This window comes from Saccharothrix violaceirubra (assembly GCF_014203755.1).
GTDB classification, from domain to species: domain Bacteria; phylum Actinomycetota; class Actinomycetes; order Mycobacteriales; family Pseudonocardiaceae; genus Actinosynnema; species Actinosynnema violaceirubrum.
The window spans coordinates 794,935-850,376 of record NZ_JACHJS010000001.1; the positions used below are offsets into that span (position 1 = coordinate 794,935).

56 protein-coding genes, 1 tRNA gene, 3 pseudogenes and 1 CRISPR repeat array (1 of these 61 running past the window's edge) are annotated in these 55,442 nt (G+C 69.7%); of the genes and pseudogenes, 37 read left to right on the forward strand and 23 right to left on the reverse strand.

Going from position 1 to position 55,442, the window contains the following annotated elements; genetic code table 11:
* The first annotated feature begins 447 nt into the window (after nucleotides 1–447).
* The 5 genes from F4559_RS03900 (at nucleotide 448) to F4559_RS03920 (ending at nucleotide 5,792) form a co-directional block, all read left to right on the forward strand.
* A complete protein-coding gene (locus tag F4559_RS03900) occupies nucleotides 448–1,635 on the forward strand; it encodes an IS701 family transposase (RefSeq protein WP_281386541.1) in 1,188 nt (395 codons plus the stop codon).
* A gap of 406 nt (nucleotides 1,636–2,041) precedes the next feature.
* Nucleotides 2,042–3,268 carry a cytochrome P450 gene (locus tag F4559_RS03905; RefSeq protein WP_184666205.1) on the forward strand — a complete coding sequence of 409 codons (1,227 nt, stop codon included), beginning with the start codon at nucleotides 2,042–2,044 and terminating at the stop codon, nucleotides 3,266–3,268.
* A gap of 13 nt (nucleotides 3,269–3,281) precedes the next feature.
* On the forward strand, nucleotides 3,282–4,106 hold the full coding sequence (locus F4559_RS03910) for a DUF4097 family beta strand repeat-containing protein (protein ID WP_184666206.1): 825 nt from the start codon (nucleotides 3,282–3,284) through the stop codon (nucleotides 4,104–4,106).
* Nucleotides 4,107–4,122: 16 nt separating this feature from the next.
* Nucleotides 4,123–5,049: an ATP-binding cassette domain-containing protein gene (locus tag F4559_RS03915; RefSeq protein WP_184666207.1), complete on the forward strand. Its 927-nt coding sequence runs from the start codon at nucleotides 4,123–4,125 to the stop codon at nucleotides 5,047–5,049.
* A complete protein-coding gene (locus F4559_RS03920) occupies nucleotides 5,046–5,792 on the forward strand; it encodes an ABC transporter permease (RefSeq protein WP_184666208.1) in 747 nt (248 codons plus the stop codon). The genes F4559_RS03915 and F4559_RS03920 overlap by 4 nt, the downstream gene beginning before the upstream one ends.
* Here the strand turns inward: F4559_RS03920 and F4559_RS03925 are convergent.
* On the reverse strand, nucleotides 5,776–8,865 hold the full coding sequence (locus tag F4559_RS03925) for an AfsR/SARP family transcriptional regulator (protein ID WP_184666209.1): 3,090 nt from the start codon (nucleotides 8,863–8,865) through the stop codon (nucleotides 5,776–5,778). The two genes, F4559_RS03920 and F4559_RS03925, sit on opposite strands and share 17 nt — an antisense overlap.
* Before the next feature lie 94 nt (nucleotides 8,866–8,959).
* On the opposite strand from F4559_RS03925, the gene F4559_RS03930 reads away from it, so the two are divergent.
* Complete coding sequence (locus tag F4559_RS03930) at nucleotides 8,960–9,508, forward strand: hypothetical protein (protein WP_184666210.1); 549 nt, start codon at nucleotides 8,960–8,962, stop codon at nucleotides 9,506–9,508.
* On the opposite strand, the gene F4559_RS03935 is transcribed toward F4559_RS03930, so the two are convergent.
* Nucleotides 9,497–10,291, reverse strand: a complete 795-nt coding sequence (locus F4559_RS03935; protein WP_184666211.1) for a hypothetical protein — start codon at nucleotides 10,289–10,291, stop codon at nucleotides 9,497–9,499. The genes F4559_RS03930 and F4559_RS03935 overlap by 12 nt on opposite strands.
* A gap of 78 nt (nucleotides 10,292–10,369) precedes the next feature.
* Nucleotides 10,370–11,089, reverse strand: a complete 720-nt coding sequence (locus tag F4559_RS03940; protein ID WP_184666212.1) for a phosphatase PAP2 family protein — start codon at nucleotides 11,087–11,089, stop codon at nucleotides 10,370–10,372.
* Between the two features lie 239 nt (nucleotides 11,090–11,328).
* Between F4559_RS03940 and F4559_RS03945 the strand changes: the two genes are divergently transcribed.
* Complete coding sequence (locus F4559_RS03945; RefSeq protein WP_312865469.1) at nucleotides 11,329–11,562, forward strand: hypothetical protein; 234 nt, start codon at nucleotides 11,329–11,331, stop codon at nucleotides 11,560–11,562.
* A gap of 63 nt (nucleotides 11,563–11,625) precedes the next feature.
* Complete coding sequence (locus tag F4559_RS03950) at nucleotides 11,626–13,275, forward strand: serine/threonine-protein kinase (protein ID WP_184666213.1); 1,650 nt, start codon at nucleotides 11,626–11,628, stop codon at nucleotides 13,273–13,275.
* A 15-nt stretch (nucleotides 13,276–13,290) separates the two neighbouring features.
* Here F4559_RS03950 and F4559_RS03955 read toward each other — a convergent pair whose 3' ends face one another.
* Complete coding sequence (locus F4559_RS03955) at nucleotides 13,291–14,133, reverse strand: NAD(P)H-binding protein (protein ID WP_184666214.1); 843 nt, start codon at nucleotides 14,131–14,133, stop codon at nucleotides 13,291–13,293.
* The gene (locus F4559_RS03960) at nucleotides 14,130–14,486 is read right to left on the reverse strand and encodes a hypothetical protein (RefSeq protein WP_184666215.1); all 357 of its coding nucleotides are present in this window, start codon (nucleotides 14,484–14,486) and stop codon (nucleotides 14,130–14,132) included. Before F4559_RS03960 ends, F4559_RS03955 begins: the two co-directional genes overlap by 4 nt.
* Nucleotides 14,487–14,595: 109 nt before the next feature.
* On the opposite strand from F4559_RS03960, the gene F4559_RS03965 reads away from it, so the two are divergent.
* Nucleotides 14,596–15,459: a LysR family transcriptional regulator gene (locus tag F4559_RS03965; RefSeq protein ID WP_376774622.1), complete on the forward strand. Its 864-nt coding sequence runs from the start codon at nucleotides 14,596–14,598 to the stop codon at nucleotides 15,457–15,459.
* Nucleotides 15,460–15,495: 36 nt separating this feature from the next.
* Here the strand turns inward: F4559_RS03965 and F4559_RS03970 are convergent, their stop codons facing one another.
* Nucleotides 15,496–15,936, reverse strand: a complete 441-nt coding sequence (locus F4559_RS03970; protein ID WP_184666217.1) for a hypothetical protein — start codon at nucleotides 15,934–15,936, stop codon at nucleotides 15,496–15,498.
* A gap of 43 nt (nucleotides 15,937–15,979) precedes the next feature.
* Here F4559_RS03970 and F4559_RS03975 point away from each other — a divergent pair, with 43 nt between their 5' ends.
* Nucleotides 15,980–16,270 (forward strand): DUF6959 family protein, encoded by a 291-nt coding sequence (locus tag F4559_RS03975; RefSeq protein ID WP_184666218.1) that lies wholly within the window; start codon nucleotides 15,980–15,982, stop codon nucleotides 16,268–16,270.
* A gap of 63 nt (nucleotides 16,271–16,333) precedes the next feature.
* Here the strand turns inward: F4559_RS03975 and F4559_RS03980 are convergent, their stop codons facing one another.
* Genes F4559_RS03980 through F4559_RS03990 form a run of 3 tightly spaced genes read right to left on the reverse strand, consistent with a single transcriptional unit; the run spans nucleotide 16,334 to nucleotide 18,397 of the window.
* Nucleotides 16,334–16,792 carry a carboxymuconolactone decarboxylase family protein gene (locus tag F4559_RS03980; protein ID WP_184666219.1) on the reverse strand — a complete coding sequence of 153 codons (459 nt, stop codon included), beginning with the start codon at nucleotides 16,790–16,792 and terminating at the stop codon, nucleotides 16,334–16,336.
* Between the two features lie 16 nt (nucleotides 16,793–16,808).
* Complete coding sequence (locus F4559_RS03985) at nucleotides 16,809–17,285, reverse strand: carboxymuconolactone decarboxylase family protein (RefSeq protein WP_184666220.1); 477 nt, start codon at nucleotides 17,283–17,285, stop codon at nucleotides 16,809–16,811.
* A complete protein-coding gene (locus F4559_RS03990; RefSeq protein WP_184666221.1) occupies nucleotides 17,282–18,397 on the reverse strand; it encodes a serine hydrolase domain-containing protein in 1,116 nt (371 codons plus the stop codon). Before F4559_RS03990 ends, F4559_RS03985 begins: the two co-directional genes overlap by 4 nt.
* Before the next feature lie 128 nt (nucleotides 18,398–18,525).
* Here F4559_RS03990 and sigJ point away from each other — a divergent pair, with 128 nt between their 5' ends.
* From sigJ to F4559_RS04010, 4 genes are all read left to right on the forward strand, one after another.
* A complete protein-coding gene (sigJ, locus tag F4559_RS03995) occupies nucleotides 18,526–19,410 on the forward strand; it encodes an RNA polymerase sigma factor SigJ (RefSeq protein WP_184666222.1) in 885 nt (294 codons plus the stop codon).
* 234 nt (nucleotides 19,411–19,644) lie between these two features.
* The gene (locus F4559_RS04000; protein WP_184666223.1) at nucleotides 19,645–20,241 is read left to right on the forward strand and encodes a dihydrofolate reductase family protein; all 597 of its coding nucleotides are present in this window, start codon (nucleotides 19,645–19,647) and stop codon (nucleotides 20,239–20,241) included.
* Nucleotides 20,242–20,268: 27 nt separating this feature from the next.
* Nucleotides 20,269–20,592, forward strand: a complete 324-nt coding sequence (locus F4559_RS04005) for a YciI family protein (RefSeq protein ID WP_184666224.1) — start codon at nucleotides 20,269–20,271, stop codon at nucleotides 20,590–20,592.
* Entirely contained in the window at nucleotides 20,589–21,803 is a 1,215-nt protein-coding gene (locus F4559_RS04010) for an RNA polymerase sigma factor (RefSeq protein WP_312865470.1), read from the forward strand. Before F4559_RS04005 ends, F4559_RS04010 begins: the two co-directional genes overlap by 4 nt.
* Here the strand turns inward: F4559_RS04010 and F4559_RS04015 are convergent.
* Complete coding sequence (locus F4559_RS04015; protein ID WP_184666225.1) at nucleotides 21,775–22,056, reverse strand: hypothetical protein; 282 nt, start codon at nucleotides 22,054–22,056, stop codon at nucleotides 21,775–21,777. The two genes, F4559_RS04010 and F4559_RS04015, sit on opposite strands and share 29 nt — an antisense overlap.
* Before the next feature lie 260 nt (nucleotides 22,057–22,316).
* On the opposite strand from F4559_RS04015, the gene F4559_RS04020 reads away from it, so the two are divergent.
* Together F4559_RS04020 and F4559_RS04025 are read left to right on the forward strand one after the other, a co-directional pair.
* Nucleotides 22,317–22,721: a hypothetical protein gene (locus tag F4559_RS04020; RefSeq protein WP_184666226.1), complete on the forward strand. Its 405-nt coding sequence runs from the start codon at nucleotides 22,317–22,319 to the stop codon at nucleotides 22,719–22,721.
* Between the two features lie 157 nt (nucleotides 22,722–22,878).
* The gene (locus tag F4559_RS04025; protein ID WP_184666227.1) at nucleotides 22,879–23,046 is read left to right on the forward strand and encodes a hypothetical protein; all 168 of its coding nucleotides are present in this window, start codon (nucleotides 22,879–22,881) and stop codon (nucleotides 23,044–23,046) included.
* 308 nt (nucleotides 23,047–23,354) lie between these two features.
* On the opposite strand, the gene F4559_RS04030 is transcribed toward F4559_RS04025, so the two are convergent.
* From F4559_RS04030 to F4559_RS04035, 3 genes and pseudogenes are all read right to left on the reverse strand, one after another.
* A complete protein-coding gene (locus tag F4559_RS04030; protein WP_184666228.1) occupies nucleotides 23,355–23,645 on the reverse strand; it encodes a DUF4342 domain-containing protein in 291 nt (96 codons plus the stop codon).
* Between the two features lie 256 nt (nucleotides 23,646–23,901).
* A pseudogene (locus F4559_RS36880) lies at nucleotides 23,902–24,052 on the reverse strand (transposase); the annotation flags it as partial.
* A 91-nt stretch (nucleotides 24,053–24,143) separates the two neighbouring features.
* The gene (locus tag F4559_RS04035) at nucleotides 24,144–24,725 is read right to left on the reverse strand and encodes a snapalysin family zinc-dependent metalloprotease (RefSeq protein WP_184666229.1); all 582 of its coding nucleotides are present in this window, start codon (nucleotides 24,723–24,725) and stop codon (nucleotides 24,144–24,146) included.
* 208 nt (nucleotides 24,726–24,933) lie between these two features.
* On the opposite strand from F4559_RS04035, the gene F4559_RS04040 reads away from it, so the two are divergent.
* From F4559_RS04040 to F4559_RS04055, 4 genes are all read left to right on the forward strand, one after another.
* Complete coding sequence (locus tag F4559_RS04040; RefSeq protein ID WP_184666230.1) at nucleotides 24,934–25,218, forward strand: hypothetical protein; 285 nt, start codon at nucleotides 24,934–24,936, stop codon at nucleotides 25,216–25,218.
* 1,466 nt (nucleotides 25,219–26,684) lie between these two features.
* A complete protein-coding gene (locus tag F4559_RS04045; RefSeq protein ID WP_184666231.1) occupies nucleotides 26,685–27,794 on the forward strand; it encodes a NucA/NucB deoxyribonuclease domain-containing protein in 1,110 nt (369 codons plus the stop codon).
* A gap of 88 nt (nucleotides 27,795–27,882) precedes the next feature.
* Entirely contained in the window at nucleotides 27,883–28,380 is a 498-nt protein-coding gene (locus F4559_RS04050; RefSeq protein WP_184666232.1) for a hypothetical protein, read from the forward strand.
* 456 nt (nucleotides 28,381–28,836) lie between these two features.
* Nucleotides 28,837–29,187, forward strand: a complete 351-nt coding sequence (locus F4559_RS04055; protein ID WP_184666233.1) for a hypothetical protein — start codon at nucleotides 28,837–28,839, stop codon at nucleotides 29,185–29,187.
* Between the two features lie 562 nt (nucleotides 29,188–29,749).
* Here F4559_RS04055 and F4559_RS04060 read toward each other — a convergent pair.
* Nucleotides 29,750–29,956, reverse strand: coding sequence for a hypothetical protein (locus F4559_RS04060; RefSeq protein WP_184666234.1), 207 nt, complete (start codon nucleotides 29,954–29,956; stop codon nucleotides 29,750–29,752).
* Nucleotides 29,957–29,966: 10 nt separating this feature from the next.
* Complete coding sequence (locus tag F4559_RS04065; protein ID WP_312865471.1) at nucleotides 29,967–30,893, reverse strand: sugar phosphate isomerase/epimerase family protein; 927 nt, start codon at nucleotides 30,891–30,893, stop codon at nucleotides 29,967–29,969.
* A gap of 136 nt (nucleotides 30,894–31,029) precedes the next feature.
* Between F4559_RS04065 and F4559_RS04070 the strand changes: the two genes are divergently transcribed.
* From F4559_RS04070 to F4559_RS04085, 4 genes and pseudogenes are all read left to right on the forward strand, one after another.
* Complete coding sequence (locus F4559_RS04070) at nucleotides 31,030–32,199, forward strand: ROK family transcriptional regulator (RefSeq protein ID WP_184666235.1); 1,170 nt, start codon at nucleotides 31,030–31,032, stop codon at nucleotides 32,197–32,199.
* A gap of 127 nt (nucleotides 32,200–32,326) precedes the next feature.
* Nucleotides 32,327–32,922 (forward strand): annotated as a pseudogene (locus tag F4559_RS04075) (dihydrofolate reductase family protein).
* Nucleotides 32,923–32,955: 33 nt separating this feature from the next.
* Nucleotides 32,956–33,279 carry a YciI family protein gene (locus F4559_RS04080; protein WP_184666236.1) on the forward strand — a complete coding sequence of 108 codons (324 nt, stop codon included), beginning with the start codon at nucleotides 32,956–32,958 and terminating at the stop codon, nucleotides 33,277–33,279.
* Nucleotides 33,276–34,341, forward strand: a pseudogene (locus F4559_RS04085) (RNA polymerase sigma factor); the annotation flags it as partial. The gene F4559_RS04080 and the pseudogene F4559_RS04085, both read left to right, overlap by 4 nt.
* Before the next feature lie 55 nt (nucleotides 34,342–34,396).
* Here the strand turns inward: F4559_RS04085 and F4559_RS04090 are convergent.
* From F4559_RS04090 to F4559_RS04115, 6 genes are all read right to left on the reverse strand, one after another.
* Nucleotides 34,397–34,870, reverse strand: a complete 474-nt coding sequence (locus tag F4559_RS04090) for an Imm1 family immunity protein (RefSeq protein ID WP_184666237.1) — start codon at nucleotides 34,868–34,870, stop codon at nucleotides 34,397–34,399.
* Nucleotides 34,867–35,010 (reverse strand): DddA-like double-stranded DNA deaminase toxin, encoded by a 144-nt coding sequence (locus F4559_RS36670; protein WP_184666238.1) that lies wholly within the window; start codon nucleotides 35,008–35,010, stop codon nucleotides 34,867–34,869. Before F4559_RS36670 ends, F4559_RS04090 begins: the two co-directional genes overlap by 4 nt.
* Nucleotides 34,995–35,591: a hypothetical protein gene (locus tag F4559_RS04100; RefSeq protein WP_184666239.1), complete on the reverse strand. Its 597-nt coding sequence runs from the start codon at nucleotides 35,589–35,591 to the stop codon at nucleotides 34,995–34,997. The genes F4559_RS36670 and F4559_RS04100 overlap by 16 nt, the downstream gene beginning before the upstream one ends.
* 65 nt (nucleotides 35,592–35,656) lie before the next feature.
* Entirely contained in the window at nucleotides 35,657–36,484 is an 828-nt protein-coding gene (locus tag F4559_RS04105; protein ID WP_184666240.1) for an NsdA family TPR-like regulatory protein, read from the reverse strand.
* Entirely contained in the window at nucleotides 36,484–37,041 is a 558-nt protein-coding gene (locus tag F4559_RS04110) for a GNAT family N-acetyltransferase (RefSeq protein WP_184666241.1), read from the reverse strand. The genes F4559_RS04105 and F4559_RS04110 overlap by 1 nt, the downstream gene beginning before the upstream one ends.
* A 194-nt stretch (nucleotides 37,042–37,235) precedes the next feature.
* Nucleotides 37,236–38,000: an SDR family oxidoreductase gene (locus tag F4559_RS04115; RefSeq protein ID WP_184666242.1), complete on the reverse strand. Its 765-nt coding sequence runs from the start codon at nucleotides 37,998–38,000 to the stop codon at nucleotides 37,236–37,238.
* An 83-nt stretch (nucleotides 38,001–38,083) separates the two neighbouring features.
* Here F4559_RS04115 and F4559_RS04120 point away from each other — a divergent pair, with 83 nt between their 5' ends.
* Nucleotides 38,084–38,479 (forward strand): winged helix-turn-helix transcriptional regulator, encoded by a 396-nt coding sequence (locus tag F4559_RS04120; protein WP_184666243.1) that lies wholly within the window; start codon nucleotides 38,084–38,086, stop codon nucleotides 38,477–38,479.
* Between the two features lie 82 nt (nucleotides 38,480–38,561).
* Here the strand turns inward: F4559_RS04120 and F4559_RS04125 are convergent, their stop codons facing one another.
* Nucleotides 38,562–40,025, reverse strand: a complete 1,464-nt coding sequence (locus F4559_RS04125; protein WP_312865472.1) for an NF041680 family putative transposase — start codon at nucleotides 40,023–40,025, stop codon at nucleotides 38,562–38,564.
* A gap of 278 nt (nucleotides 40,026–40,303) precedes the next feature.
* Between F4559_RS04125 and F4559_RS04130 the strand changes: the two genes are divergently transcribed.
* Nucleotides 40,304–40,858, forward strand: a complete 555-nt coding sequence (locus F4559_RS04130; RefSeq protein WP_184666244.1) for a TIR domain-containing protein — start codon at nucleotides 40,304–40,306, stop codon at nucleotides 40,856–40,858.
* A gap of 426 nt (nucleotides 40,859–41,284) precedes the next feature.
* On the opposite strand, the gene F4559_RS04135 is transcribed toward F4559_RS04130, so the two are convergent.
* Nucleotides 41,285–41,352: transfer RNA gene (locus tag F4559_RS04135), tRNA-OTHER, on the reverse strand.
* A 364-nt stretch (nucleotides 41,353–41,716) separates the two neighbouring features.
* Here F4559_RS04135 and F4559_RS04140 point away from each other — a divergent pair.
* The 11 genes from F4559_RS04140 to hisS all read left to right on the forward strand — a co-directional run.
* Entirely contained in the window at nucleotides 41,717–42,016 is a 300-nt protein-coding gene (locus F4559_RS04140) for a hypothetical protein (RefSeq protein WP_184666245.1), read from the forward strand.
* Nucleotides 42,017–42,177: 161 nt separating this feature from the next.
* The gene (locus F4559_RS04145) at nucleotides 42,178–42,870 is read left to right on the forward strand and encodes a hypothetical protein (RefSeq protein ID WP_184666246.1); all 693 of its coding nucleotides are present in this window, start codon (nucleotides 42,178–42,180) and stop codon (nucleotides 42,868–42,870) included.
* A 1,087-nt stretch (nucleotides 42,871–43,957) separates the two neighbouring features.
* Complete coding sequence (gene cas3 / locus F4559_RS04150; protein WP_221447135.1) at nucleotides 43,958–46,135, forward strand: CRISPR-associated helicase Cas3'; 2,178 nt, start codon at nucleotides 43,958–43,960, stop codon at nucleotides 46,133–46,135.
* Nucleotides 46,132–46,791, forward strand: coding sequence for a type I-C CRISPR-associated protein Cas5c (gene cas5c / locus F4559_RS04155; RefSeq protein WP_184666247.1), 660 nt, complete (start codon nucleotides 46,132–46,134; stop codon nucleotides 46,789–46,791). The genes cas3 and cas5c overlap by 4 nt, the downstream gene beginning before the upstream one ends.
* Complete coding sequence (cas8c, locus tag F4559_RS04160) at nucleotides 46,791–48,557, forward strand: type I-C CRISPR-associated protein Cas8c/Csd1 (protein ID WP_184666248.1); 1,767 nt, start codon at nucleotides 46,791–46,793, stop codon at nucleotides 48,555–48,557. Before cas5c ends, cas8c begins: the two co-directional genes overlap by 1 nt.
* Nucleotides 48,558–48,584: 27 nt before the next feature.
* Complete coding sequence (cas7c, locus tag F4559_RS04165; protein WP_184666249.1) at nucleotides 48,585–49,472, forward strand: type I-C CRISPR-associated protein Cas7/Csd2; 888 nt, start codon at nucleotides 48,585–48,587, stop codon at nucleotides 49,470–49,472.
* A gap of 4 nt (nucleotides 49,473–49,476) precedes the next feature.
* Nucleotides 49,477–50,094 (forward strand): CRISPR-associated protein Cas4, encoded by a 618-nt coding sequence (gene cas4, locus F4559_RS04170; protein WP_184666250.1) that lies wholly within the window; start codon nucleotides 49,477–49,479, stop codon nucleotides 50,092–50,094.
* Nucleotides 50,087–51,103: a type I-C CRISPR-associated endonuclease Cas1c gene (cas1c, locus tag F4559_RS04175; protein WP_184666251.1), complete on the forward strand. Its 1,017-nt coding sequence runs from the start codon at nucleotides 50,087–50,089 to the stop codon at nucleotides 51,101–51,103. The genes cas4 and cas1c overlap by 8 nt, the downstream gene beginning before the upstream one ends.
* Nucleotides 51,103–51,393, forward strand: coding sequence for a CRISPR-associated endonuclease Cas2 (gene cas2, locus F4559_RS04180; protein WP_184666252.1), 291 nt, complete (start codon nucleotides 51,103–51,105; stop codon nucleotides 51,391–51,393). The genes cas1c and cas2 overlap by 1 nt, the downstream gene beginning before the upstream one ends.
* A gap of 137 nt (nucleotides 51,394–51,530) precedes the next feature.
* Nucleotides 51,531–52,727: direct repeats of the CRISPR family, unit length 37 nt; unit sequence GCAGCGCGAGCCCTCCGGGACTCGCGAGGATCGCAAC.
* A 349-nt stretch (nucleotides 52,728–53,076) separates the two neighbouring features.
* The gene (locus F4559_RS04185; RefSeq protein ID WP_184666253.1) at nucleotides 53,077–54,393 is read left to right on the forward strand and encodes an ATP phosphoribosyltransferase regulatory subunit; all 1,317 of its coding nucleotides are present in this window, start codon (nucleotides 53,077–53,079) and stop codon (nucleotides 54,391–54,393) included.
* Nucleotides 54,390–55,442: the 5' portion of a histidine--tRNA ligase gene (gene hisS, locus F4559_RS04190; RefSeq protein WP_184666254.1), read on the forward strand. Its footprint extends 222 nt past the window's final position; only the first 1,053 of its 1,275 coding nucleotides appear in the window; the start codon lies at nucleotides 54,390–54,392; the stop codon falls past the right edge of the window. Before F4559_RS04185 ends, hisS begins: the two co-directional genes overlap by 4 nt.

Below are 55,442 nucleotides of genomic sequence, written 5' to 3' on the forward strand. Positions count from 1 at the left end.
CAAAGGACCGGCCGATCCGGTCGGAGTCTGTCCGGTGCCCGAAACCTCGCGTTCACCCGGAATCCGTCCGGGCCGGAATTCGCCCTGGGCCGGCCGGGTGATTGAGCAGTCAACCAAGTTGCGCTGCGTGGCCGGCCCGCCCCGTCCGGGCGGTGTGCGGCGGTCCGCGCCGACAGTGTCTCAATTCGTCACGCTGGGTGATCGCCTCGTAGTCCGAGGATAGTTCTCGGGGTGGCTTAGCCGCAGTTCGCGTCGATGGTGAAAGTATACGTACGGGTGGCTCGCAAACAGGTTCGCTACCAAGCGTGAGCACCTGATTATGCATTTGGTGATAGCTCTGGGAGTGGACTTCACGAGATCGTCGCAACTTTTCGTAGTAGTGCTTGCCGTGGGCGTTGCCCATATGGAGTATCGATTGTGTACGGTAAGTGGCATTTTCGGGGGTCGCTGGTGGTCGAGGACAGTCTTCGCACTGCTCTTTCGCTTGCCAAGAATGATGGGGTGACACACTTCGCGCAGGCCAAGTTCAGCTCTCTTCCGCGCTCTGACCAGCGGAGATGGGCTGAGGTCTACCTGAGGGGGCTGTTGCTGGGTCGCGGTCGCAAGACCGTGCGTCGTATCGCGGAGGAGGTCCTGGAGTTACCGGTAACGCAATCATTGCAGCAATTCATCAACCAGAGTCCGTGGGAGTGGCGTGGAGTCCGGTCGGAAATAGCGGCGGAAGCGGAGCGGTTGCTCGCGCCCCGGGCGTGGGTGATCGCCGACACGACCATTCCTAAAAGAGGTGACCACTCGGTCGGCGTGGAACGCAGGTTCGTGCCGAGCGAGGGGCGCGCGATCAATTGTCAACTGGCCACCGGCCTGTTCCTGGCCGGGGAGGCCGCGAGCATTCCGGTGGATTGGCGGATTCAGCTCACCGAACGGTGGACGACGGACGAGCGGCGGCGGGATCGGGCCTACATCCCGGCCACCGTCCGTGCGCAGCCCGCCTGGCGGTACGCGCTCGACGTCGTGGAGGAGGTCGCGGACTGGGGGATCGACCGGGTCCCCGTCGTCGGCGACCTGCGCCACACGCCGGACGCGGACCGGTTGATGGCCCGGCTGTCCGAACTGGGGACGGACTTCGTGTTCGAGGTGTCGGACATGCTCCAGGTCGTGCCGGGTCCGCACCTGGCGGCCGTGCGGCCCTCCGGCGGCCCGCGATCCGGGCCGCACCTGCTGCGCGTGCGGGACTGCCTGCGCGGCGCGGACGTCAAGCACCGCCAGGTCGTCACGTGGACGCCCGGCGTCGACGGCAGGCACCGCGCCACGCACGCCGTCTCCGTGCCCGTGCGACTGCCGGGCGGGCGGGGTGGCGCGACGTTGCAACTGGTCGGCACGTCCTGGCAGGGCGGCCGGTCGAAGCTCTGGCTGACCAACCGCACCGACCTGCGTGCGGCCGAGGTCATCTCCCTGGGGACACTGGTCGAACGCACCGAGGCGGACCTGCGCGACCTGCGGGCCGACTTCGGGCTGCTGGACTTCGAAGGGCGTTCGTACCGGGGTTGGCACCACCACATGACGCTGGTGTCCGCCGCGTACACCTTCGCGAGGCTGACGGCCGCACCGCGCCGACAGGAGCGGCGGCCGTCCTGATCGGCTCGCCCGCGGCGCTTTCGGACGGGTGGGGCCGTCCGAAAGCGCGCCCCGTCCGACCGGGCTTGGCGGACCGGGCTCGTCAGCCCAGGACGAACGTCCGGGTCACGGACGTCAGGTCGCCGTCCTCGCGCGAGCCCGCGATGAACCCGGGCGGTTCTTTCCTCGTCCGCGCGAGTCATACGTTCAGACACCGCGAGTTGTGCACTCAGGCACCGTGAGTTGTGCACTCAGGCACCGTGAGTTGTGCGGTGGCGATCGTGGGGCGTGCGTTGGGCCGCCGAAAGGTGGGCGTCTCGCGTTCGGGGTTCGGGTCCCGGGGTGGTGGCTGGACCGGTCGTGGTGTCAGGGGGCGTGTCAGTGGCGTGTCAGGGCTGTGGCGGTCTTGCGGTTGATCGTTGCTCTCATGACGGACGACAGCAGCTCCACGGGGATCCCGCACGGTTTGCCTCTTGAGCGTGATGCGGGGCCTTTTGACCCGCCCAGTCGGATTACCCGGTTGCGCTCGGTCCGGCCGGTCAGTCCTCTGGCTTTTCCCGATGGTCACGAAGGGTGGTTGGTCACCGGGTACGACGCCGTCCGGCAGGTTCTCGCCGATACCCGGTTCAGTTCGCGGCAGGACCTCGGTGTGGTGCACGTGCCCTACGAGACGCCGGGCATGCCGGTTGCCACGGAGCCGTCGCCGCAGGTTCCCGGGCTGTTCATCACCATGGACCCGCCGGATCACGGGCGGTTGCGGCGCAGGCTTACCGGTGCGTTCACGGTCAAGCGGATGAAGCAGCTCGAACAGCACATCGTCGACGTGGTCGAGCGGCAGCTCGACGAAATGGCCCGGCTCGCGCCACCGGTCGATCTGGTCGAGGTGTTCGCGTTGCCGGTGCCTTCGCTGGTGATCTGCGAACTGCTCGGCGTGCCTTACGCGGATCGGGCCGGGTTTCAGGCCGACTCGGCGAAGTTCCTGGTCAAGGATCAGTCCCTGGACGAGAAGATGGCCGCGTTCGGTGCGTTGACCGGCTATCTCGCGGGTCTGGTCGTGGACAAGCGTGCCGAACCCGGTGACGATCTGCTGTCCGATCTGGCCCGGCAGGACGATCTCACGGTCGAGGAGCTGACCGGGATCGCCTTCCTGTTGTTGCTCGCCGGCCATGAGACCACGGCGAACATGTTGGCGTTGGGCACGTTCGCGCTCCTGGAAAACCCGGGGCAGGCGGCGGCGTTGCGTGCCGAGCCCGATCTGGTTCCGGGTGCCGTCGAGGAACTCATGCGCTATCTGTCCGTCGCCGACATCTTCTATCGCTACGCGACCGAGGATGTCGAGGTCGGTGGCGAGACGATCCGTCAGGGGTCGACCGTCGTCGTTTCGCTGCTGGCCGCCAATCGTGACCCCTTGCGGTTCGGCGAACCCGACGCGTTGGACGTCCGGCGTAATGCGCGAGGTCAGCTCTCGTTCGGTCACGGGGTGCACCAGTGCCTCGGTCAGCAGTTGGGGCGGCTGGAGATGCGGGCCGGGTTCGCCGGTCTGCTGCGTCGGTTCCCGACGCTCGCGCTCGCCGTTCCGGCGGGCGAGGTTCCGCTCAAGTCCGACATGAACATCTACGGCGTGCACGCGCTGCCCGTCACCTGGTCCGAATAAGAGGAGATCAGCCATGCCCACGTTCCCCACCCCCGCACCCGTCACCGCCACCCTGACCACGGCCGGTGCGCTCGTGCGCGTCACCGCGAGCGAGCGGACGGACACCGTCGTGCTGGTCGAACCCGTGGACGCCACGAGCGCGTCCGACATGAAGGTGGCCGCCAAGACCAAGGTCGGCTTCTCCGCCGGTGCCCTCACGGTCGAGACCGTCAAGGCGGGCGGTCGGCACGGGTCGGTCGTCATCGCCGTCGAGGTGCCGGTCGGCTCACGGCTGGTCCTGAACACGGCGTGGTCGGACGTCCACGCCGAAGGCCCGCTCGGCGACTGCGTGCTCGACGTCGCGTCGGGCACGGTCCGGCTCGACCGCATCGGCGCGTTGCGGGCGTCGCTCGCCGCGGGCGAGGTCGCGATCGGGCACGTCGCCGGTGCCGTCGACATCGAGGGCGGCTCGGCCGGCATCGGGATCGACGAGGTCGACGGCGTCGTCAAGTACGTCGGCGCGACCGGGAAGGTCCGGATCGGCCACGCCCGGTCGGCTGTCGGGTTCGGCGGTGCCCAGGGTGCCTTCGAGATCGGGACCGCCGAGGGTGACGTCGTCGCCACGGCGGGCGACTGCCCCATCCGGATCGGTCGGCTCACGCGTGGTCGTGCCGAACTGCTCAACGCCTCGGGCGGCATCGAGGTCGGCATCGCCGAGGGCGTGACCGCCCGGGTGGACGCCGCGAGCACCAAGGGCTCGGTGCGCGACTCCCTGCCCACGCACGCCGGGCCGGCCGACGTCGAGGTCTACGCCCGCACGCGCAAGAACGACATCGTCGTCCACCGCGCCGATGCCTGACACGAAAGGCACTTCCATGACCGCGATCACGGTTTCGGGTCTGCGTAAGGCTTTCGGGGACAAAGTCGTCCTCGACGGCATTGACCTGGACGTTCCCCAGGGCACGATCTTCTCCCTGCTCGGACCGAACGGTGCGGGCAAGACGACGACGGTCAACGTGCTGACCACGTTGACGAAGGCCGACGCGGGCACGGCGCGGGTCGCCGGGCACGACATCGCCACCGACACCAGGGCGGTGCGGGCGGCGATCGGGGTCACCGGCCAGTTCGCGGCCGTGGACGACCTGCTGACCGGGCAGGAGAACCTGCGGCTGGTGGCCGACCTCAAGCGCCTGCCCGACGGCAAGCGGGTGGTCGGGGAGCTGCTCGAGCGGTTCGACCTGGTGGAGGCGGCGCGCAAGCCCGTGTCGACCTACTCCGGCGGCATGCGCCGCAAGCTGGACCTCGCGATGACGCTGGTCGGCGGACCGCGGATCATCTTCCTGGACGAGCCGACGACGGGTCTGGACCCGCGCAGCCGGCGCACGATGTGGGAGATCGTCCGCGGGCTGGTCGCCGACGGCGTCACGATCTTCCTCACCACCCAGTACCTCGAAGAGGCCGATCGGCTCGCCGACCGGGTCGCCGTGCTGGACGGCGGACGCCTTGTCGCGCAAGGGACTCCCGCCGAGCTGAAGCGACTGGTGCCCGGCGGCCACGTTCGGCTCCGGTTCGCCACGGCCGCCGAACTCGACGCCGCCGCGACCCTGTTCACAGAGTCCACAAAGGACTGTGAGGCGCTGACCCTGGACGTTCCCGGCGACGGCGGCACGAAGCCGTTGCGCGCTCTCCTGGACCGGCTCGCCGAGCACTCGCTCGACGCCGTCGAGTTCTCGGTCCACACGCCCGACCTCGACGACGTCTTCCTCGCCCTGACGGGCCGTACCGCGGAGGCCGCGAAATGAGCAAGTCCCCCTCGATGGTCATGCTGCGCCGCAACTTCACGCACATCGCCCGCAACCCGACGTCGGTGTTCAACGCCGTGCTGATGCCGGTCGTGGTCATGCTGATGTTCGTCTACATGCTCGGCGACGCGTTCGCCGTCGGCGTCGACTACGTCGACTACGCGACACCGGGCCTGCTCCTGATGGCCGTCTGCTACGGGCTCGGCTCCGTGGCGACGTCGGTCAACTCGGACATGACCAAGGGCATCATCAACCGGTTCAAGGTCATGGACGTCCCGCGCGGCGCGGTGCTCACCGCGCACGTCGTGGCCAGTGTGCTGACGAACCTGATCGCCATCGGGGCGGTGCTCGGCGTCGCCTTCCTGCTCGGGTTCAGCCCGTCGGCGAACGTCCTGCACTGGCTCGGCGTGCTCGGCGTCCTGGTCCTGCTCGCCGTCGCGGCCGGCTGGTTCACGGTGGCGCTGGGTCTGGCGGCGAAGTCCCCGGAGACGGCGGGGCTGGGCGCGGTGCCGTTGGTGATGCTGCCGTTCTTCAGCAGCGCCATCGTCCCGGCCGAGAAGATGGGGCCGGTCCTGCGCGAGTTCGCCGAGTACCAGCCGTTCACGTCGATCATCGAGACGGTGCGCGGCCTGCTGGCCGGCGCCCCGCGGGCCGGTGACGTCGCCGCGGCCCTCGCCTGGTGCGTCGGCATCGCCCTGGTGGGCTACCTGTGGGCCCGCGCCACGTTCACCAAGCGAGCGTGACGGCGACGAGGTCGTGCCAGTCGGCCCGCGCACCCGCCTCGACGGCCTCGGCGAACAGCGGTTCGCCGAGGCCGTCGCGCACGGCTTGCCCGATCCGCGTCGCGTCCGGGTCGGACCGGTCCGACAGTCCGCGCACGGCGTCGCTCGCGCCCAGCAGTCGGGCCGCCTGCTCGTACCGCCCGTCGCGCAGTGCCAGGTCGGCGACCCCGACGACGACCCGCGCGATCACCGGCGCGTGCCCGGCCTCGGCCGCCGCCCGGCAGGCCTGCGTGCGGTGCGCACGGGCCTCCTCGGGGTCGTCGGCCAGGTAACCGAGCAGGTCGTGGGTCACCACGCGGTAGTGCGGCCCGTCCGCGAGGTCCGCCAGCAGGGACTTCGCGACGCCGAGCTGGTGACGGGCCTCCCGCGCGTCGCCGTCCCAGTGCGCGAGTTCCGCCTTCACGAAGGCGAGTTCGGCCAGCGCGTCGGGCCAGGTGACCCGGTCCGCGCACCGCTGCGCCTCGGCGAGCGCGGCGGCGGCGGCGTCCTCGTCGCCCAGCAGCCGGTGGAGCTGGGCCTGCCGGGACCGCATCCGGATGACGTCCTCGGCGGCGCCGACCTCGGTCACGACCGCGATGGCCTGGTCGTACAGCTCGCACGCCCGCGCGAACCCGCCCCGCGTGGCGGTCCGGTCGGCCAGTTCGGTCAGCGCGAACCCCGTGCCGAACCGCTCGCCGAGTGCCCGGAACTCGGCCAGCGCCGTCTCCAGGTACGCGTCGACGTCCGGTCCGCCCTGGCCGAGGACGACCCGCATCTTGCCCAGGTGCAGCCGGGCCAGGGCGCGCACCCACGGGTCCTCGTCGTCGAGCAGCGGCTCGAACGCGACCAGGGCGGCGTCCGGCGTCCGCACCAGGCGTTCCAGCGCCTCGATGAACCGCAATGCCGGGTGCCGCCCGCGCGGGACGTCCCGGCTGTACCGGTACGCCTCGTGGATCCACTTCGCGGCCAGGTGCTCGTCACCCCGGCCGGAGTTGAGGAAGTGCACGACCAGCGCGTACACCGTGGCCCGGATGTCGTCGGGCACCTCGCCGGACAGGCCGGTGGCCGCGGTGATCGATTCCAGGCCCTCGGCCTTGTGCCCGCCCAGCCACCAGTACCAGCCGGCGCCGGCCGCGAGCCGCATCGCCGCGTGGGCGTCGCCGGCCGTGACCGCGCCGCGGATCGCGGCCCGGATGTTGTCGTGGTCGGCGTGGAGCACGGCCAGCCACTCCACCTGCTCGGCCCGGCGCAGGTGCGGCTCGGCGGTCTCGGCCAGCGCGGTGAAGTGGTCGAGGTGCGCCCGGCGCGTCGCGTCGGCCTCGCCCGCCTCGACCAGGCGGTGCCCGGCGTACTCCTTGATCGTGCCGAGCATCCGGTAGCGCGGCGTGCCGTCGTCGTCGTTGCGCAGCAACGACTTCTCGGCCAACGATGTGAGCAGCTCCAGCACCTGCCACCGGTCGACCCCGTCGCCGGCGCAGACGCGTTCGGCCGCCTCCAGGCCCGCGCCGCCGGAGAACACCGCGAGCCGGCGCAGCACCGCCCGTTCGGCGTCGGTGAGCAGCTCCCAGCTCCAGTCGACGACCGCGCGCAACGTCCGGTGCCGGGGCAGCGCGGTCCGGCTGCCGCCGGTCAGCAGGCGGAACCGGTCGTCGAGCCGGGCGGCGAGCTGGTCGACCGACATCGTGCGCAACCGGGCGGCGGCCAGTTCGATCGCCAACGGCATGCCGTCGAGCGCACGGCAGACCCGCGCCATCGTGGCGGCGTCGGCGGTGAAGTCCGGCCGCACCGCACCGGCCCGGTCCCGCAGCAGCCGGACGGCGGGCGAGGCCGCGATCGTGGCGGCGTCGGCGTCCGGCCCGGGCAGGGCCAACGGCTCGACCGGCCACAGCGCCTCGCCGGTGATGCCCAGCGGTTCCCGGCTGGTGGCCAGGACACGCAGCCGACGGCACTCGCCCAGCACCCGGTGGGCGAACGCGGCAGCCGACTCGATCACGTGCTCGCAGTTGTCCAGGACCAGCAGGGCGCCGCGCTCGCGGATCGCGGCGATCAGCCGGTCGGTCAGGTCCGCGCCCGACCCGCCGCCGAGCAACGTGTCGCGCAGGCCGAGCCCGGTCAGCGTCGCCTGCACGACACCGTCCGGTCCGACGGCGGCCAGTTCCACCAGCCAGGCGCCGTCGGGCAGCTCGCCCAGCAGCGTGCGCGCGGTCTCGACGGCCAACCGGGTCTTGCCCGAACCACCCGGCCCGATGATCGTCGTCAGCCGGTGTTCGCCGACCAGGGCGCGGACCGCGGCGACGTCGGCCTCCTTGCCGACGAAGCTGGTCAACTCGGCGCGCAGGTTGGTCTTGCGGCTCTCCTCCCGATGGCCCAGCTCGCCCCGCAACAGCGCGACGTGCAGTGCCGACAGCTCGGGGGAGGGGTCGACCCCCAGCGTGTCGGCGAGGGTCTCCCGCGTGCGCTGGTAGACCACCAACGCCTCGGTGTCCCGGCCGGACGCGACCAGGGCCCGCATCAACGCGCCGACGAGCCGTTCCCGCACGGGGTGCGCGGCCACCAGGTCGGTCAGTTCGGTGATCGACTCGGGGGTGCTTTCGGCGTCGTACAGGTCTTCGAGCGCGGTCAGCCGCAACCCTTCGAGCCGCGTGACGGCCGCGTCGAACGCCTCGCTGTCCTGGAGGCCGACGTCCTGCATGGCCGTGCCACGCCACAGCGCGAGTGCTTCACGCCTCCCGTCGGCCCGGCGAACCAGCCGCTCGAACAGAAGGGCGTCCACGTCGTCGACCGCGATCCGCAACCGGTAGCCGTCCGTGTTGCCTTCGACGATCCCCTCCGGGAGGACTTTGCGCAGCCGGGAAACCAGGCGTTGCAGGGCGTTCGCCGCGTCGGCCGGGGGGCTGTCGCCCCAGATCCAGTCGACGAGCGCGGCCTTCGGCACCACCCGTCCGGCTTCGAGGGCGAGGGCGGCGGACAACCCGCGCAACCGGGCGCCCGGCATGTCGACGAGAACACCGTCCGCCGTGCGCACCTCGAACGGTCCCAGCACCCTGACCTGCACTCGGAGGATTTTGCCACGCACGATCGAAACCCCGCCGCGCAGGCGTCCCGGATGCTTGGGGACGATCAGCCCCACCGACAGGGAGCGTGATGCGATGGACACCCCGGAGATCCTCCGAAGATCATTTCCGGACTGGGACGTGGAGACCGATCATCCGGCCGCGTACGTCTCCGAGACCGGAGACGCGGTGCAGGCGCTGATGTACTCGTACCTGATCTGGCCGGCACTGATCGAGCGCCACGGCGCCGTGTTCCTGGCTCTCGACGGCAACGAGAGCGAGGACTTCGCGGAACGGATGGGACGTCCGACGCCCTTCGTACACCCGGACTGGCCCGCGTTGTCGTGGGTCGACTACGTGGCGAGCTTCAACTTCTACGAGGTGCCGCACCTGTTCCGCATGTTGAGAGGTCCGGCGGAGGTCTACGACCCGAGCCACGAAGCGTTGGGCGTGGTTCTGCGGGAGGCCTGGGCAGCGCGTCTGGCCGCCGCGTACCCGGACCGCCGGTTCGCCGTCGACCTGCTGGAGAACGACGGCACGATGGCGCTGAGGATCGTGGTCCGCCAGACGTTCCCCGAACTCGTCGCACCGGAGGGTTACGACCCGCGCAGGCGGGGGATCATCGCAGGTCCGTCAGGCGCGTGAAGACCCGAACGGTGCCGCCGCCTGGACGTCGTCGAGCCGCAATCGTCCTGCCTCGGCGGTGAGTTCGGCGACGAACTTGTCACCGGCGAAGCCCAGTACCACGCATGGGATCACCTCGAGTCGAGCGGCCGTCGCCCACCGAAGGGTTCTGGCCGCCCGCCGGTAGCTCTCCATGGTCGTCCAGGCGATCTGCTCCGACGAGGTGGCGCAGACCGCTTCGTCTTCGGGGCCGGCCACTTCGAGTACCAACCGCCCGAAACCGTCCGGCAGGCTGCGGAAGGCGCAGCGGGCACGCCACCGCCGACCGGGCGACGACTTCCACGGACCGGTCCACGTGAACGTGAAGTCCGCCGACTCGACCGCTTTCCGCGCCCGCTGGAAGGCGTCAGGTTCCCACCCCCGCAGCGTCGCGACCCCGAGAGCGGCTTCATGTACGGCGTCCAGCACCACCCGTTGCCGGTCGCCGAGTGGCCATGCGGCAAAGCCGGTGGGCACGCGTACGGTCGCGTGCTCGTAACCCTCGGGACGGTCCGTCGAGGTCGGCGACAGCACGCCGGCGTGCCCGTCCCCGGCGGCCGGCGTGTCCGGGTGGACGTAGTCGCCCACGAAGATTCGCAGGGCCGACACAGCGTGCCGCAGGTCGGCCTCGGCGAGGTGGGTGCTGTACAGGTCGCAAATGCCCCTGGAGACCTTGGCGAAGTCGTCCGCGTCCGGGTCGTCGATCCACGGACGGCTCCAGCCTCCGGCCACCGGGTACACCTCGACAAGTCGGAACCGGGGCATGCGTCCACCTCGCAGTGGTCCGGGATCGGGGTCCGGTTCGGGACGATCCCACCGCCGACGCACGTCCGCCGGACGAACTCAGGCGCTCGTCCGCTTTCTCACCAAGGTGGTCAAACCGATCGAGACTCCCACCAGCGTGACACCCGCCACGATGTCCACGACGTAGTGGTGTCCCGTGACCAGGACGACCAAAGCGGTCAAGAGTGGGAACACCCACGCGAACAAAGACAATCGCGGAGCGCGTTCACGCAGCGCACTCCACACCGCGTAACCGCACCAAGTCGTCCACGCGACGTGCATGCTCGGCATCGCCGCCAACAGGTTCACGCCGGGCCGGGGAATGCGGGACTCCGCGCTGAAAAGGATGTCGTACGTGGCCATGTAGTCGACGATGCCCGCCAGGGCGAACCGCGGCGGCGCCTCCGGGTACAGCCACACGAACGGCAGGTCCAGCAGCATCGTCACCACCAGGACGGTGCGCAGTCGGCCGTACCGCGCCGGTCGGGTGAGGTAGAGCCAGATCAGGACGACCGGCACGGCCAGGATGCTGAGCCGGTAGAAGTAGCCGGTCGCGTGGATCGCCACCGGGTGGTCGAGCATCGCCTGGTTGAGCGGGTACTCGATCGCGATGTGCAGGAACCGCTCCAGCCGCTGGACGCGCAGGGCGTTGTCGGTCGCCGCCGGATCGCCGCGGTCGACGGCGGCCCGGATCAGACCGAACAGGAAATACCCGGCGATCAGCAGCGGGACTTCGAAATACCACAGGGGACGTTCGCGTCGGACAGCTAAGAGCGGCATACGCGACAAGGTACGCGCGAAGTGGAATGCGCAGGACGGAAATGCGCACACCGGCGGCGGAATAAGATTTGTGTGAAACGGATTGTCGGCGGACGGGTCGAGGCCGGTGAGTTCGACGGACGCGGTCCACAGGTCGGCGGCGAGCGCGGTGCCGACCAAACACCCTGTGGGACTTCCTGGCCACGCGCGGACCGTTCGCGCCCGCACCCGACCCCCGGACGCGCCGGATCACCGCGCTCGTGGTCGCCACACCGGCGCTGCGGAACTACGCCAGGACACTGTGGACGGGCTGCGAGACGACGCTCGCGCACGTCATCGCCGAGCAGACCGGCCGTGCCGCCGACGACCTGTCCCTGCGCCTGCTCGTCCGCTACGTCCTGGAGATCCCCGACCTCGCCGGCACCGAACCGGACCCGACAGCCGCGCTCGACACCGCCTTCGCCCACCTCGGTCGCGGCTGGCCGGACCTGTAGCGCGCACCCCTTTACCTGCGCATGGCCGCCCGGCCGCCGCCGGTCGGTTGCTAACGTGGCGCGGTGTCTGAGCGAGAGCACACCGGACGGATCCTCGACGGCCGGTTCGAGCTGCTGGGTCGACTGGGCAGCGGCGGCATGGGGACGGTGTGGCGTGCCCTCGACCTGGGGCTGCACCGCGAGGTGGCCATCAAGGAGGTCCGGCCCGCCGACGCGGACCAGATCGAGAGCAACCCCGCGATGGCCGCGCAGCTGCGCGAACGTGTGCTGCGCGAGTCTCGTGCGCTCGCCCGGCTGCAGCACCCGAACGTCGTGTCGATCTACCAGATCATCGAGTCGCCCGACTCGCCGTACCCGTGGATCGTCATGGAGCTGGTCCGCGGCACGTCCCTGGACGCGCGGCTGAGGGAAGGCGTCCTCACCCCGGCCGAGGCGGCGAGGCTCGGGCGCGACGTGCTCGCGGCGTTGCGCTCGGCGCACTCGGCGGGCGTGATGCACCGCGACGTCAAGCCCGGCAACGTGCTGCTGCGGACCGACGGCAGCGCCGTGCTCACGGACTTCGGCATCGCCGCCCTGCACGGCTCGACCCAGCTCACCGCGACCGGCGACGTGATCGGGTCCCCGGAGTACATCGCGCCGGAACGGCTGCGTGGCGACGAGACGCAGACCGCGTCGGACCTGTGGTCGCTCGCGATGCTGCTGTACGTCGCCGTCGAGGGCATCCACCCGATGCGCCGGGCGACCACGATGGCGACCCTCGCCGCCGTCATGACCGAACCCGTCCCGCCGCCGCGCCGCGCGGGCGCCCTGGCACCGGCGCTCAACGCGGCGTTGCGCGCCGACCCCGCCGGCCGGCCGACCGGCGACGTGCTCGACCAGATGTTCGCGGCGGCCGAACGCGACCAGGCACCGCCCCTCGGCCCGCCCACCCCGGCGGGGTTCCCGTTCCCCGGGCCGCCGAGCGGACCCCAGCAGCCCCAGTACGCCCAGTGGCCGTCCGGTCCGACCTCGAGACCGAGCATCCACCCGCCGTCCTACCCGACGCCGGTGCCGCAGACGCCCAAGCGGCGGACGGGTTCCGTGGTGTTCTCGCTGATCGGCGTGATCGCGGTCGTCGCGGCCACGCTGCTGGTGATCAAGCTGGTCGAGGGCAAGGGGACGGACAACGGCGCGAACCCGTCGACCGGGTCGACCGCCGCCCCGCAGAACGGCGGCCGGACGGACGTCGCCCTGCCCACCGGCCCCAAGACCACGGCCGCCACGCCCGCGAAGGACGACCTGCTCACGCCGGCCGGCGCCCGCAAGGTCGTCGAAGCGCTGAGCAAGGTCATGGGCGGCACCAAGGTCACCGACCTGACGCTGTGGTCGGAACGCGCGTCGGCCGTGGCCCCGACGGCGGCGGTCGAGAACGGCTACGACAATTTCGCGTACTCGAACGGCAAGGCCACCAGGCAGGGCCCGAAGGGGGTGGACGCCGACGAGGTGACGCTCGACCTGAACGACGTGAACTGGGACGCCCTGCCCGCGCTGTTCGACCAGGCGAACAAGGAGCTGAACGTCCCCAATCCCACCATGCGCTACGTCATCATCGACACCGGCCTGATCGACAAGATCGCGACGGTCCGGGTCTACCTGGCCAACGAGTACGGCGGCGGCTACCTGCGGGCCAACCTCAAGGGCGAGGTGGAGAAGGTCTACCCGCTCGGCAAATGAGCCGACGGAAAGCCGTCACGCCGTGGAGTCGGTCCTGATCGGACCGCCGAACGCCCCCGCGTGCTCGGCCATGAAGTCGTCCAGCCGCCGCGGCGGACGTCCCAGCAGTCGGGCCACGGTGTCGTTCGGCCGCTCGGGGTGGGTGGTGGCCAGGCGCTGGATCTCCACCACGTGCTCCACCAGCCAGTCCGGCGCACCACGCAGGTCGGCACGCAGTTCGTCCGGGGTGACGGTGACGCACCGGGTCGGCCGGCCCGCGGCCGTGAGCCGCGCCGCGACCTCCGGGTAGGAGACCGCCTCGGCGCCGGTGAGCAGGTGCGTCCCGGTGATCCGGCGGGTGAGGGCGGCGACGGCCACGTCCGCCACGTCCCGCGCATCCACCATGTTCAGCGGCGTGTCGCCGGTCGCGGCCGGGAACCAGCCGACGGCGCGGACGCGCTCGGCGTGGAACAGCAGGTTCTGGAAGAACGCGTACGGCCGCAGGAACGTGTGCGCGATCCCCGACGCGCGCACCGCCTCCTCCACGCGATGGTGCAGGCGGGCGATCGCGACCGGCGAGTCGGCGGCGGCCGACGGCGCGGACAGCTTCACCAGGTGGTCGACGCCCGCGCGGGCGGCCTCGGCGACCACGCCGAGTTCGATGGCCTCCTGGCGCGGTCCGTTGCCCATGGCCAGGAACACGCCGGACACGCCCGTCAGCGCGGCCCGCAACGGGCCGGGGTCGGCCGCGTCGCCAACGACCTGCTCGACGCCCGGCGGAAGGCCGCCCGGTCGGCGGACGAGGGCCCGGGTCGGTACGGACAGGGAACGCAGGACGGCACGTCCGGTGGTGCCGGTGCCGCCGATGACGAGGATCATGATTCCTTCTTCCGGTAGGTGCGTGCGGCCGTGATGACGCCGCCGAGCGCGGCCGACGGCACGGCGTCGAGGAACAGGGTCGGTGCGGCCAGTCCGGTGTGGACCAGGGCGAGGCTCGCCGCGAACGCCAGACCGGCGCACAGCACGGCGGCGAGCAGCATGCGGACGACCCGCCGACCGCCGCGTGGCGCGAAGGTGACGGCGAGCGCGGCGAGTGCCGAGGGGACGGCGATCGTGGTGAGCGAGGCCGCCGCCAGCCGGTGGTCGTCCAGGGCGAGCGCGCTCGCGTAGCTCATGGCGGCGGGCATGACGTACGCCGGGACGACGTTCGCCACCAGGGTTGTTCGGGGCACGGGTGCGCTCCTTGTTCCGTGGGACGCCTCCGACGCTATGAGCGTTGTCCGAAGTGCACTAGTGACCGGAATCTGAACGGACTGTTCCGCTGGTGGAACAATGGTGCCCGTGGAAGAGTTGGGTGACGTCGCGGTCTTCGTCCGCGTGGTCGAGGCGGGGAGCTTCTCCGCCGCCGCGAGGGTGCTGTGGATGCCGAAGTCGTCCGTGAGCCGCCGGGTGGCCCGACTGGAGAACCGGTTGGGCGTGCGGCTGCTGCACCGCACCACGCGGTCGCTCGCGCTGACCGACGCCGGACGCGCCTACCACGCGCGGGTCTCGGTGGCGTTGGCCGAACTGGACTCGGCGGCCGGTGCGGCGGCCGACAGCCGGGAGGCGCCACGCGGCGTCGTGCGACTGGCCGCGCCACCCGACGTCGGCGCCGAGGTGCTGCCGGAGCTGCTGGCGGCGTTCCTGGCCCGGTACCCGGAGGTGCGCGTGGAGGTGGCGCTGTCGCCGTCGGCGGACCTGGTGGAGGGCGGGTTCGACCTGGCGTTGCGCGGCGGTGCCGGGGGACGCGGCGCGACCCGCCTCCAGGACACCCGGTTCCGGCTGTTCGCGTCGCCGGTCTACCTGGCGCGCAAGGGGAATCCGCAGCGACCCGCCGAGCTGGAAGGGCACCTGTGCCTGCGGTTCGGCGACGTCGACCGGTGGCTGCTGCACGGGCCGCGCGGAGAGGTGTCGGTGGCGGTGACGGGACCGTTGGCGGCCGACGACCTGTCGTTCGTGCGGCGGGCGGCGGTGGCCGGCGCGGGGATCGCGCTGCTGCCCGAACCGTCCGTGGCACCGGCGGTGCGCGCCGGTCTGCTGGTGCCGTTGCTGCCCGACCACCACGCCGAGGGCCGGCCCCTGCACCTGGTGGTGCCGTCGGACCGGCACCTGCCGTCCCGGGTGGCCGTGTTGCGGGACTACCTGGTGGCGAACTTCCCCCGGTGAGCCGGGACTCGGGGAATCCCGTCTCTCCCGGGGAGTTCAGGCCGGGACCCAGTGGTCCGTCCGCCGGTGCCGCCCGAGCCCGACCGCGTCGAACTCGTCGACGTGGTCGCCCTTCACCGCACCGAGCCGCCGAAGGGCCTGCGAGATCGGACTGCCGGCCTCGGGCGTAGGTTCGCCCTCGGCGGCGTGCAACGGACCGAGGACCACCTCGCCGAGATGCCACACCTGCGCGTACTGCGTCCCGAGCCCACCGAAGAAGTCCGCGTCGACATGCGCCACCGGACCGTTCGCCGACCACGCCGCCAACCTCCCGGCGAACCCGGCCTGCTCCTTCCGGAACCCGGCCTCGAGGACCGGATCGGTCAGGGGCAGCAGCGAAAGACCTTGCCCGAGGTCCACGATCCATGCATGCTCGACCGAGTCGGCCAGTCCACGCAACGTCTGTCGGTCGGCGATGACCGCTTCCAGGTAGTACATGACCGCCATTCTCCCCTGGCCGCGTCCGTTCGAGGAGGCAGTGGTGACTCTGGGTGTGAAGCTCCTTTCGGTGTCGGGGAACTACGCCGTGGTGCACCTCGACCATCGGAACTTTCCCGCGTTGGCGATCCAGGGCGATTCGCTGAAGATCCTCCAGGAGGCCGTCGAGGAGTTCGCGGAGTGCTGGGACGGCGGCGACGTCGACGACGCGCGATACGCGTTGGCCGAGGTGTCCGAGACGATCCGGGGCATGCTCCTGGTGTACCAGGAAGCGGCCCGTGAGCAGGGCTTCGAGCTGCCCTACTTCCCCGGAGGGCGACCCGGCCGGCCATGACCGTCCACTTCGGACTCCGGTTGCACGGCACCGGCGCTCGGGCCGCCGGTGCCGTACGTCCGGTCAGGTGCCCGGACCCCAGGTCGTCCCGGCCGGCTCCTTGATCACGTTGTTGACGGTGTTGAACAGGTTCCCGGTGGCGATCCACAGGATCAGCACCGCGCGCTGCCGTTCGTCGTAGTGCGCGACGACCTCGTCCCACAACGCGTCGGAAACGGCGTCCGACGACCGGTCGTTCATCCGCGCGACGGACTCGGCCAGCGCCAACGCCACCCGCTCGGCCGCGGAGAAGAACGGCGACCCGCGCCAAGCCGCCACCGCGGCCAACCGGTCGTCGTCCACACCGGCCTTCCTGGCCTCCACGACGTCCGCGTGCAGACAGGCACTGCCGCCGTTGACCTGGCTGCCCCGCACGGCGGCCGGCATCAGGGTCTCCAGCGGCACGACGTCCTGCCGGACGGCCCGCAGCAGAGCCCCGATCGCCTGCCCCGCCTCCGGGATCACGTAGGCGGGATTGGTCATCCGCGCTCGGCTCACCTCAGTCCCGCCACTGCTCGGCGGCCGACACCCCGGGAACCGGCTTGCCGATCAGCGCGAGCGGGGTGAAGAAGCCGACCTGGCCGATCACCACGGCGAGGGTGGCGAGTGCCTGGTCGTCGTAGTGCTCGGACGCCTGGGCGTACAGCTCGTCGGAAACCCTTTCGCCGTAAGGGTTCGGCGTGAGCACGGCCTCGACGAGCGCCAGCGCGACCCGTTCGGCGGCGGTGAAGGACGACGTGTCACGCCACGACGCCACGGCCGTGATGCGGTCCTCGTCCTCCCCGGCCTTGCGGAGGTTCCCGGTGTGCAGGACGGTCAGGTAGGTGCTGCCGACGATCTGCCCGGCACGCAACTGCACCAGGCCGATGGTGACCTGGGGGATCGAACCGTTCCCCGTCGCCTTGAACAGGGCGCCGCCGATCTGCCCCAGTTCGGGGACGAGCCGGGCGGGGTTGGGCAGGCGGGAAATGCTCATGGGTAGACCTTTCCGTTGTCGTCTACTGCGCCGACGGCCGCGCGGTGGACCGCGGCGACCAGCCGGTCGTGTTCGGGGTAGGACCAGTCGACGGAGAACCGGCGCCGGACGTAGCCGAAAGCGATGCCGGAGAGCGGGTCGGCGAACGCCTCCGAGCCTGCGGAACCGTTGTGGCCGAAGGCGTCCGCACCCAGGAACGGGTAGCGCAGACCCTTCGCCTGGAACCCGAGCGCGTACTGGCCGGTGCCGGTGACCAGATCGCGGCCGGTGGAGTGGAGCGTGGTGAACTCGCCGAGGGTCTCGGGTCCGAGCAGCGGCCCGAAGGTGGCGGCGGCGTACATCGCGGCCAGCCCACGCGCGTTGCCCACGCCGCCGGCGGAAGCCTGGCCGAGCGCACGCACGCGTCGGGTGTTCAGGAAGGCCACCTGGTCCAAGCCGAACCCGTAGCCCATCCCGACGATGCTGTACGGGCTCGGCAGGGTGGCCAGGAACGCGGTGAGTTCCGCCGGACTCGCCGAACCCGGGAGCACGTCGAGGTAGCGCTCCTCCAACGCTTCGGGCAGCCCGAGGTACAGGTCCAGCCCGTAAGGCGCGCGTATCCGTTCCTCGTAGTGCTCCTGGAGCGACCGTCCGGTGGCGAGGCGCACCACCTCGCCGACGATCGCGAACGTCACGAACCCGCCGTAGCCGTAGGCCGTGCCCGGCCGCCAGTACGGGCGCCGGTCCGCGAGCCGGCGGGCGGTCTCGCGGTCGTCGGCGAGTTCGTCGGCGCTCAGGCCGCCGATCAGGCCCGAACGGTGGGTGAGGACGTCCCGCAGCGTGATCCGGCCCTTGCCCGCCGCGGCGAACCGCGGCCAGTAGTGGGCGACGGGCAGGTCCAGCTCCAGCACGCCGTCCTGCACGAGCACTGCGACCACCAGGGCCGTGGCCCCCTTGGTCGAGGAATAGACACCCGTCAGGGAGTCACCGGCCACGTCGCCGGTCCACAGGTCGACCACGCGCCGGCCATGCAGGTGGACGGCCAGTTGCGCGTCCTGGGCCACGGCGGCGAACTCGTCCCGTACGGCCTCGAACCCGTGGGCGACCGTCCCGTGGACCTCGCTGTCGCTCATCGTCGGCGCTGCTCCGATCATCGTCTCGGCGATCCTTCGCAGCCCTGACGCACGGACCGCCGAGAATGTGACCGGTCACGTCGCCGACGTCCCGTTCGTCAAGGGATCGACCGTCGAAAGGACGACCCGTGACCGACTGCCTGGCCCGGCGATTCGAGGAACACCGCACGCACCTCAAGGCGGTGGCCTACCGGATGCTCGGCTCGCTGACCGACGCCGACGACGCCGTCCAGGAAGCCTGGCTGCGGCTGGACCGCACCGGCACCGCGGAGATCGACAACCTGGGCGGCTGGCTGACCACGGTCGTCGGCCGGGTCTGCCTGGACATGCTGCGCGCCCGACGGCTGCGCCGCGAGGACCCGCTGGACGCCCGGCTGCCGGACCCGGTCGTCGACGACGACGACGGCGCCGACCCCGAGCACCGAGCGCTGGTGGCGGACGCCGTAGGCCTGGCGCTGCTGGTCGTGCTGGAGTCGCTGAACCCGGCCGAACGCCTGGCCTTCGTCCTGCACGACCTGTTCGGCCTGCCGTTCGAGCAGATCGCCCCGATCATGGACCGCACGCCGGTGGCGACCAGGAAACTCGCGAGCCGCGCCCGCCGACGCGTGCGGGGCGCGACCCCCGTCCCGGACCCCGACCCGGCCGCGCGACGCCGCGTCGTCGATGCCTTTCTGGCCGCCGCACGCGGTGGCGACCTCACCGCCCTGATGGCCGTCCTCGACCCGGACGTCACGCTGCGCGCCGACGGCGGCAAAGCCCTCCCGGGCGGCATGATGGTCCTGCACGGTGCCGACGCCGTGGCCGGCCGGCTGGCCACGTTCCACCGCATGGCCACCAGCACGACGACCCGTCACGCACTGGTCAACGGCACGGCGGGCCTGGTCAACACCGCGGCGGGGGAGCTGGTCTCGATCATGAGTTTCACGATCGCCGAGGGGCGGATCGTGTCGATCGACATCCTGTCCGACCCCCACCGGCTGGCGGAACTGGACCTCTCCGACCCAGGCCGCTGACCTCCGGCAGGAACCCGGGGAGTGCCACTGCGCCAGGTCGAACGCCTCGGTGCGAAATTCCTGGAGCTGGTGTGGCACGACGGTCGATCCCGCCGACGGGCACGGCCGGTGTGACGGCCTCGCGGGACGTTCTTCGAAGAAATCCGCGGGCGGGTGTCCGATCGGGGTGGTGGCGTTCGTAGAGGGGGTGAGGCCGTCCACGGGAGGCGGCGCCGAGACGAGGGAATCGCGACCATGAAGCTGACGACCATGACCCAGGTGACCGTCGACGGGGTGCTGCAGGGCAACGGTGCCACCTCCGACGACCCCAGAAACGGCTTCGAGCGCGGCGGCTGGGCCATCGGTCGGGGGGACGACGAGACCCACGCGTTCATCAACCGGACCTACGCGCGGGCCGACGCGTTCCTGTTCGGTCGGCTCACCTACGGGCTGTTCGCGGGCGCGTGGGGGTCCTGGGCGGAACAGGACGTCCCCGGCTGGGAGCCGGTCCTGCGCGCGTTGAACACCCGGCCCAAGTACGTCGTGTCGAGCACGCTCACCGCGCCGACCTGGTCGGGCACCACCGTCCTGTCCGGCGACGTCGCCACCGCCATCGCCGCCCTGAAGGCCGTGCCCGGCGGCGAGTTGCAGGTGCACGGCAGCGGCGCGCTGGTCCGGTGGCTGCTGGCCAACGAACTGGTCGACGAGCTGACCCTGCTGACCATCCCGGTGGTCCTCGGCCAGGGCACGCGGCTGTTCCCCGACGAGGGGCCCGACCTCGCGCTCGACGTGGTCGAGTCACGCGTGGACTCGAAGGGTGTGACGATCCAGGTCTACCGCCCGCGGTACTGAAGTCCCCGACAACGGCAGGAGATGGGCATGCGGTACCTGGTTTCCGTCATCGACGACCGGGAGAACCCCGGCAGCACCGACCGGCGGCCCGCGATCAGCGAGTTCAACGAACGGCTGATCGCCGAGGGCTACTGGGTCTTCGCGGGCGGGCTCGCGGACACCGACACGGCCACGGTCGTGGACAACCGGGGCGAGCAGGTCGTGTTCAGCGACGGGCCGTTCGTGGAGTCGAAGGAGTACCTCGCCGGGGTCTGGGTGTGGGAGGCGCCCGACCTGGACGTGGCGCTCAAGCTCGCCACCGAGGCGTCGCGGATCTGCGACCGCAAGATCGAGGTGCGGCCGTTCCGGTGACCGAGGCGGCGGTCGTCCGTGCCCACCGGGAGGAGTGGGCACGGCTGGTCGCCGTCCTGACCAAGCGCTTCGGCGACCTCGACGTCGCCGAGGAGGCGGCGGCCGAGGCGTTCGCGACCGCCGTCGAACGGTGGCCGGTCGCCGGCGTGCCCCCCAACCCCGGTGCGTGGCTGACCACCACGGCCAACCGCAAGGCCATCGACCGACTGCGGCGTGAGAGCAGACGCGACGACAAGCACGGGGAGGCGTTGACGGTGCACGACGACGACGCGCCCGTCGGCGCCATCGACGACGACCGGCTCAGGTTGGTCTTCACCTGCTGCCACCCGGCACTGGCGATGGACGCCCGCGTAGCGTTGACGCTGCGCATGGTCGGCGGCCTGACCGTGCCCGAGGTCGCCCGCGCCTTCCTGGTGGCCGAAAGCGCCATGGGACGGCGGATCACCCGCGCGAAAACCAAGATCAAGGAGGCCCGCATCCCCTACCGCGTGCCGGCCACCGAGGACCTCCCGGCCCGGGTCTCCGGCGTGCTGGCCGTGCTGTACCTGGTGTTCAACGAGGGCTACCTGGCCACCGGCCCCGACACCGACCCGGTACGCCAGGACCTGACCGCCGAGGCGATCCGCCTGACCCGCCTGATCCGCGAACTGCTGCCACAGGACGGGGAGGTGACCGGCCTGCTCGCGTCGATGCTGCTCACCGAGGCCCGCCGCCCCGCCCGCGTATCGGCGACCGGCGAACTCGTGACGCTCGCGGAGCAGGACCGAGGAGCCTGGAACACGGACCTGATAGCCGAGGGCCACGGACTGGTACGCGAACGCCTCGCGACCGGCGAACCCCCAGGCCGCTACCAGCTCCTCGCCGCGATCAACGCCGTCCACACCTCGGCCCGCGACATCCGCGACACCGACTGGTCACAGATCCTCGCCCTGTACGACCACCTCGCCCGCGTCGACCCGTCACCGATCGTCGCCCTCAACCGCGCCGTCGCCGTGGCCGAACTGGACGGCCCCGAGGTAGCCCTGACAATCGTGGACCGCCTCGAAAACACCCTGTCCGGCTACCACGCCTACCACGCCACCCGCGCCGACCTACTCCGCAGGCTGGGCCGAAGTGGACAGTCGCGCGCGGCCTACGACAGGGCCATCGACCTGGCCGGCAACACCGCCGAGACCGCCCACCTCACCCGCCGCCGCGACCAACTGCGATGACCGGAACTCCGTGCACCTCTTCAAGGCCGTCCTGAAGTTTCGTCCAGCCATCGGTCCGGTCGGCCCAGGCAGCGCTCTCGAAGAGCTTTCTCTTGGCTTCCGACAGGGTCATCCCATGGAGCCTTGTCAACACGCGGACGCACTCCATCGGCGAAAATTCCCCCATCCGCAACCGATGCGGCACTTCGTCGCTGTCCGGCAGGTCGGCAATCCCGCTGCGGGCGATGAGGCCGTCAAGGGCTGAACGGTCCACGCCGGCCTCCGGAGGATGTCAGGGACACGCAGTGCCGATCTTCCCCGACTCGTGTGCTCGGCGTGGCGAACCTCGGACAGTCGCGACATCGTGTTCACCGTGACGCGGTCGAAGTCCGGAACGACCTCTCGGCGGCGTGCTGTGCGCCGTGCTCGACCACACGGTGGCGGATCGCGTCCTCGCCGTCGGCGCGGCCGGCATCGGCGCACGGACACCGGCCGGGCCGCACGTCCTATCGTCTACTTCCGGAAGGCGATCCGATGACGCTGGTCGAAGAGATCTACGTCGAGGACAGCCTCGGTGTGGCATCCATCGAACTTCCGAAGGGCTTCAAGCCGAAACGCCCGCACGGAATGCTCGTGGGTGTCACCGCCCAGTGGGTTGCCTCGGCGTCGGACGACGACCGCCGCGCCGTCGTCGCCGCCGTGATCCGAGCACTGCCCGGAGTGGTCGACCCCTGCGACGAGGAGAACTTCCTCCGGCAGGTGGGTTCCGATCAATGGTGGCTCGGTCAGGTCGTCCTGCGACTGGAATACCGCGACGGCGAGATCCTGCTGCTCCCGGGCTCGGACGGCGACTTTCTCCACGTCGTCCACCCGGCGGATTCCCGTGACGTGAGCACGGTCGTGACCGAGGTCCTCCGCCGGTATGCGAGCGGTGCATGAGGGGCTCGTCGATTCCCGCGGCCAGGTACCGCACGACCAGTGCCGGATCGGTGGTCGCGTTCGTGGAGGGAGTGAGGCGCACGACCGGGCGGTTCGGGAACGAGCACTACTTCCGGAATACGATCTACCACCTGTTCACGAACACCAGGAGTTGGCCATGTCCGACAGTCGCATCGGCGAGTACCGGCTCAGGCGCCGGCACGCCGGCGTCGGCCAGGTCCGCCGTCCGGACGCGGCGGACCTCGCGGTGGCGGACGCGTTCGGCGTGGCCGATCGGCTGCGACCGGTCTTCCGCCAGAGGTGGACTGTCGACGTCTCTTCTTGAGGTCCACGCGACCGTTTCCGAAGGCCGGCAACGTCCGAGCGCTCTGCCGATCTGCCACTCGGCGGCCGTGGGCGCTGGACGACCTGCCGCTGGGCGCGTTGCGCCGCCGTTCGCGGGAGATCGACGCCGAGCGGACCACCGCCTCCGGCAGGGGCGACGTCATGAGCCGATGGACGGCGAACAGCGCCGGGTGCGGGGAATCCTCAGCCGCTTCGGCCGATCGCGATCCGGCAGCGTGCTTCGAACTGGCCCGGCCTGGTCCGCTCGCGGTTCCGTCGGCTGGATGTCGAACGGCGCGTCGGTGGCGACTACGCCTGTTCGGCGTCGACCGTCGTCGCGGGCGGATTGCTGGGCTGCCGGCGGTTCTCGAGCGTGATTCCACACCGACCGGCCAGCGCGACACCGGCGCCGATCGTGGCGGCCACCGGAGCGGCCAGCACGGCGACGACCCCGAGGGCCACGGGCACCTCCAACACCACGTCGTTCTTGCTGTCCCGCACGACCACACGACGGTTGATGCCCTCGTCGACCAATCCGCGAACGGCATCGACCACGGCGTCGACGGCGCTGCGGGAGGACTCGGGCTTGAACTCGCTCATGACTCTCCTCGGACTGCGGATGTCTTTGACACCTCCAGAGTGCCCGCGATCGGGCACCCTGCCATCGGGGTTTTCCCTGACCCGTGCCGGACTTTTCCCCGGGAACATGTTCGGCGTCACGGCCCGGGTCGTCGTGATCCGCCCGGCGGTCGGTCGATCGATGGGTGGCTCGGTCGCCCAGGGTCAATCGAGCGGTTCTGTCGTTGACACGCAATCAACGACAGAACCACACGAGCGGTGTAACCCGGGTTGAAGAGAAGGCCAGGAGCGGCACGAACCAGGCGTTGTCCCAGAGCCGGACGATCGCCGGGTACCGGGCGTCCCAGGCGTCGGCGAACTCCGCGAAGCGCTCCTTCGCGGCAGCGTCGGTCGGGGGCGGTGTAGACCGGCATCAGCACGTCGGCCACCCGCCGGATGGTGATCCCGGTCGACCCTGTTCCGGCGCGAACTCCGTTGCCCGTCTCAGCCGCCTTGACAGTCAGGCCCTGACCACATGGCCTAGAACACGAAGCAGTCGGCGAAGGCGGATTCACGCGAGTCCCGAGCGAGGGCCGCGATTCCACCACCCGCGTTGCGCTCGACCTGTGCCGCCTCGGTGGAGTGCGGCGTGGTCGACTTGCAGGACACCGGCGAGCTGTGGCCCGACATCAGGTAGTCGCACCGGCCGTTGCGGTTGTCCGGCAGGCCGAGGATGTGCCCCAGCTCGTGCGTGGCGATCCGCGGCGGGTAGAAGCCGTCGTTCACGGCTTCGCGGCCCATGTACACCGTGCCCCGGCCGAAGCCGGACTGGTAGGTGCGCGGCCAGCCGTTGTCCGCGTACACCCGGACAGCCGCGTTGCCGCCGGTCGCCGGCTTGAGCTGGACGTTGCGCACGGCCTTGTTCCACGCCGCCGCGCCCTCGTCGACCGCGGCCTTGAACTCTTGAGCCTGGCTCGCGTCGTAGTAGACGACGCGCACGGCGGTAGGCGCCGGCGCCGCGACAGCCGTGCCACCGCCGAACCCCTGCACCAGGGCGAACGACAGCACCAGCGTGAAGGCCGCCGCCAGCGAACCGGCGGTGCGGCGAAGGGTCGTTGTCATGGGTCACCTTTCGATCTGTTGCTTGATCCAGGTCGTATGCCGCGCGATGCCGGTGCGGAGGGTGCCGGCGCGCTCACCACCGCGGTCTCCCGGTCCAAGTCGACGGTCACCGCGGACACGCGGGTCGGAAGAGTCACCGCCCACGAGGCGGGAGTCGCCGTACGGCAGCCGGGGGAATCCCGGCTCGTGCGGCATCGGACGAGGAGCCGTGCGGTGGCGCGGGGTGCGGGCCGACGCCGCGGCCGCGTTGTGGACCGGCGTGGGCAGGCGCGTCAGCGTCGGGTCGGTGCCCGGCTTGGTGATCCGGCCGACGCGGCGCCTCAAGCTCCGGGAGGTCGAGCCGCCTCGGCCCGCGGACGCTCCGCCGTGGTGGCCGGCGGTCACGATCCACCGGGGAGCCGCCGCGGCTGTCGTCCGGGTCATCGCCCACGGATGGGTCACGGTGGCGTTGCCGCCGCCGATGACGCGCGGAGGGGCTCGCTCGCGTCGGTGAGCGACGCGTGGACAGGGTGGAACGGCCGCGCGGGCGGCCGACAGTGCCTTGCGCATCGAGGTCTTCCGATCAGCGGCGTCTCACCGCGTGCGGGAACGAGCAGGCAGGGTGTGCTCGCGTCGTGGTACCGGCGCCACCTCCTCGGGCGACGGGCCGGCGCGGTGCGACCGCTGATCGTGGCCGCCGCATTCCGGCGGTGGCCCAGGATTCTCCTCGCGCCGCTCCGCCACGCGGAACCTACTTTCTGCTTGATTCTCCCGAATCGCGGCGTCGGCGGCGTGTTCGACGACGGTGTGCGCCCTGCTCGGCTGCCGATGCCGGCGGCCGGAGTGGTCCGCGTGGACGAGAAATCCCGAGGTATTTCGGGTGATTCGGGCCTTTTGGTGGATGCGTCAAGAAAACGGTCGCGAACGTGGTGACCAACGCGATCGACGGTTCGACCGAATTGGTCGACTTCGCCGGCGCGTGCACCGCCGGGGTCGGGTCGGGGCACCGCGAGCACCATGGGAACGCGTTCGATGTGGACCAAGGATCCGATGGGATCCGCCGGGCCAGGTCGGTGACGGTCCACCGGGGCCGCCGGTCCGAGGTCGATCATCGCCGCGCCCGGCAGGGTGCCGACCGTGACCACACACTCGTCCGGTCCCGTGATCCGACCTTTCGACGTCCGCGCGGACAGGGCGAATGCCGTTACCCGGGTCCCGTCGATCAGTATTCCCTGCCATCTCGACTTGCCATTTTAGATTCACCCGTTCGGGCGTGTATTTGTTGCTGATTTTCCGATCTAATGGCAGTGCGTCGTCATATTGGCGACACGAGGGGAATTCGGGTGTTCGGGGGAACATTTATGAATTGCCGATGAGGAATTTCCGGCTGTGCGGTCGCATGGCATGCGCGCGGAAAGTGCTCGCGCGAGGCGCGCTGTAGCGTCCCGAAATGCGCCGATTATCCGGTGGCGTGCCGTCTCTCCGGCCTGTTCCACCATGTCCGGCATCGTGTGGCACGCGCTTCGCAATCGTCGGATCGGAAAGGTGGTCCGGCGGAACCGGGCGGGTCCGAGCCGGCCGGGTCGGTCGACGATGACAGCGAGTCGGCCGGCGACGTGGACACCTGCGCGTCGAGTACCACCGAAGCGGGGCAGTGCCGCCGTGCGGATCGAAAGGGTCGTGCGGGAGAGCATGGCCACGTCACTCCCTCCGTCATCACGTCGAGGACTCTCGGCGTCGGGAGATCCCGCCGTGCGGCGATGTGCCCGGCGTGAGCGCGGCCGGCTGCACAGCTTCCTCGGGCTGATCGCGGTTCGGTCGACCACGGTCGAGCACACCGGTAAGGCCCGACCCGCGCACGTAGGGGAGCGGTCTGGTGCTCGCCCACGCGCAAGCGGCGGTCGGCGACACCCTGTTCAACCCGTCTCGTGAGCGCTCCCGGGGTTCTTCCGGGAGCACCAAGAAAGGGATGGTCATGGCGTGAAAAGGATCATGAGGGCCGCGTCCACAGTGGCCACGACCGGAATCCTGCTGCTGGGGGCGGGAATCACCGCACACGCGGACACCTCGTCCCACACCATCGAGTTCGGCACACCGGAACAGGTCACCAGCACGACCGAAAGCTCTACCAGCGCGCTACCCGAAGCCACAGTGGACTGCGGCATCGGCACCACCGTCCACAACCGCGTCACGTCGTGCTCCAACTACCGTGTCCCGGTCCAGTTCTTCGTGAACGAGCAGCCGTACGGAACCGCCACGCTCTACACCAAGGCAACCGCGCAACTGGACCCGCGCAACCGCTACGAATGGCACCAGAAAGTCGAACTGCGCCTGGTCGACCCGTCCGTGCCCGAGGCGTGGCTCGTGTCCGCCACCGTCAGCCTCGACTGCAACTACTGTTCCGCGACTCCGGGCGGCACGAAGGTGCTGATCCCGTACACGACGCAGACGTTCGACATCACGGTGTCCTCCCCGGGCCGGGACCTCGTGAACGACTCGATCCGGCCGCGCGGCACCTTCACCGCACCCCGCTTCGACCAGGGTGCGGCCTACCTTGGCGACGTCTTCCGTCCGCGCTGCGACAACACTCCCCGGGTCACCCCCCGGACCACGGGCGGTTGCGTCTACCCCGACGTGCCCCCGATCTGGCAGATCGACGTGACCAATCCGCGGGTGGACGCCGTCGGCTGGCACGTGCTGTGGGCGCAGAACAACCTCCAACACCCCTGGGGCAAGCCCCGCGCCGGGTGGGACCTGCACCGCACCTTCGACCAGACCCTCATCGGCGCCAACCGGGGCGTGGCCTGCGGCCCCGACGTGCCTCGGCCACCGGGACGTCCCGACCTGTCCTGCGACGAGTACCCCTTCGCCCAGTCCACCGAAGGCGCTTCCCGCAATCCGGACTACTCCTGCCACTTCCTCGACCGCAACGACAACTCCCGCGAGGGATCGTTGCGCAAGGCGTTCCTCAACAGCCTGCGGACCCTGGAAGGTGACGCCTTCCAGGTCGACGTGATCAACGTGCCCGCCGACCGGCAGGCGCCGCCCGACGTCACCCCGCGCGGCCCGGTCGGTTGCGGACACGACTGATCCGGCGTCGTCCTCGACACACCAGCGGGTCCGCACCCCATGATGTGGGTGCGGGCCCGCGCCTGTGCGGCCCGGAAAGGAGAACCCGGTGCCCATCGTCCTGCACCGCACCGCCGAGGTGTTCGTCGACGCTTCGACCGTCGATCTCGTCGGTGAGTCCCTTGTCGCCGAATTCGAGCCCGACTGGAACCTCAACGGCCTCGCCGAATCCGACCCCGACGGCGAGGGCGTCCGTATCATCTGCGGCCAGGAAACCGGCGTCGTCGACGTCACCTGCGAACTGTGGGACCAGCCGGCTCCCCTCCAAGCGGCTTCCTGGCAGGACATCGCCGAGATCTCCGCCCACTGGACCTCGTCGTACCTCGATTTCGGCACCACCACCCAGGACGACCCCGCCTGCCGACTGCCGCTGCCGGCCGCCGGTTCCTACCGCGTCCGCGTCCACGGCACCCACCGCGACGGCGACGACCCGCGGCCGGACTCCGCACCCCGCGAGACCTATCTCGTCCAACTCTGGGCGGCGCCGCCCGACGGGCCCACCTCGCTCAAGTCGACCAGCGCCTTCGCCGCCTCCTGGCGTGCCTGACCTCACCGGGTGCCCGGGACCTGTTTCGAGACTGGCACGCAATCGGTGACGGCGTCGAGTGGCAAGTCGCCGTCACGATCTTGTCGATTCCCTTGTAGGACGGTGTTCTCCGGACGGTTGTCACCAACGCCGAGGCCATCCGCCCCCGTGGTGCGGGCTGAGGACCAATGGCACCCAGCAGGTCGTCCGGCGGCGCGAACGGTCCCGCGCACAGGCCGGCGCCAACACCCATCCGGAGACCAAGCGCACCTACCGGCTGCGGTCCTACTTGTTCTGCGAGATCTGCGGTCGTCGCATGTTCGGCAAGACGCGCCGCCAGCGCGCGCACTACGCCTGCGCGCAGAAGGGCCACGTCCCCGAGGGACGCCCGGACAGCCTGTGGGTGCGCGAAGTCGCGCTCCTCGACGGCCTCAACGAGTTCCTCAGCCACCACGTGTTCGGGCCGTACCGACAGGAGTGCTCTCCTCGGCCCCGCATGACCTGGACAAGCAGACCGAGCAGAACCGCCACGAGCGAATCGCAGCGATCAAGAAGGCGATCGCCGACCTCGACGCCCGGAAGAAGCGCCTGATCCGCACCCTCGAAGTCACCGGCGACGATGACGAAGTGCCCGACCAGGAGTTCATCCAGGACAACAAGAACCGTCACACCGAGATCAAGGCGGAACGCGCCAAGCCGGCCACCGAACTGGAGACCCTCGAAGAGCAGGTCAACGACCAGCAGAACCCCTACCTGCTCCGCTTGCTCCCCGTTGGCGCCTGCGACGGGACTGTCAAACGAGCGGCTCTGGCGCATTTCCGGTGGTGACGGTGGATAGCCGGCCGGTTCTGATCCTGTGATGGGTACCGATCCCCTTGCAGGGACGGCATTTCCGGACTGTCGGTTCCGGTCGTCGGGTGCGTGACGGAGGGCGGTGGTCGCGATCCGCATCCGGGCTGTGGCGTGCCGTCCGGTGCCCCCGGGCTGCGATGACGAAGGCGTCGACAGCCCGAAAGCACCTTGCTGCACCACCAGGGTCGCCGCCACCGCACCCAGGGCGAGCGCGGCCAACACGGTGGACCTGCCCTCGTAGGTCTGTCCGATGGCGCTCAGCTTCGACCAGTCCCGCCCACTCGTGCGGTCCAACACCCCGAGGGCCAGCGGCGACAGCGCCACCGCCACGAAGGCGAAACCGGCCGACACGACCGCCGAGACCGCCAACAGCACCTTCCGCCGTGCACCGGGTCCAGTCACGTTCGGGAAGTTGTCGCCCTACGACCGCCGACGGCGCGGAGTTTCCGCCTGGCGACCCGCCGACGACGACCTCCGGCCGGTCCGCGAAGAGCCACGCTCGTGGGAAGGCGGCGAGGCCGCCTTCCCACGAGCGGACCTACTCGGACCGGGTCGGAGTGGTCCTCCGGTCGCGCCGACGCGGGCCGTCGTCCGGAGGCCACCGCGGTTTGATCAACAGCAGCCGCAGCACCCGGCGCGCGTCGGACCGTCGTCGGTCGTCCTTGGCCAGGGTGGCGACCGCCGCGGACAGCAGCAACGCGGCGGTGTAGGCGATGCCGACCGTTTCCACCAGCACGGGAACCATGGCGCCGGTACTACGGCCGGACCATCGGGCGGAGGGTGTCGCGCGCGATCCGCAGACCGGTGAGCACACGGTCCTCGGTGCCGCTCCAGACCGGGTCCTCGTGCTCGACCGCGACGGCACCGGAGTACCCGGCGACGTGGAGGGCGTCGACAACCCGCGTCCAGTCGATGTCGCCCAGGCCCGGGACCCGGTAGGTCCACCACCCGGAATCCCACGGGTCGACGCGCTCGGTGGCCCGACCGTAGACCCCGTACCGGTCGATCCGGTCGTGGTGGACCTGGGTGTCCTTCGCCTGGACGTGCGCGATCCGGTCGCCGTACCGGCTGATCGCGGTCACCGGGTCGATGCCCAGCCACACCAGGTGGGACGGGTCGTAGTTGAGGTGGAAGCCCAGTTCGAACATCCAGTCCCACAGCTCCGGCGAGTAGGCCAGGTTGCCCGGGTACCCGTCGGGGTGCCAGCCGGGCATCGGGCAGTTCTCGACGGCGAGCGCGACGCCGTGCTCGGCGGCGTACTTCGTCAGCGGCGTGAGGACCCGCGCGGCGATGTGCTGGTTCTCGCTGACGGTCTTGCCGGGGTCCCGGCCGACGAACGTGCCCACGCAGCCGACGTCCAGTTCGGCGGCGGCCCTGACGCAGGCGCGGAGGTGCTCGTGGACCCGGTGCCGCTCGGCCTCGTCGGGATGCAGGTTGTTGTCGTAGTAGCTGATCGCGGAGATGCCCAGCCCGTGTAACGCGAGCAGGGCGCGGGTCTCGTCGACCAGTCGCTGGTCGAGGTGCGCGACGTCCAGGTGGTTGGCGGTGTGTTCCCGGCTGTGTCCCGGCCAGGCGGCGATCTCCAGCGCGTCGTAGCCGTTGCCAGCGGCCCAGTGCGCGATCCGGTCCAGGCTCCGGTCGCCGAGGCACGCGGTGAGAAAGGCGAGTTGCACGTTGATCACTCCTTGGGAGCGTGGCGAGATGAGGTGTCGCATGATCTGTGCACTTCGACGTTATCGAGGCTTTAATATGACAGTCAAGAAACAAACTTAATTCGATTTCGTCTTAACTACCCCGTAGTTTTGGTAGTCTCGAAACATGCAGGAGATCACCTCGTCTTCCCCCCGCGACATCGCCGGCACCCTGCTGTCCCGCATCGCGGAGCGGGGCGGCGCCAGTCGCGCGGAACTGGCCAGGGAGACCGGCTGGGCCCGATCCACCGTGTCCCAGTGGATCGACCGACTCGGCCATGCGGGCCTGGTGGTCGAGGGCGAGGCCGCGGTCTCGGCCGGCGGTCGCCCGGCGATCCCGGTGCGGCTCAACCCCTCGGCCGGGAAGCTGCTGACGGCGACGTTCGGCGCTACGCACGCCCGCATCGGCGTGAGCGACCTCCGCGGTGATCCGCTCGGCGAGACCGAGAAGACGGTCCGGCTCGACCAGGGGCCCGATCACGTCCTGGACTGGACCCAGGAGAGCTTCCGGGAACTGCTCGGTCAGGTGGGCGCGACCGCCGAGGACGTCCGCGCGATCACGATCGGGCTGCCGGGACCGGTGCACTTCGTGCACGGCCGCGTGGTCCGGCCGCCGATAATGCCCGGCTGGGACGGCTATCCGGTGAAGCGGCACTTCGCGGCCAGGTACCCCGCGCCGGTCATCGTCGACAACGACGTGAACCTGATGGCCCTGGGTGCGCTGCACGACCGGTTCCGCGACGTCGACCACCTGCTATTCGTGAAGATCGGCACCGGGATCGGCTGCGGGATCGTGGTCGACCGCAGGCTCCACCGCGGCGCGGACGGGTCTGCGGGCGACATCGGGCACATTCCCGTGGCCGACAGCACCGAGGTGTGCAACTGCGGCCGGGAGGGGTGCCTCGAAGCGGTCGCCGGCGCGTCCGCGATCGCCGGGGAACTGAAACTCGCCTCGCCCATCGAGATCGCGGCGCTGGTGCACGGTGGCGATCCCAAGGCCGTCCACGCGATCCGCCGCGCCGGTCAGCGGATCGGCCGGGTCCTGGCCGGCCTCGTCAGCTTCGCCAACCCGGCCGCGATCGTGCTCGGCGGATCGTTGGCGGGTCTGCGGGACATCCTGCTCACCGAGATCCGCAGCGCGGTGATCGGCCAGGCCACGGACCTCGCGACCCGGGCGCTGCGGATCGAGATCAGCCCGCCGGAGGTCGACGTCGCCAGGCTGGGTGCGGTCGCGCTGGGACGGGAAGCCGCCCTCTCGCCGGAGGCTGTCCGGCGTCTGGTGGAGAAGAGCTCCTGACCCGGCCTGACGGCGTCCCTGAAAACTTCTCCGAAGAAATCCGGCCGCCGGTGTCGGATCGGGTCGGTCGCGTTCGTAGTGGGGGTGAACCCGTCCGCGGGAGGCGGCGCCGAGGCGAGGAGCGTCCGTGAAGCCGACGACCATGACCCGGGTGGGCGTCGACGGCGTGATGCAGGGCAACAGCGCCACGTCGGACGACCCCGGAACGGGTTCCGGCGTGGTGGCTGGGCCATGGGCTGCGGCGACGAGCAGACCCACGCCCACATCAACCGGACGTACCACCGCGCCGACGCGTTTCTGTTCGGCCGCTACACCTACGAGCTGTTCGCCGGCGCATGGGGATCGTGGACGGCATCGGACGTCCCGGGCTGGGACCCGGTCCTCGACGCGCTGAACACCCGCCCCAAGTACGTCGGGTCGACCACGCTCACCGATCCGGTGTGGTCGGGCACCACCGTCCTGTCCGGAGACCTCGCCGCGGCCGTCGCGGACCTGAAAGCCCGGCCGGGCGGCGAGTTGCAGGTGCACGGCAGCGGCGCGCTGATCCGGTGGCTGCCGGTCAACGAACTGGTCGACGAGCTGACCCTGCTGACCATCCCGGTGGTGGTCGGTCAAGGCACGCGCCTGTTCCCCGAGTCGGGCCCCGACCTCGTGCTCGACCTGGTCGAGTCGACCACCGACTCGAAGGGCGTGACAATCCAGGTCTATCGGCCGGCGGCCTGAAGCACCACGACGTCCCCAAGAGAGGAACTTCGGATGCCGTACCTCGTTTCGGTGATCGACGACAAGGACGATTCCGGCAGCACGGACCGGGGACCCGCCACCAGCGCGTTCAACGAACGCCTGATCGCCGACGGCCACCGGGTCTTCGCGAACGGACTCGCGGACACCGACGCGGCCACGGTCGTCGACAACCGCGGCGCCGAGCCGGTGATCAGCGACGGGCCGTTCGTGGAGTCCAAGGAGTACCTGGCCGGTGTCTGGGTGTGGGAAGCGCCGGACCTGGACGTGGTGCTCGCGCTCGCCACCGAGGCGTCGCGGATCTGCGACCGCAAGATCGAGGTGCGACCGTTCCGGTGAGCGGGGTCGACGCGGCGATCACCTTGGCCCACCGGGCGGACTGGGCCCGGGTGGTCCCCGTCCTGACCAAGCGCTTCGGCGACGTCGACGTCGCCGAGGAGGCGACGGCCGAGGCGTTCGCGACCGCGGTCGAGCGCTGGCCGGCCGACGGCGTGCCGCCCAACCCCGGCGCGTGGCTGACCACGACCGCCAACGCAAGGCCGTCGACCGGGTACGGCGTGAGGGCAAAAGCGACGACAAGCACCGGGAGGCCGGGATGCTGCGCGACGACCACCCCGAACCCCTCGGTGCCGTCGACGACGACCGACTCCGCCTGATCTCCACCTGCTGCCATCCGGCGTTGGCGGTGGAATCCCGCCTGCGCTGACGTTGCGCATGATCGGAGGTCTGACCGTGCCCGAGATCGCCCGCGCGTTCCTGACGACCGAAACCGCGATGGGGCAACGGATCACCCGCGAAAGCCAAGATCAAAGCCGCCCGAATCCCCTACCGCGTGCCGTCTGCGGAGGACCTCCCCGTCCGCGTCACCGCCGTGCTCGCCGTGCTGTACCTGGTTTCAACGAGGGCTACCTGGCCACCCGGCCCGACACGGACGCCCTGCGCCACGACCTGACCACCGAGGCGATCCGCCTCACCCGCCTGATCCGCGAACTGCTGCCCGACGACGGCGAGGTGGTCGGCCTGCTGGCGCTGATGCTCCTCACCAAGGCCCGCCGCCCGGCACGCCTGTCGGCGCGCGGAGAGCTGGTCACCCTCGCGGAGCAGGACCGGGGAGCCTGGAACGAGGATCTGATCGCCGAGGGCCACCACCTGGTCCGGGAACGGCTGGCCGCCGGCACGCCGCCGGGCCGCTACCAGGTCCGCGCCGCGATCAACGCCGTGCACACCTCCGCCCGGGACATCCGCGACACCGACCGGTCACAGGTGGTGGTGCTGTACGACCTGCTCCGCCGCCTCGACCCGTCATCGGTCGGCGCACTCAACCGCGCCATCGCCGTAGCCGAACCGGACGGCCCCGAAGTCGCCATGGCCGCCGTGGACCGCTTGGAGCACGCACTCGCCGAGGTGGATCACGTCGGATCGATTTCCACGTCGGCGTTGTGACGCGCACGTTCGTTCAGAGGGTGATTTCGGAGTCCTGCCAGTCCACGCAGGTGGGGTGCAGGGCTGTGGTCATGAGTTCCAGCAAGGCCGTGCGCAACTGTTCCAGGGAGATCATCGCGTTCCGGGGGAACTCCGTGCGGGTGCCGAAGTCGATGTAGAGCGGCTTTCCCTTGCCGTCCGTCGGCGTTCGGCCGACGTCCGGCGAGGCGTCGGCCCGGGAGACCCAGCCGTGCATGTCCTGTGTCGTCTCCGTGTCGTCCTGCGCGCGGGCATCGTGCGGGACGAAGTCGGGCACGCCGGCGGCGTGGATCGCGGCGATCCGGTAGTCCACGTCGATGTCGAACTCGAGTTGGTGGTCGGGCAGGTTGCGGCGTCCGATGGTGGGGCGCTCCCGTAGGTAGACCACGGTGGGATGTGGCTGTGGGTTGGTGGTGATGTCGTGGAGTACCCGGGTCAGGTCGGCTTCCGTGCGCACGGTGACGGTCACGGTTCGTTCCTCCCGGTGAGGGTCTCCGACCCTACGGGGTCGTGGATGGTCAACGTCTGCCCTGGTAACAGGATGTCGGGGATGACCGTCGCGCACGAATACCTGCCCTGGCAGACCACGCTGTTCACCACGAGGTCCACGTGCGCGACTCCGGCATTGCGTTGACGCCGGCGACTTTGGTCTCGACGCGCTCACTCGCGGCCACCCGTCCCCGGCCGCCGAGGGGGTAGCCCTGCTCGATCAGATGGGCCCCGATGTCGACGTGTTCCCCGTTCGTTTCCCGGCCGCTTTGGACCAGTTCGGTATTGCCGTCCTCATCGATGTAGACACCGCTGGTGATGTACGTGGGAAGCCGGTCGCGTTGTTGCTGTGCCCAGGACTTTTCCGACGTGGGCCGGGCAGGGGCGACCGTGGGAGCGGACAACCGAGGACGATCGCTCGATGTCGTCGGGTTCCCGCCGAGCAACGCGGCACGGATGCGTCGGATGCTCTCGCCGCTGGCGGCAAGGCACCCGGCCAGTTCGTCGTAGGCGTTGTCGATCTCCTCGAATACGGATAGGGCGTCTTCGACATCGGCCTGGTTCGAGCCGCTCGTGGCCGTTGCCGTCAGGTTGGCGGCCTCGCCTGCCAACTCCCGTGCCCGATGCAGTGCTTCCGCAGCCTGCTCGACTTTGTTCTCGGGGTTGGCCAGGCACGCGGCCACATCACCCAAGGACGTCATCGACCACGCGCCTGTCCGATTGCGTGGGATCTGGGCCGTCTTTCCTGGTTGACGCTGCGCAGTGGTCAGCTCGCATGGTCGAAGGTGGTCGTGAGTTGGTCGAGGAGGTGGTGGGCGCGGGGTTCGGGCAGGGTGGCCAGGCGTGCGGCGATGTCGGCCGCGCTGTCGGTGACGCGGCGGGAGCGGATGCCGGTGGCGAGGTCGGCGAAGCGGGTCCAGGTGTCGAGGGCCGCGTCGAGGTCGCCTCGGTGGAGGAGGACGTGGCCGAGGTCGGCGGTGACCTGGGCCTGGGTGCGGCGGCGGTCGATGCCGAGGTGCAAAGCGTGGTGGAGGTGTTCCTCGGCGGCGTCGAGGTCGCCGAGTCGGTGGTGTACGCGGGCGGTTTCGTGGGCCCACCGTGAGGGGCTGTAGTGGGCGGCCCAGGAGGTGCCGGGTGTGGGGTCGGCGTGTCCGATGGCGGTGTGGGCGGCGGTGAGGCGGGCGCGGGCGGTGGCGGGGTCGTGGTCTGCCGCCGCGGCGCGGGCGTGGGTGGTGGCGTAGTAGGCGCGGGCTTTGGGTTCGGGGACGGTGCCGCCGGTGCGGTCGGCTGCTTCGGCCAGGCGGACGGCGGTGGCGACGTGGCCGAGGTCCAGCGCCTGGTCGGCCAGGCCGCGCAACGCGGTGGCGGCGGTCTCGGCCGCGCCGGCTTCGGCGGCGAGGCGGTGGCTGTGCAGGTAGTACCGCTGGGCCGGCCCCTGGTGGCCGGCGTCGCCGGACATCCAGCCGACCAGGTGGGCGAGTTCGGCGGTGGCGGCGAACAGGTCGCGGCCGACGGTCTCGGTGTAGGAACCTTCCAGCCAGGGGCGGACTTCGGTGACGAGGACCCGATGATGGCGTCGACGTTGTGGACACATCAGCTTCCCGGTTGCGTGCGGACGTGCCTGTGCCCTCTGGCAGAGAAAGTCGGCGGTGCGGCCGGTAGCAGATCGTGCAGGATGTAGCCGCACTTCTCCGCCACACGACAGGAGGCTTGGTTGGCTTCCGCGTGCAGCAGGTCGAGGCGGTTCAGCCGGACGAGATTCTGCGCGCTCAGTGCCCACTGCGACACGGTCTCCAGCGAACGGGAGGCGATGCCCCGCCCCCGGGCCCGGGCCACCGTCCAGTAGCCGACTTCGGCCACACCGGCGGTTCCCACCTTCACCACCACGTGGCCGACGGGTGCTTGGTCGTTCTCATCGGCCACCACCGCGAAGCTGAACCGCGTCGCTGAGTCCCAGCCGCCGGCCTGGGCATCCAGCCATCGCCGCGCCTCGGCTTCGTCGGCCAGGGAGTTGGCCAGCCAACGGCGCAGCTGCGGATCGCGATGTGCCGCGACCAGCGCCGGCAGGTCGTCCGACCGCCACGGGCGCAGCCGCAGGACAACCGACGACCCGGCCTGCGAGACGGACAAGTGATCGTCCCGATCGTTCATCGTCCGGTCGCCCTCGCAGTTCGGGAGCGTCATTCGAACCGAGGCATGGTCCACCTGTCGGATCCAAGCATCCGGACCACTTCCTGTCAGTCCAGTAGCCAACATGCGCTGATCGCGGCATGACAGTGCGTTGCTGCGACTCACAGCGGGTCCTGCGGTCTTGGTGACCCCTTGGCCGGTTGCGGGTGGCGTGGTCAGGAGGGGGCCGGTTGCTGGTTGAGCACGTCGAATCCGGCGTCGAGGCGGATCACCTGGCCGGTGACCGAGCCGAAGCCGTCGTCGGCGAGCAGCGCGACCGCGGCGCCGATGTCCGCGGGCTCGAGAACCCGGCCGTGAACCGACCGTCGCGCCAGGGATGCGCGTCTGTCGTCGTCGAGGATGTCGGCTGTGGCGTCGGTGTCCACCGCGCCGAGCGCGAGGGTGTTGACGGTGACGCCGTACTGTCCGGCGTCGGCGGCGACATGTCGGCTGAACGTGTTCAGTGCCGCCTTCGCGGTGGAGTGCGCGGCGATCGTGCCGACCTTGTCCGCGACGGTGCTGGAGATGTAGATGATCCGTCCGGCACGCCGCTCGCGCATGATCGGAAGGACTCGCTGGGTCAGGTGGTAGGAACCGGCGAGTTCGCCGACCACCTTGCCGACGAACGCGTCCCATGGCAGCGACGCGAGCGGCTCGAACGGCGGCGGGACCGTGTTCGCGTTGCACACCAGCACATCCACGCGCCCATGCGCGGCGCGGACCCGGTCGACCAGTGCGGTCACCGAAGCGTCGTCGCACACGTCGGCCTGTTCGGCCTGGGCGGTGCCGCCTGCCGCCTCGATGTCGGCGACCACCTGCTTGGCCGCATCGGCGTTGCGGTAATAGTTCACGATCACGTGGTGCGCGCGCTGTGCCAGGCTGCGCGCGATCGCCGCCCCGATACCGCGGCTCGCTCCACTGACAAGTGCCACTGTGCTCATCGATCCTCCTCGTGGCATGGGGATCCGACGCTAGCCGTTGGGCTTACTCAAGGTAAGGACTTACAATTTTGTAAGCTCCGAACATGGGCGAGAACTTCGAGGCCAAGCGGCTTCCGCGCAACAGGCACAGTGATCTGTTCCACAGCGAATGCCCGGGCCGGATCGTCTTCGACCACATCACCGGACGCTGGGCGCCGCTGGTCCTGGTCAAGCTGGCCGAAGGTCCGTTGCGGTTCTACGAGCTGCGTGACCAGATCGGCAGGATCAGCGAGAAGGTGCTGTCGGAGAAACTGCGCCTGCTCGCCCGGGACGGGCTGATCGAGCGCACCGTCGAGCCGGCCACCCCGCCGCGGGTCAGTTATGCGCTCACCGACATGGGCTACAGCGTCGCCAAACCGCTGCGCCGGCTCATGCGCTGGGTCGCCGACCACGGCGACGCCGTCCTGGCTGCCCAGGCACGGCACGACGACCAGAACTGACGTCAGGCTCGCGAGCGGCACTTCCGCCCATCGGCAGAAGCGGACGTTCGTGGGCACCCGCATCGCGGCATAAGCTTGTCTTTTAACCTGTTCGGCGGGGTTTGGTGCCCTTCTTGTGGTGGGCCGGTCGGGTATGTGCCCGTCCAGTGGCCAGGACGAGTCCGACGTCGAAGCGCGGTGCGGTGGCGCGGTTCTTCGAGCCGGGAGGTCGTCCCGGTCCGGGGCGGACCGGTTTCGGTGCAGCCGCTGGGCGGGCGATCTTCATGTGGAGGTTGCGGAACCCGCGCCGGACGCGGGTCGGGGTGAGCCTGGCGGGTTCGGCGGGTCGTTCCCAGGGGTGGCGCAGGTCGGCGACCAGCGGGCGGGCCAGGCGCAGTTGTGCGTGGACGGCCAGGATCAGCCAGGTCCAGCGGTCGGCGGCCTCGGGATCGCGCAGCCTGGGTCTGGTCCAGCCGAGCGTCTGCTTGAGCAGACGGAAGGTGTGCTCGATGTCGAAGCGCCGCAGGAACGCCCGCCACCAGCGGTCGACCTCGACCGGGCCGGAGTCGGGATCGGAACACCACAGCCAGACCGGTTTGTTCACCCCGCCGGAGGGCAGGCGCTCCACCGTCAGTCGGATCACGGTGCCCTCGACGATCGGCAGCGGTCCACTGTGGTCGATCCAGGCGGCCCGGCGGGTCAGTCGCGGGTGCAGCCGGTTCCAGGCCTGTGCGGTGGCGGTGCCGTAGAGACGGGTGTCGGTGCGGGTCAGCACGTCCTCGGCGCCCCAGGTGGCGGGGTCGCCGAAGACGAACTCGCCGCCGTGCTTGCGAAACCGTCCGCCCAGAGGGTTGTGGACCCGGGGCGGGCCCGGGCGGCGCAGCACCCGGTCCGACCGCATCCGTCCCAGCACCCGCACCGGCAGGTCCTCGAGCAGACGGGCGATGCGGGGCGCGTCGTAACCGGCGTCGAACACCACCAGGATCTCCGGATCACCCCGGCGCCACTGGTCGGCGGCGATGAGCCGTTGGACCACTCCGCGGACCTGGGCGGCGGTCACCGCGGCGAGGTCCGCGCCGGGCGGCAGCCGGACCGCGTCCAGCAGCGCGGTCCACGACGTGCCGCCGGTCTCCAGCGCGGCCACGAACGAGTACGGCCATCCCGGGATCATGCGGTGCTCGCCTCTGCCGCGTCCGTAGACGTGGCAGAACGTGCGGTCCGGGCAGGTCGCGCCGTCCGGCCGCAACCACGGCGAGACGTCGACCGCGAGCACCAGGCGGCCGTCCGCGGCCCGCGGCAACGGCGTCCCGGCCGGCGCGTCGCGTAGCCGGTCGACCTCGATGCGGCCGTTGTTGACCGCGTCGTAGAGGCCACCGTGCCCACGCCGGTGTTCGGGCGCCAACGACAACCCCACCAGGGTCCGCACCGGTCCGTCGGCGCACAGCACGGCGTCGGCCAGCTCGAACAACCCGTCCGCCCGACGGGTCAGACACCGGTGGAACTCCCGCCGGAACCCGGACAACGCCCCGAGCGCCGATCTGGGGTCGAGATGGTGCACACTGATCACGCAGCCCTTTGGTCGATCGTCCTTCTGTCGCAAGAGCGATGATCGACCAAGGGCTGCTTCTGTGATCAACCGGGGTGTCCGTCAACCGCCCGGGACCTCAAAAGACAAGATAAGCGGATGTTCGTCTGGTGTCGAAGTGCCCGGTCTGTAATTGTGCGGTGCGGTGCACGGTCGTGTGGGTGTAGGTGGTGTGGTGCACCTCCCGCGTCGGCTCCGGGTGGGCTGGGGTCCGGAGGAGGGGCGCGGGTTGGCCGCTGTGGTGCGGGTGTTCCTGTCCTATGCGTACGAGTCTCCCGGGCACCGGGAAGCTTGTGCGGGAGTTGTGGTTGCTGTTGCGGCGTAACGGTGTGGACGCCCGGTGGGACGGGCTGGTCGCGCAGCAACCCCGCGACTGGGCGTTGTGGACCGCGGAGCAGATCCGTGAGGCGGACCAGGTGCTGGTGATCGCCTCGGCCGCCTACCGTGAGCGCGCCGAGGCGTCGGTCGGGCGCAGGGTGCAGTGGGAGGCCCGTCTGGTCCGTGACGCGTTCCACGCCGACCCGCACCGTCTGGACCGGTTCCTGCCGGTGGTGCTGCCCGGCCAGCCGACTCAGGGGGTTCCGGACTTCCTGGCCCCGAACTCCTCCACCGTGTACACGGTGGAGGAGTTCACCCCGGCCGGGGCGGAGCCGTTGTTGCGGTTCCTGTTGGGTTTGCCTGAGGAGGTCGAGCCGGGGTTGGGTGGAGCGCCGGACTTCCCGACGCGGGCCCACCGGTCCTCCGACACCGGTGCGCCGCCGTCTGGCGCGGTGGCGGACCCGAATGGTGCCGGGTCGTCCGTGTCGGGGTGTTGAACAGGGCGTCGGGCTTGATGGCGGGTCCGGTGGTGCAGATCGGTTCGGTGACGGGCCCGGTGACGGTCGGTGCCCGGCCGGTGGAAGCCGTAATCCCCGTGGCGCCGGTGCCGCCTCCGCGCCCGGACCTGGTGTTGGGGCGCGACGCGGAGGTCGGGTCGGTGGTGTCGGGTGGTCCGGGGATCGGGAAGTCGACCCTGCTCGCCGCCGCTCTGGACGACCCGCTGGTGGTCGGGGTGTTCGGGGCGCGCAGGTTCGTGGTGTCCTGCGAGGGCGCGGCGTCGGCGGACGCGGTGGTGGACAAGGCCGCCGTGGCGTTGGGCGTTCCCGTGGGGGAGCACCTGCGCAATCGGGTCCTGGGCATGAGACATGTCACGACCCGTACTTCACGGCCTGGGCTCCCAACCAAAGTAGCTGGTCAGGCGGTGGTGCCCCGGCAGGATTCGAACCTGCGCTCCCGCCTCCGGAGAGCGCACAAGATCGCTCACCGGGGCCTCTACCAGCGACTATAGCATCTTCGCTGTCACCACGAACATCATCTTCCCCAGCGCTGGACCCTGGTTCCGGTCACGTTCGCTGTCACGAAAACAATCTCGAAACCGCCCCGGGAAGTGTGCCTGAACGAGTGAACGGGCCGCGCCCGATCGAGAGCCCCTTCGGTCCGGCCGCTTCTCTCGTGGTGCCGTCGCCATCGGGGTTCGCCTGATCCTGCCCCGACCTGTCGGTGTGTTCCGGCGCAAGGCGCGCAGGTGGACGTAGATTGCCCGAGTCTGTGCGTTCTGGCCGAGGTGAGGGTGCGGGGTGGAGCCGCGGGATCGTGGATCGGCTCTTCGGGAGCTGGTCGAGCTGAGTGGGTCGGTGGCGGACGCTGTCCGTGGGCTGTCCCGCTTCGGCTGGGACCGCGACGTCGAGTCGGTGGTGGTGACGTCGGCGCACGTGGTCGGTGTTCTTGGGAGGTACCTGGCCGGTGCGCTGTCGGCCGAGGATGTCGAGCTGTGGGCCGAGGCGCTGGCCGGGCGTGACGATGTGGGTTTCGTTGAAGGGACCGAGGACGAGCTGAAGCAGGTGCTCTTCGAGCTGTCCACGCCGGAGATCAACTGGCCGATCGGTCCCGCGATGGCGAGCGGGTGGATCACACGGTTGCAAGTACGTCCATGACCGTTCCCGGCCGACAACGCGCATCCGAAACGCAGGTGCTGCGGTGTGGCCGTTCCCTCCTGGAACGATGCTGGAGGTCGACAACGACACGATCCCGCAAGGAAAGGGGCGTTGTGACCCCGAGCCGGTCCTGAGCCAGGCGGGGAAGGGATACTCGGGGCATGCCGTCCCCCCTCGTTGCCTACGACGATCCGGACGAGGCGGCTTGGCTGGTCGGGAACGTCGGCAGCCGTCGCCGCTCGGCCACGGGTGACCTTCTGACCACGGTGGGCATGTTGGTACCGCGCGTCTTTCCGGTCTATCTCCGGGTGTTGTTCCCGTTCGACGGACCGGCCGATGAGGCGACCGTGTCGTGGCGGGAGGTGGCGGCACGCGCCGGGATCGGATTGACCGTCGAGATGTCGTGCGGGCGGCTGTGGGACGCCCTGTCCCCGTCGGACCGGGAAAGCCTGGGCCGGCCATGGGACGGACACCAACCGCCGGGAGTGTCCCACGTCCTCTCCGAGGTGCTGGCCCGCCACACCACCACCCCCGGCCGGTGCGTGTTCGCGGTGTGGGACGGCAGAGGTGGTCTGGCGGAGCACCACACGTCCGGCACCGCGATCGACCACCACGGCCGGATCTGGTTCCTCAACGCCGGCACGGTCGCCGACGCACCCGAAGGTCTGGACCGGAACGTCGGCGACTCGCGGATACCGCCGGACCTGTGGTGGCCCGCGGACCATGCCTGGTTCGCCGGTACCGATCTCGACAGTGCCAGTTCCTACGTCGGGTGCGGTGAGGAGGCCGCCCGTGCCCTCGCGGCGGCCGGTTTGGAACTCCTCCCGGTTCGTGTCGACGACCTCGTGGCCTGACGACAGGGCGGGGCATGAAGAGTCGCATGCCTTGTTGCCACAGTCGGTGGAGCCGGTCTTGGTCAGGTTCGTCGGGCCATGAATGCGGACGTCGCTATGTGAGCGCGCCTTCCGTCTGCGCTTTCGGTTGTGACATCTGGGATGTTTCTGGAACGTTGCCGTCGTCAGATCAAGCCGCTAGCCTCATGGTGTTTCGTGAGCAACCACGACTTCGAACCCGAAGTCCGTGGTCGTACTCGAAGCGCGGCTCGACGACCAAGCGACTCCGTATGGTCCGGTGGTAGGACACCTGACCGGGGCCGACTTGGTCGTGAGCCTCGGTACTACCGTCGTCCACTGCGCCAATCGAGCCAGAACTTGACTGCGCAGCCGAGTAGTCCGGTTGCCGTCGCAATGCCGGCGGGAACCGGACTACTGCTGATGGCGAGCGAAGCCAGGTCGATTACCAGGGCCGCAACCAGGGCATATTTTGGGTTTATGTCACCTGGACCGGGTTGGTGTGAGTCATCGTCAGCGCCAGGCTCGTCGGGCATCTGCGAATAGCTCCGTTCGGGAGGCATGTCGGAATGATCTTCTGTGCATTCCGGGTCGCATGCGACCCGAGCGGAGGCGGTTCTTACGGCCGTCCCTGCTCGGGCTGCATGCGGCTTGCGTGCGAACGCGGGACGGCAGCTCGGCTTGCCTATTCCAACTCTCGGGAAATTGTGAGCCTTGGTCAATCGTGAACTATTAGGTTTCGAATTTTATCTTCCTTTCCTTGTGGCGGGACCGTACCGGTGGCGTGGTCAAAGTGCAAGTCGCCTGTTCGCTTCTCTGTGAAGCACAGGGAAACTCCGCCTGTGTGCATCGATTACACGCACAGGGAACTCGGCTAGCCTTGCACCAGCGTGAACCCCTTGGGTTCGCGAGGATCTCAACCCTGTACGCGTGGGCGACGCGACGAGAGCTGCTGTGGTTGCGGTCGGGGTGCCTTGTCGCCCCGGCCGTGCTGCTCCATTCGGGTGTTTGCCTGCCGCCGGGCGCGATCGCGGAACGAAATTGTCAGTGTGGGTCCCTAGGGTCGCGTCGTTCGTCAGATGTCGGCGGCTTGAGGGAGCTTGACGTGTGGGCGCACAGTCCTGGCGCGGTGCCGGGTCGCTGGCATTCGTTGGCTGACCACGTGCGGTCGACTGCGGACCTGGCCCGTGCTTTTGCGGATTCGTTCGGTGCGGGCGAACTCGCGTGGGCGCTTGGTTTATGCCATGACGCCGGGAAATGTGCTGATGAGTGGCAGCGCAAGCTGGCCAAGGTCGCGTCGACCGGGCAGAAGGTCGGGATCGACCACAGGAAGTTGGGGACGCTGCTCGTCCTGGACCGCGCCGAACTCGCGGCGATGGTGGTGCTCGGGCATCACGGTGGGCTGACCGCAGGGTCGCGGCTTCTTGAGTTGGAGTGGACCGCCGAGCGCACGGCCAACCTGGAGCGGTTCTTCGACGTGGTTCCCGAGGCGCGGGCCTTGCGCAGCGGGTCGTCGTTGGTGCCGGAGGAGTGGCGGGAGTCCTTCTCGGTCGCTGACCTTGGCGTCCGGCTGGTGTTCTCCGCGATGGTGGACGCCGACCACCTGGACACCGCGGCCCACCGACGCGGGTGGTCGTCGCCGAGAGTTCGGCCACCGGTGGACATGGTCGGGTTGGTGCGGCGGTTCGAGCAGGGCCGGGCCCGGCTGATCGCCGAGCGGGGTGAGCCGTCGGAACTCGATGTGGTGCGGGGTGGGTTGTACGACGACGTCGTGCGGTTGGCGTCGGGTGTGCCCGGGGTGTACCGGTTGCCGGCTCCTACGGGCTCTGGGAAGACGTTGACGGCCGCTGGGTTCGCGTTGCATCACGCCGCGAAGCACGGCAAGTCACGGGTGGTGGTGGCGGTGCCGTTCACGACGATCACCGAGCAGAACGCGGACGTGTACCGGCGGGTCCTGGGCGCGGAGAACGTGTTGGAGCACCACTCGAACGTCGAGTTGGACGACTGGCGCATGAAGCTGTCCGCGGAGAACTGGGACGCGCCGTTCGTGGTGACCACGACCGTCCAGTTGTTCGACTCGTTGTTCGGACGCAAGCCCGCGCGGTCGCGGAAGGTGCATCGGCTGGCCAATGCGGTCGTGGTGTTGGACGAGGTGCAGGCGCTGCCGGTGTCGTTGCTGGTGCCGATCCTGGACGCGTTGAAGGTGCTGTCGAGTCGGTTCGGGACGACGGTGTTGTTGGCGTCGGCGACCCAGCCGAGTTTCGAGCACCTGAATGTCTGGCGGGATCTCGACGTGCGGCCGTTGGTCGACGCACCGGTCGAGTTGTTCGCGCGGCTGAGGCGGGTGCGCTACGAGTGGTGGTGCGATCCGCAGCCGACGCTGGAACAGGTAGCGGACGCGATCGGCGACGAACCTCGGGCTTTGGCGATCGTCAACACGGTCAAACAGGCCCGTGACCTGTTCCGGCTGGTCCGGTCCGACGCTGAGGTCGTCCACCTCTCGACGCGGATGTGTTCCCTGCACCGCAAGACGGCTCTCGATCGAGTGCGTGAACTGCTCAAGGGCGGCAAGGTGCTGGTGGTGTCGACCCAGCTCATCGAGGCGGGGGTGGACGTCGACTTCCCCGTGGTGTTCCGGGCGGTCGCTCCGGCCGAGTCGTTGCAGCAGGCGGCGGGGCGTGCAAACCGGGAGGGAAGGTTGCCCGAGCCGGGACGTGTGGTCGTGTTCGACGCCGTCGACGCGCCGGTTCCGAAGTTCTACCGGACCGCCGTGGACAAGACGCGGGCGTTGTTCGGCCCGGGACGTGATCCGGACGACCAGGCGTTGCTCGACGAGTACTACCGGAGCCTCTACACGGGGTTGAACGTCGACGATGCCGAGCGAGGTCGGGAGATCCAGAACTCCCGGGCCGACCTGGACTTCCAGGCGGTCGCCGACGGTCCCGAACGCGCCGACGGGAAGCGGGATCGCCGGTTGGCGTTCCGGATGATCGACGAGGACCCGGTGTCGGTGATCGTGACGACCTACGGCCCGGAAGGTCACGCGGCAGGGTTGGTGGAGCGATTGCGTTCCGAGGGCGCGGCGGTGTTGCGCGAGCTGCGCCAGTACGTGGTGTCGCTGCCTCGTGAGTTGGCGCGGGCCGCGCACGTGCGGGCGTTGTGCCGGCCGGTGATCGCCGGTGCCGACGACCTGTGGGAGTGGGTCGGCGACTACGACCCGCACGTCGGGATCGACATCGAGCAGATCGGGAAGGACACGGTGTGGTGAATCGGGAGAGGCCGGCGGCGTCCGGCCCGCCGCCGGTCGTGGTGCAGGTGTGGGGTGACGCGGCGTTGTTCACCCGGCCGGAGTTGAAGGTCGAGCGGGTGTCCTACCCGGTGATGACGCCGTCGGCCGCGGTGGGCGTGCTGGAGTCGATCTACTGGAAGCCGCAGTTCTCTTGGCGGGTGGAGGCGATCGAGGTGTTGTCGGAGATCAAGCAGTTCACCCAGCGCCGCAACGAGACCACGGACCTGGCCTCGTTGGCGGACGCCGCGTCCGGGCGTCGTCGGATCGACACGGTCGCGAACCGGGTGCAGCGCAATGCGGTCTGCCTGCGTGACGTCGCATACCGCATCCACGCCCAGGTGGTGCTCAAGCCGCACGCGGACCAGACCGAGGCCGCCTACCGGGCCCAGTTCCGGCGCCGGGTCACCCGCGGGAGTTGTTTCACCCAGCCCTACCTGGGGGTGCGGGAGTTCAGCGCCTACTTCGGCGACCCGGACGACCGCAAGCCTTTCCTCGACCAGGACGGTGAGCTGGGACTGATGCTGCACTCCGTCGACCACGGGACCACGCCGCCCGGCTTCACGTGGTTCGAGGCCAAGCTCGTGAAGGGCGTGCTGCACGTGCCGGAACAGGGCATCGACCCGGGAGCCGCCTGATGCTGGTGCGACGGTTGGTCGACCACGCCGCGTCCGACCCCGACAGCAAGCCGTTCCATCGGCGGCTGCGCTTCGACTGGGAACTCGCCCTGACAGCGGACGGTGCGGCCCCCGGCGGACTCCAGCGCCTTATGGAAACCGATGCCGCAGGGCGTTCACGCGGCGTCGAACACCTGGTCCCGACCACGGTGCGCACGGTGGGGGTGGCGCCCAATCTGGCCGCCGACGACGTGCAGTACGTGCTGGGCTGGTCGGACGCGGACACGAAACCCGACCGGGTGGCACGCTGCCACGAGGCGTTCGTCGACCTGACCCTGAGGTGGGCCGACAGTCCGGAGGCACAGGGCGACCCGGTTCCGCAGGCCCTGGCGCGGTTCTACCGTGACGGCCACGCGGAGGCCATGCCGCGTGTGGCCGAAGCCGGGGCCAAGCAACGCGTGCTGATCACGGTGAAGGGCGAAGCCGCCTACCGGGCACGGTCGGTGCAGGCGTTCTGGTCCGCGGAAGTGGCGTCACGCAAGGGTTCCGGCGGACGCCGGGGGCTGTGCCTGTCGTGTGGCGTCAACGGGCCGCTGCTGGACACGTTGCCGGGCAAGGTCCCCGCGAAACTGGTGCCGGGGGCGTCGAACGACGCGGCGTTGGTCAGTATCAACGAGCGGGTGTTCGGCTACGACCTGAACGACAAGCTGATCTGTTCCCCGCTGTGCGTGTCGTGTGGGGAACAGCTCACCGCCGGGCTGACGCGCGTGCTCGCGTCTCGGGACACCGCCTCCTACGGCGGTCAGGACAGTCGGCTCGCTTGGTGGATCACCAAGCCCGTTCGCCGCGACCCCATGCGGGTCATGGTCGAGGCCGATCCCGCCCAGGTGCGCGAACTGCTCAACGACGTGCGCAAGGGGCGTCCGAGCAATCGGACACGGCGTCGCGATTCCGAGCAGAAGAGCGACATGACGAAGTTCTGCGCCTTGACTGTCGGCGGCAACGTCGCCCGCGTGATGGTCCGTGACTGGCTGGAAAGCCCGTTGGAGAAGATCGAGGACAACGCGGCGACCTGGTTCGAACAGGCACACGTCATGGTGCTGCACCCCGACGAGTCGGAGTGGCACTCGCTGACCCGACTGGTCAGGGTCACCGGCCGGTGGCAGCGCGACCGCCGGCAGTACGTCCCGATCGGGGCCAAGGGAGCCGATCGTCCGGACGGCGTGCAACGCGACCTGCTGATCGCCGCGATGCGCGGCACGCGGTTGCCGCACTCCCTGACGATCCACCTGCTCAACCGGGTCAGGACCGACGGCCACCTGGACACCCCGCGTGCCGCACTGCTTCGGCTCGCGCTGCTGCGCTCCCCCTCGACCACGGAGAAACCCATGCCCGGCCTCGACGAGACCAACACCAACTCCGCCTACGTGGCCGGGCGGCTGTTCGCCGCGCTCGACGCGATCCAGTACGACGCGTTCGAGGGCAAGGTCAACGCCACCTACAGCCGACGCCACTTCCAGGGCGCGGTGACCAACCCGCGCGCGGCGTTGATCGCCGGCCGCAAGCTCGCCGACGCGTGGCTGCGCAAGTTCCGCGGTACGCGGGTCGGCACGGCGGTCAACCACAGCCGTGAACTCGACCGCCTCTACGGACTGCTCGGACCCGACAGCGACGTTCCCTACCACGCCACGCCCGAACAGCAGTCGCTGTTCCTGCTCGGTTATCACCACCAGCGCGCCCACCGCTTCGAGACGGTGCGCCGACGCGCCGAAGAGCGCGACGCCTGACATCCCCGACCCAGGAGAACACCGCACATGAGCACGTCCCAGCCGCACCTCGACCCGACCGTCCGGCACGACATGGTCTTCCTGTTCGACGTCACCGACGGCAATCCCAACGGCGATCCGGACGCCGGCAACCGGCCGCGGGTCGACGACGAGTCCGCGCAGGGCCTCGTCACCGACGTGGCCTTGAAGCGCAAGATCCGCGACACCCTCGCCCTCGCCGCGGGGGACGATCCCCGCTACGGGGTGTTCGTCCAGGCCGGGTACGCGCTCAACCCGAGGCTGGAGGAGTCCTACGAGAAGACCGGGTTGAAGCTCGGGACGAAGACCTCCCAGGAGGAGGCGGAGCGGGCACGGGCGTGGCTGTGCGACCGCTACGTCGACATCCGCCTGTTCGGCGCGGTGCTGTCGGTGGGCAAGACCGGTGCGCTGGGCCAGGTGCGCGGACCGCTCCAGGTCGGCATGGCCCGCAGCATCGACCCGGTCCTGCCGACCGATCACGCCATCACGCGCGTGACGCAGACCAAGCAGGAGGACATCGACAAGGGCGAGACGACCGAGATGGGCAGCAAGTGGACCGTGCCCTACGGCCTGTACAAGGTCGAGCTGTACTACTCGGCGACCAAGGCGAAGAAGACCGGTGTCGACGCTCGTGACTTCGAGCTGCTGTACCGCAGCCTGGACATGATGTTCGACCACGACCGGTCGGCCACCCGCGGGTCGTTGTCGCCGCGTGGTCTGTACGTGTTCAGCCACTCCGACGCGTTCGGCGCGGCTCCGGCCCATCGTCTGACCGGTCGCATCGGTGTGAAGCTGTACGACGGGTCGAGGCCCCCGCGCAAGTTCGACGACTACGTGGTGACGGTGGACGACCGCGACCTGCCGTCCGGCGTCACGTTGACCACGGTCATCGCCTGAGCGGATGGATTCCGGATCCGTTCCGATCTCGGCGTTGGAGCACTACGCGTACTGCCCCAGGCAGGCGGGGTTGATCCACGTCGACGGCTACTTCGAGTCCAACGTGGACACCGTCCGGGGTGACCTGGCGCACGCGACCGTCGACCGGCCGGGCCCGGACACCGACCGTCGGGGACATCGCGTGTGGCACTCCTTGCCGGTCTGGCACGACGAGCTGGGGCTGCACGGCATCTGCGACACCGTGCACCTGGCCGAGGACGGCCCCGTGCCGGCCGAGCACAAGTCGGGCGGTTACCGCCCCGGCGGGCCGGCTGACCTCCAGGTGGCCGCCCAGGTGCTGTGCCTGCGCGAGATGTTCGACGCTCCGGTACCGATCGGCCTGGTCTTCACCGGTCGTGATCGACGGCGGCACGAAGTCGTCGTCGATCACGAGCTGGCCGACCGCGTGGCCCGGGCGACCGAAGAGATCCGGCGGATGCGCGACACCGCCGTCCTCCCTCCGCCGGTCGCCGATACCCGCTGCCGTCGCTGTTCGCTCAAACCCGGCTGCCTGCCGGAGACCACCGTGGCCGTGCGGGCCGGACTGTTCGTGCCCCGCGAGGTCGGAGACTGGGATGACTGAACTTCTGCGCACTCTCTACGCCACCACGCCGGGCAGCAGCCTGCACCTGGACGGCGACGCATTGCGGATCGTCCACCCGGACAAGCCGGGACGGCACCTGTTGCCGTTGGTCCGCCTTGACCACATCGTCGCCTGGAACGGGGTGAGCGTCACCGACGACCTGGTCCACCGCTGTGCGGCCGACGGCAGGTCCGTCACGTGGATCACCCGCAACGGTCGTTTCCTGGCTCGTACGGGCGGACCGCAACACGGCAACCCGTTCCTGCGCTTGGCCCAGGTCCGTGCCTACGACGACGAGGACCGGCGGCTCGCGCTCGCCCAGTCGTTCGTGGCAGGCAAGCTGCACAACTACCGGCAGTTGGTGTTGCGTGCCGCCCGTGACGCCTCCGGCTCGCGCCAGGCACGGTTGCGCGGGATCGCCGACCACCATGCCGATGCTTTGGTGCAACTCGGCGGCGCCTCCGGATTGTCGGAGGTTCTGGGCATCGAGGGCCGGGCGGCACGGTCGTACTTCGAGGCCCTGGACCAGTTGAGTCCCGGCGTGGCGACGGGTCGTAGTCGTCGTCCGCCGACCGATCCGGTGAACTGCCTGTTGTCGTTCGGGTACGGGATGCTCCGGGTGGCGGTGCACGGCGCGCTGGAACAGGTGGGCCTGGATCCGTACATCGGGTACCTGCATGGAGTTCGTCCGGCCAAGCCGTCATTGGCGTTGGACGTCATGGAGGAGCTTCGTCCGCTGCTGGTCGACCGGCTCGTCCTGACGTTGATCAATCGTGGGCAGGTCACCGCCAAGCACACCGAGACCCTGCCCGGTGGGGCGGTGCAGTTGACCGAGGACGGGCGGCGTCATTTCCTGGAGCGGTGGACCCAGTCCCGTGAACGGCTGTGGCCCCACGCGGGTCTCGGCCGTGAGGTTCCGGCGGGGTTGCTTCCGTTGGTGCAGGCTCGTCTTCTCGCCAAGCACCTGCGTGGTGACGTGGACGCGTATCAGCCGTGGACGGTGACCTGATGGAACTGTTGGTCACCTATGACGTCGACACGACCACTCCGGAGGGTCGGCGGCGGCTGCGCCAGGTCGCCAAGGCGTGCGAGGGTTATGGGCACCGCGTTCAGAAGTCGGTGTTCGAGATCGTGTGCTCGCCGGGACAGCGACTTCGCCTTCGGGCCGAGTTGTTGGAGATCATCGACGCGACCAGCGACTCGGTTCGGATCTATCAGTTGGACCGGGGTTCGTTCGACGCCGCGGAGCACCTGGGCTCGGCTGTAAATGTGTCCCACGGGGGCACTTGGATCGTCTGATGCCGCTGCTTCGGAACCCCAAGCGTGACCTGACACGCCGGGAGGTTCCGAAGCGGACGGCGGCGCGTCATCCCGTTCTGTGGGACGGGCAAAAGAGAGCCGGTCATGTATTCGCACTCTTCCCTGCTCAGGCAGGGGCAGCGCGAGCCCTCCGGGACTCGCGAGGATCGCAACCTCACCTCGGCCCCGGTTCGCGGTCGCTGGCGACCGGGGCAGCGCGAGCCCTCCGGGACTCGCGAGGATCGCAACCTCGACAAGGCGTCGGGCAAGCTCGCCCGCCGGCCGGCAGCGCGAGCCCTCCGGGACTCGCGAGGATCGCAACCTTTGTCGGTGCTCGTCACCCTGCACTGACGGGCGGCAGCGCGAGCCCTCCGGGACTCGCGAGGATCGCAACCGCTTTCCAGCACTCGGACGGGGTAACCCGAACGGCAGCGCGAGCCCTCCGGGACTCGCGAGGATCGCAACTCCGCGACCACGGCGTTGACCGGAGCCGGGTTGGTGCAGCGCGAGCCCTCCGGGACTCGCGAGGATCGCAACTCGCACAGGCGAACTGGCAACGCGGCGGCGGCCGGCAGCGCGAGCCCTCCGGGACTCGCGAGGATCGCAACCGCTGCACCCAACGGCAATCACCCTGATCACTAGAGCAGCGCGAGCCCTCCGGGACTCGCGAGGATCGCAACATCTGGTGCGTCGCCCACGAACCCTTACCGCGATGGCAGCGCGAGCCCTCCGGGACTCGCGAGGATCGCAACGACAAGGAGCACTCGGCGGTGAGCTGGGCCGACAAGGCAGCGCGAGCCCTCCGGGACTCGCGAGGATCGCAACGCCGAGCTGGACGCGCTCGACGTCCAGGACCGGATGGCAGCGCGAGCCCTCCGGGACTCGCGAGGATCGCAACCAGAACGCGCGCTCCGGCGCCGAGCAGAAGGGCTGGGCAGCGCGAGCCCTCCGGGACTCGCGAGGATCGCAGCTCTGACTGAACGCCCAGGCGGCCAGCGCGTGCGTGGCAGCGCGAGCCCTCCGGGACTCGCGAGGATCGCAACTACGAGTACCGGCGCGGTGGCGAGCGCGTCACGGGGGCAGCGCGAGCCCTCCGGGACTCGCGAGGATCGCAACAGGTGGGATGCCTTGGCCTTGAGCCGGGTGTGGGTGGCAGCGCGAGCCCTCCGGGACTCGCGAGGATCGCAACCTTGCGTAGCAAGGGAAAGCGGTCTGCCCTGCCCGTGCAGCGCGAGCCCTCCGGGACTCGCGAGGATCGCAACGCCATGACGGTGCGCGGCCGACAGGTCACCGCACGGCAGCGCGAGCCTTCCGGGACTCGTGTGGATCGCAATGGCTAACAGCTGGATACGGGGCTATGTGACTGGTGGGTAGCTTCAGTTCTTCGGGCTTGCGTGGTGTGCGGCTGCGCTCTAATCGTGTTCGGTTCGGCGAATGGGAGTTCCTATTCGTGTTCGGGTGTCAGTAGGTGGGTACCCGTCGAACGGAAAGCCAGCCTGCGTCTGGGTGCACGATTCGTGCGGGTGTTCCGTCGGTCGGGTGCGGGTGCTATCGGTTGACGGTGGAGGGTCCGTTGCCGTGTCCGGGTGGGTGACGGTTCCTTGCGTTTCGTGTCCACGTGATGGATCGAGACTGTCGGGGTGGCGGATGGGGTTGTCCGGTGTGCACACGCCGTTGGTCGGGATGGTCGACCTGTTCGGGCGGGAGTTGAGGAAGCGGCAGTTGGTCGTGGCCGTGTTGGCGAAGGTCGTTCGGCTTCACGGTTACGAGCAGGTCGAGGTGCCGTTGGTGGAGCGGGCCACGTCGTTCTCCGAGGAGGTCGTTGGGCGCTCGCCGTGGCCGGAGTGGGACAGTCGGGGGTGTTTCCACCTGAGGGCGCCCGATTACCCGTCCTCCTACGAGGACGCGCCCGATCACACGGATGTGCTCCTGGTGCCCGAGGGGACCATTTCGGTTACTCGCTGGATCGGTTGTCGGCTCGCGGAGAGTCCTGACATGATCTTTCCGGTGAAGTTGTTCTACGACATGCCGTGTTTCCGTAACGAGGTCGTGGCCGAGTTGACCGGGACGAAGAGGCGTCAGTTCACCCAGTTCGGTCTGGAGATACTGGGCGCCGAGCCGGGGAACTCCGATGTCGAGGCCGTCTACCTGATCACCCGGTGTCTGGAAGAGTTGGGTGTGGCGGCGGGTGGTACGCGGGTCCGGGTCGGTGACGTCGGGGTGTTCAATCGCCTGGTCGAGTTGAGCGGGCTCGGGCCGGACGCCGCGATCCAGGTCAAGGAGGTGCTCGACGCGATGGCCGAGTGCAAAGCCGGGAAGGCGCCGGAGAGGGCGTCCGGGCTGCTCGGACGGCTGGCCGGTGTGCTGGACGCCGGTGGTGTGAGCCGATTACCGCACGACGTGTGGATGGGGCTCGCCCATGCGGGAGATTCGGTGTCCTTCCTCCGCGCCCTGCATGACAGTGTGATCGACGAACGGTTGGACGATCTCGCGCGGCTCGTCCATGTGTTGGAAGCGCTCGGCGTCCGAGTGGAGACAGACCTCTGCGTCGTGCGTTCGCACGAGTATTACACCGGGATCGTGTTCGAGATCGACGTCGTAACCGAGGAATATTCACACGTCGAGGTCGGTGGCGGCGGTCGTTACGACAAGTTGGTCGGCCACTTCGTTCCCGACGGCGGAGTCGACCGCATCCCCGCCACGGGCTTCGCGTTCGGTGTCGAACGCCTGGTGGAACTGCTCGATCATCTCGACCTCCTGCCCGCCCATCGAGTGTTGCGATCCTCGATCGGGTTGTCTGAGTCCTCTGCCGAGAAGTTGGTGGCTTCGGGGCCCGGTGCGCAGGAGTACCTTTCAGCGGTTCGGATCGCGGCGGCGGACCGGGCCGCGGGTCATCCGGTGGACATCTACCTCGGTGTGCCCGACCAGGTCGAGCGCTACGCCGAGAGCCGGAAGATCCCGCAAACCGTGAGCTGTGAGCCGCAGAGGGCCGATAGGTGAAGATCGACAACAGTCCGCCGCGTGGTACCCGTGATCTGCTTCCCGACAGTGTCGCCACACGTGACCACGTCCTGGCGAAGATCGGCGAAGTGTATCGCCGCTTTGGTTACCACCGGATCGAGACGCCCGCTTTGGAGGACATCCGGCGGCTGCAAGGCGGCGAGGGCGGCGAGAACGAGAAACTGATCTTCCAGGTCCTCAAACGCGGCCTCGACGACGAGACCGCCGCGGGCACCCGGACCCGGGACCTGGTGGATCTCGGGTTGCGGTTCGATCTGACGGTTCCCCTGGTGCGGTTCTACGCCCATCATCACGCGGCATTGCCGACTCCTTTCCGGGCATTCCAGTTCGCACCGGTCTGGCGGGCCGAAAGGCCGCAGAAGGGCCGCTACCGGCAGTTCCACCAATGCGACATCGACCTGATCGGCGACGCGTCCGTGCTGGCCGAGGTCGAGTTGATCGAGGCGACGACCGAGGCCCTGGACGCGGTGGGGATCACCGACACGACGGTGCGCCTGTCCGACCGGCGTTTTCTGTCGGCACTGGCGGCGCATGTCGGGCTGGAAGAACCGGCGTGGCCCGGGTTCTTCATCGGCTTGGACAAACTCGACAAGATCGGGTGGGACGGTGTGCGTGCCGAGTTGGTCGACAAGCGCGGACTGCCCGCCGCGGCGGTGGACCAGTCCCGGACGATCATCGAGGGACTGATCGGGCTCGACGCGGACAAGGTCGCCGACCGGCTCGCCGACGCAGTGCCGGCACTGCCCGAGGCCGTCGTAGCGGACATGGCGACTACAGTGGAATGCCTGGCCGAGTTGGGTAGGACGCGGGCAGTCGGGTGGGAGTTCGATCCCACGTTGGTGCGGGGTATGGGCTACTACACGGGCCAGATCTTCGAGATCTCACACCCGAAGTCGTCCTCGTCCGTCGCGGGCGGCGGGCGTTACGACAAGCTCGTGGGCCGCTCGCTGGGCAAGGACATTCCGGCGTGCGGGTTCTCGTTGGGCTTCGAACGGATCGTCGACCTGATAACCGAGGCTCCCGCCCGT

What these genes read in the sequence shown, in the direction of transcription:
- F4559_RS03905 (WP_184666205.1), top strand. Translation starts at nt 2,042, where the DNA reads ATGACGGACGACAGCAGCTCCACGGGGATCCCGCACGGTTTGCCTCTT.
- F4559_RS03910 (WP_184666206.1), top strand. Translation starts at nt 3,282, where the DNA reads ATGCCCACGTTCCCCACCCCCGCACCCGTCACCGCCACCCTGACCACG.
- F4559_RS03915 (WP_184666207.1), top strand. Translation starts at nt 4,123, where the DNA reads ATGACCGCGATCACGGTTTCGGGTCTGCGTAAGGCTTTCGGGGACAAA.
- F4559_RS03920 (WP_184666208.1), top strand. Translation starts at nt 5,046, where the DNA reads ATGAGCAAGTCCCCCTCGATGGTCATGCTGCGCCGCAACTTCACGCAC.
- F4559_RS03930 (WP_184666210.1), top strand. Translation starts at nt 8,960, where the DNA reads ATGGACACCCCGGAGATCCTCCGAAGATCATTTCCGGACTGGGACGTG.
- F4559_RS03935 (WP_184666211.1), bottom strand. Translation starts at nt 10,291, where the DNA reads ATGCCCCGGTTCCGACTTGTCGAGGTGTACCCGGTGGCCGGAGGCTGG.
- F4559_RS03940 (WP_184666212.1), bottom strand. Translation starts at nt 11,089, where the DNA reads ATGCCGCTCTTAGCTGTCCGACGCGAACGTCCCCTGTGGTATTTCGAA.
- F4559_RS03955 (WP_184666214.1), bottom strand. Translation starts at nt 14,133, where the DNA reads ATGATCCTCGTCATCGGCGGCACCGGCACCACCGGACGTGCCGTCCTG.
- F4559_RS03970 (WP_184666217.1), bottom strand. Translation starts at nt 15,936, where the DNA reads ATGTACTACCTGGAAGCGGTCATCGCCGACCGACAGACGTTGCGTGGA.
- F4559_RS03980 (WP_184666219.1), bottom strand. Translation starts at nt 16,792, where the DNA reads ATGACCAATCCCGCCTACGTGATCCCGGAGGCGGGGCAGGCGATCGGG.
- F4559_RS03985 (WP_184666220.1), bottom strand. Translation starts at nt 17,285, where the DNA reads ATGAGCATTTCCCGCCTGCCCAACCCCGCCCGGCTCGTCCCCGAACTG.
- F4559_RS03990 (WP_184666221.1), bottom strand. Translation starts at nt 18,397, where the DNA reads ATGAGCGACAGCGAGGTCCACGGGACGGTCGCCCACGGGTTCGAGGCC.
- F4559_RS04000 (WP_184666223.1), top strand. Translation starts at nt 19,645, where the DNA reads ATGAAGCTGACGACCATGACCCAGGTGACCGTCGACGGGGTGCTGCAG.
- F4559_RS04005 (WP_184666224.1), top strand. Translation starts at nt 20,269, where the DNA reads ATGCGGTACCTGGTTTCCGTCATCGACGACCGGGAGAACCCCGGCAGC.
- F4559_RS04020 (WP_184666226.1), top strand. Translation starts at nt 22,317, where the DNA reads ATGACGCTGGTCGAAGAGATCTACGTCGAGGACAGCCTCGGTGTGGCA.
- F4559_RS04025 (WP_184666227.1), top strand. Translation starts at nt 22,879, where the DNA reads ATGTCCGACAGTCGCATCGGCGAGTACCGGCTCAGGCGCCGGCACGCC.
- F4559_RS04030 (WP_184666228.1), bottom strand. Translation starts at nt 23,645, where the DNA reads ATGAGCGAGTTCAAGCCCGAGTCCTCCCGCAGCGCCGTCGACGCCGTG.
- F4559_RS04035 (WP_184666229.1), bottom strand. Translation starts at nt 24,725, where the DNA reads ATGACAACGACCCTTCGCCGCACCGCCGGTTCGCTGGCGGCGGCCTTC.
- F4559_RS04060 (WP_184666234.1), bottom strand. Translation starts at nt 29,956, where the DNA reads ATGGTTCCCGTGCTGGTGGAAACGGTCGGCATCGCCTACACCGCCGCG.
- F4559_RS04070 (WP_184666235.1), top strand. Translation starts at nt 31,030, where the DNA reads ATGCAGGAGATCACCTCGTCTTCCCCCCGCGACATCGCCGGCACCCTG.
- F4559_RS04080 (WP_184666236.1), top strand. Translation starts at nt 32,956, where the DNA reads ATGCCGTACCTCGTTTCGGTGATCGACGACAAGGACGATTCCGGCAGC.
- F4559_RS04100 (WP_184666239.1), bottom strand. Translation starts at nt 35,591, where the DNA reads ATGACGTCCTTGGGTGATGTGGCCGCGTGCCTGGCCAACCCCGAGAAC.
- F4559_RS04105 (WP_184666240.1), bottom strand. Translation starts at nt 36,484, where the DNA reads ATGTGTCCACAACGTCGACGCCATCATCGGGTCCTCGTCACCGAAGTC.
- F4559_RS04110 (WP_184666241.1), bottom strand. Translation starts at nt 37,041, where the DNA reads ATGAACGATCGGGACGATCACTTGTCCGTCTCGCAGGCCGGGTCGTCG.
- F4559_RS04115 (WP_184666242.1), bottom strand. Translation starts at nt 38,000, where the DNA reads ATGAGCACAGTGGCACTTGTCAGTGGAGCGAGCCGCGGTATCGGGGCG.
- F4559_RS04120 (WP_184666243.1), top strand. Translation starts at nt 38,084, where the DNA reads ATGGGCGAGAACTTCGAGGCCAAGCGGCTTCCGCGCAACAGGCACAGT.
- F4559_RS04130 (WP_184666244.1), top strand. Translation starts at nt 40,304, where the DNA reads ATGCGTACGAGTCTCCCGGGCACCGGGAAGCTTGTGCGGGAGTTGTGG.
- F4559_RS04145 (WP_184666246.1), top strand. Translation starts at nt 42,178, where the DNA reads ATGCCGTCCCCCCTCGTTGCCTACGACGATCCGGACGAGGCGGCTTGG.
- cas8c (WP_184666248.1), top strand. Translation starts at nt 46,791, where the DNA reads ATGCTGGTGCGACGGTTGGTCGACCACGCCGCGTCCGACCCCGACAGC.
- cas7c (WP_184666249.1), top strand. Translation starts at nt 48,585, where the DNA reads ATGAGCACGTCCCAGCCGCACCTCGACCCGACCGTCCGGCACGACATG.
- cas4 (WP_184666250.1), top strand. Translation starts at nt 49,477, where the DNA reads ATGGATTCCGGATCCGTTCCGATCTCGGCGTTGGAGCACTACGCGTAC.
- cas1c (WP_184666251.1), top strand. Translation starts at nt 50,087, where the DNA reads ATGACTGAACTTCTGCGCACTCTCTACGCCACCACGCCGGGCAGCAGC.
- cas2 (WP_184666252.1), top strand. Translation starts at nt 51,103, where the DNA reads ATGGAACTGTTGGTCACCTATGACGTCGACACGACCACTCCGGAGGGT.
- F4559_RS04185 (WP_184666253.1), top strand. Translation starts at nt 53,077, where the DNA reads ATGGTCGACCTGTTCGGGCGGGAGTTGAGGAAGCGGCAGTTGGTCGTG.